Below are 46,643 nucleotides of genomic sequence, written 5' to 3'. Positions count from 1 at the left end.
GGCAATCGTGCCAACGGTGTTGGCAGTGGCGCCGAGGTCGGCGCCAAGATGCGTGCACCACTGGTTGATCTGCACACTGGAGAGGCTCGAGCCGGCCGCAGGACAAGCATTGCCCTTCCAGGTGCCGTTGTAGCCGTTGGCCACCGCGGTATTGATGTCGGCACGCATCGAGTCGAGGATCGTATAGCTCTCGATGGTGGCCATGCTGCGCGCCATCGCGCTGTTGTTGGTGGACAGCGACTTGGCCTGCAGGGCCGCAATGCCGAGAAAACCGATGGAAAGGATCAGCACCGCCACCAGCACTTCGATCAGGCCGGYGCCCGACTGCGCCCTTGMGCGCGAGGGCATGCGCACCCGCTCAGATCGACTTGATGCAGCCGGCCGGCCGCACATACTCAGAATGAGATTGCTCATCACGGACATGTCCCCGTGTAAGACGTCACCGCCATGATCGAACCGGTCGACATCGTGATCTTCTGATGATTGTCGGCGCTGGTCGCCGTGGTGCAGATATCGGCTACCGTGCCGCCGTAGGGAGCGGTGGCACCTACTGCCTTGGCGAAGCCCGTACCGGAGAAGCGCAGGGCCGTCACGCTGCCGCTCAGCTGGATTGGCCACACGATGCCGGGCAGGCTGGCACGCACTTGCGTGGTGTTGGTCCCGCTGGTCAGCAGATAGATCGCGCCCACCTGCGTACCGCAGGCCGATCCCAAGGTGTCGGTGGTGTTGTTGGCGGCAGAATCGCTGCAGAACGCAATACTGCTGTTGCGCTTGACCGCCTCCATGCGCGCGACATTGACCGCCGCGATGATTTCATTGGTGGTGGTGGTGAGCCGGTTGGTCGCGATGATCCGGGTGAAGCTGGGCACGGCGATCGAGATCAAGATGACGGCCACGACCATGGTGATCACCAGCTCCACCAGGGTGAAGCCCTGCTCGCTGCGCACGGGCGCCCGCCTGCACGGCACAGGCCGTGGCTTGGCAAGCTTGCCAAATTCCAATCGATTCACGTTGCCCCCTACCCCTGGAACCATCAACGGTGCACTCCGTTGACGAATGGCCGGCACGAGAACACCCGACCCGCATGGGCGAACTGTACTCACGAGTTTTGAGGTAACCAGCCAGCAGCCGACGATTGGGGGCATCTTTCCGATAAACGGTCGGCAGCCGCCGCGCATTGGTGACGGCCGTCACTGCGCCATCGAGCAGCAGCCGACGGTTTCGCTAGGCATCGACAACCACTGAGCGGATAATTGGCGGTCCTTGCAACTGGCAGGCCCCTCTCCCTGATGTTTGTTCCCGGTCAACGTTGGATCTCCACCGCCGAGCCCGAGCTTGGCCTCGGCACTGTGCTGCGCGTCGAAGGGCGTGGTGTGCAGGTATTGTTCGCCAAGGCGGGGGTGCTGCGGCCTTACGCGGTCGACTCGGCGCCACTGGTGCGCGCGGAATTCCGCCCTGGCCAGCGCGTGGCCGGCAAGGGCCTGGCCTTTCTGGTTGAACGGGTGGAGATACGTGAAGACCTGCTGGTCTATCGCGGCGAAGGCCGTGAGCTGGAGGAAGGCCAGCTCGACGACGAACAAAGCGTCAGCCAGGCCGATGATCGCCTGATCGGTGGCCGTACCGACCCCGTAGCCCATTTTGAGCTGCGCCTGGAAGGCCTCAAGCGCCGTGCCGAGGCGCGCCGCTCGCCGGCATGGGGCCTGGCCGCCTCGCGCATCGGGCTGGTGCCACATCAGTTGCGTGTGGCGGGCATTGCCTCCTCGCGCCGCCCTCCCCGCGTCTTGCTCGCCGATGAGGTCGGCCTGGGCAAGACGATCGAGGCGGGCATGATTATTGCCCGTCAGCTGGCCACGGGGCGCGCTGGCCGCGTGCTGATCCTGCTGCCCGACACGCTGGTCTACCAGTGGTTCGTGGAACTGCTGCGCCGCTTCAACCTCAGCTTCGCCATTTACGACGAAGAGCGTTGCGAGTCGCTGGAACAGGGCGGCGACACCGCCAATCCCTTCGAAGACGAGCAGCTCGTCATCGCCGACTTCAGTTTCCTGGAGCAATCGCCCAAGCGCGCCCAGCAGCTGCTGGAAGCCCGCTGGGACCTGCTGGTGGTGGACGAGGCCCATCACCTGGCCTGGTCGCCCGAAGCCGCCAGCCCGCGCTATACCTTGGTAGATCAGCTCGCCGCGGCCACGCCGGGCGTGATCCTGCTCACCGCGACGCCGGAACAACTGGGCCGCAGCGGCCATTTCGCCCGCTTGCGCCTGCTCGATCCGCAGCGCTATCACGATCTGGACGTCTATCTGTCCGAGTCGGACAAATTCCACAGCTTGTCGAAAGTGGCCGACCGCCTGCTCGACGGCAAGGCGCTCGACGAGCCGCAACTGGCCGCGCTGCGCGAGACCTTTGCGGGCGACGATGCCCTGCAGGCCCGCCTGGCCGATACGACCAAGCCGGAGCATGCACGCGAGATCCTCGCCGCGCTGATCGACCGCCACGGCACCGGCCGCGCCATGTTCCGCAATCGTCGCGCCAGCATCGGCGGTTTTCCCAAGCGCGCGCCGGTATGGCACCTGATCGACAAGGACACGCTGAGCGACGACGCGCGCCAGGCCTTGCTGGGCGAATTCCACGCCGACATCCAGCAACCCTCGCCAGTCATCGAGATCGACTACGGCAACGATCCGCGCATCGACGCGCTGGTCGCCCTGCTCGACGCGCATCCGCAGGACAAGTTCCTGCTGATCTGCCGCAGCCAGGCCAAGGTGCTCGCGCTGGAAGAAGCGCTGCGCACCAAGAGTGGCGTGGGCCTGGCCCGCTTCCATGAAGGCCTGGGCATCGTGCAGCGCGACCGCAATGCGGCGTACTTCGCACAACCCGACGGTGCGCGCCTGCTGCTGTGCTCGGAGATTGGTTCGGAGGGCCGCAACTTCCAGTTCGCCCATCGCCTGGTGCTGTGGGATCTGCCGCTGGATCCGGACCTGCTGGAACAGCGCATCGGCCGCCTCGATCGCATCGGACAGAAGCACGACATCAGCATCCATGTACTCGCTGTCGCCGACAGCGCGCAGCACGTGCTGGCCCGCTGGTACGACGAGGGCGTGGATGCGTTCCGTACCAGTCCCGCCGATGGCCGCGAGCTGCTGCGCCGTTTTGGCGACTCGCTCGCCCGTCTCGCCAGCGAGCACGCGCGCGGCGATGACAATCGCGACCAGGAACTCGAGGTGCTGCTGGCGGAAACACGCGGCGCACACGAGGAAATGGCGGAGCTGATCCGCGATGGCCGCGATCACCTGTTGGAACTCGCTGCCAGCCGCGACCTGCATGCCGATGAACTGGCGCAGGCATTTACCCGCGAAGACAACGACCCGAGCCGCGACGCCTTCATCCAGAGTCTGCTCGAGCGCTTCGGCATTCACGCCGAAGAGCTGGGCGGCAAGGTCATGCTGCTCGATCCGCAATACCTCTCCACCGACGCCCTGCCCGGCTTCGCCGAAGGCCCGCAGGCGGTGACGTTCGCCCGTGAGGTGGCGCTCGCGCGCGAAGAACTGCCGCTGCTGCGGCTGGATCATCCGATGGTGTTGGGCGCACTCGACCTGACGCTATCCAACGAGCAAGGCAATGCGGCCTTCCTGGTGGACGATGCATTGCCGGTACGCAGCGCGTTGTTGCAGGCGGTATTTCTTATCGAATGCGTCGCCGACCGCAAGCTGGACGCCGAACGCTTCCTGCCGCCGCAGCCGATCGTGGTGACCATCGATACGCGCCTCATCGAGCGAGCGGATTTCCGCCCGAGCGACATCGGCCTGCGCAAGGCGGCGGACCGCAGCATCGAAGTGGCTCGCTACCGCAAGTTCCTCGCCAAACTGGTGCCGCCGATGCTGGAGAAGGCGGACGCCATCGCGGCCGAGCGTGCCAAGGCGAATGTGGATGAAGCCGTGGCCTTGGCCACCGACACGCTGGATGCCGAACTCTCGCGCCTGCTCGCGTTGCGTGCCGTGAATCCCGCCATCAGCGAGGCTGAAATCGCCGCCGTTGCGGATGAGCGCACAGCCTTGCTGCAGGCGCTGCCGGGGGCGCGTCTTCGACTCGACGCGGTGCGCTTTGTGGTGAGTCCGGACTTCCTCGCCCTGCGCTAACGCGAGGCGAGGAACATCGCATCGCGGCATTTCTGCCGCCCTGCAGCGCCTGCTGCAGGCGGCATCACCTACGCACGCTTCTAACCCAACGCAAAAGCCACGGCCGCTGCGGCGTGCAGCTCAGCCGTATTGAACAACGGCAGCAGGATATCGTCCTGCCGCAGCAGCAAGCCAATCTCGGTGCATCCAAGAATGACGCCTTTCGCACCGTTGATGGCCGCCTCCTCGATGATGGATCGATAGATCTCCCGCGACGCCTCGTTGATCACGCCGGCGCATAGCTCGTCGTAGATGATGCGATGGACGTCCGCACGCTGCGACTTGGACGGCACCACGCAATGCAGATTGAATCGCTCCTGCAGGCGGGCGCGGTAGAAGCTCTCCGACATGGTGAACTCGGTGCCCAGCAGCAGAACCGAATGCAGACCCTGGGCGGTGATCGCCGCGCCGGTGGGATCGGCGATATGGATGAATGGCAGGCGGGTCGCACTAGTGATGGCATCCGCCATCTTGTGCATGGTGTTGGTCGCCAGCACGATGCATTCGGCGCCGCCCGCTTCGAGCCGACGCGCTGATGCGGCCAGCGCTGCGCCGGCGGCATCCCAGTCGCCTTCGCGTTGCCAGGTGGCAATCTCCTGGAAATTCAGGCTGTCGAGCAGCAGCCTGGCGGAATACAGCGGCCCGCATCGATCGCGGATGCCGCGATTGATCCACTGGTAGTAAAGCAGGCTGGATTCCCAGCTCATGCCGCCAATCAGTCCGATGGTGCGCACGTGAAGACTCCTGCTGCGCGGGCCCTCGCCCGCCGAGCACGAGTCTAGCTTTGCGCCACCAGCTGCATGCGTCCTTGCACCTGGAACAACCGGTAAGCGATTGCCAGCAGCGCGACCCAGGCCGCTCCGATATAGAGCGCGATGCGCGTATCCGGGCTGACGCCCAGCATCACCACCACAAAACCCAGGAACGCCACGCAGACGATGCCGCTCAGCGGCCACCAGCGCAGCCGGAACGCTGCCGGCGCCTCACCCCGCGCGCGCAGCTGACGACGGAAGCTGTAGTGCGCCAGCAGCACCATCGTCCACGTCCACACGGTGTTGAACGAGAGGATCGACATCATCATGCCGAACACTTTGGCCGGCAGCAGATAGTTCAGCAGCACGGCAAGCAGCAGCACCGCGAGCGTCACCAGGATCGCGCGCACCGGCACGCCCTGCTCGTTCACTTCGCTCAGCGCCGTCGGCGCCTGCCCCTTGCAGGCCAGGCTGTACAGCATGCGGCTGCCACTGAAGGTGGTGCAATTGAAGCCGGACAGCGCCGCGGTGATCACCACGAAATTGATCAGACCGGCCGCCTGCGGAATGCCGAGCTTGGCAAAGGTGGTGACAAACGGACTGCCGTGTTCGCCAAGACCCGTCCACGGATAGATGGCCATGATCACGAACAGCGCACCCACGTAGAAAATCAGGATGCGCCACAGCACCGAATTCACCGCGCGTGGAATCGTGCGCTCGGGCTGTGCCGCTTCGCCAGCGGCGATACCTACGGTTTCCACACCGCCAAACGAGAACACCACCACCGGCAGCGCCAGCACCATGCCAAGCAAGCCGTGCGGAAACCAGCCGCCGTTCGACCACAGGTTCGACAAGCCGGTGGGCCGTCCGCCATTGCCCCAGCCAACAAAGATGATGCTCAGCCCGCCCACGATCATCGCCAGCACCGTGATCACCTTCACCAGGGTGAACCAGAACTCCATCTCGCCGTAAATCTTCACGGTGAGCAGGTTCAGTCCGCCGATCATCACCACGCTGCCCAGCACCCAGATCCAGCGTGGCCAATCGGGAAACCACTCGTGCATGTACGCGCCCACGGCAGTGGCTTCGGCCATGCCGACGCCGACCATCAGCAGCCAGTAATTCCAGCCGGTGACGAAACCGGCGAAGGGGCCGAGATAACGCTGCGCATACACGCTGAAGGAACCGGCGACCGGATCGCGCACGGTCATCTCGCCCAGCGCGCGCATGATGATGTAGATCATCACGCCGCCGAACAGGTAGGCAAACAACACCGAAGGGCCGGCCAGTTTGATCGCATCGGCGGAGCCGAGGAACAGGCCTGCGCCAATGGCCATGCCGAGCGCCATGAAGGTGATGTGGCGCGGCGTCAGTCGACGCTGGAGATGCTGTGTCATGGAAACTGCCGGAAGACTGCGAGTGCTGCGATCAGCGCCAGAGTTTGCGCTGCGGCTTGATGGGGAGCTTGCCCCGCCAGTACTGGATCAATACAAAACCACCGAGCATGCCGCCCAGGTGCGCAAAATGCGCGATGCCTGCCTGCGTGCCGGTCACGCCCATGTAGAGCTCGGCCAGTCCGTAAAGTGTCACGAACAGCCAGGCGGAAATCGGGATCGGCAGGAAGATCAGGATCATCTTCTCGTGCGGGAACAACATGCCGAACGCCAGCAGGATGCCGAAGATCGCACCCGACGCGCCCAGGGTCGGATAGAAGCCGCCGGTAAACCAGTTCACCACCACCAGCTGCGCCAGCGCGGCGACCAGCAGGCAGACGAAGTAATAGACGACGAAGTTGCGCGCACCAAACACGCGCTCGATCTGCCCGCCAAACATGAAGAGCGCCAGCATGTTCGAGAACAGGTGCGTCAGGCTGCCATGCATGAAGGCATAAGTGATCAGCTGCCACGGACGGAAACCTACCGAGACCAGGCCCTGCGCCCCCTGGGCGACCTGGTCCGGGCCCCACGGCCACAGCGCGAAGTAGGTCAGCAGCGTTTCGCCCATGATCTGCTGCAGGAGATACACCGCCACATTGGCGATCAGCAGGTTGCGAGTGACGGGAGGAAGGTCAAACGGCATATCGGGGCGAATCCGCGGGGCAATATTCCCAAGCGTACTGGTAGAGGCCGTGCATCGCCACGGCCAATGGCCATAAAGGGAGCCTCGGAAAACCGCGTACTTGCTCGCCATCCCTGCCAACGCAGGGATCCAGCGCCTTCGCTTCAGGGCCTGAGAGTCACCGGACTCCCGCTTTTGCGGGAATGACGGGGCATTGGAGGTGCCATCAAGGAAGGGAGCACGACGTGATCAAGAACTTCTCCCGACAACAGCAGGACGGCCCAGCTCAGCCGATGAACGCGGCCGGCTGCAGGATCTCGATCCAGTAGTCGTCGGGATCGCGAATAAATGCGATGTGCTTCATGCGTCCATCGCTCAGGCGCTTCTGGAACGTCACGCCCAAGGCCTCGAAGCGGGCGCAGGCTTCTTGCACGTTCGGCACGGAGACGCACAGGTGGCCAAAACCGCGCGGCTCGGCGTTGCCGTGGTGGTAGTGAAACGCCTCGTCGTGCTCGGTGCCGTGGTTGTGGGTCAGCTCCAGCACACCCGGCTGGCCGAGCACCCAGCGCAGGCGGGCGGCATCGTCCTCGGGGATGACCGAGCGATCCGGCGCCAGCACCAGGTACACGATGGTGAAGGCCGCCTCGGCAAAGTCCTGGCGGTGCACCGGCGTGAAGCCCAGTACGCGCGTGTAGAAGTCCAGCGAACGACTCAGATCCTTCACGCGGATCATGGTGTGGTTGAACACGTAGCCGTGGGTGGCGGCCTCGGGCGCATGGACGCCCGGCATGGCAAGCAAGGGGGAAAGCGACATCGGGGTTCTTCCGGGGGAAAGCGAATGTCCAACATGGGGTTCAAGCGCAGCCAGGCAAGACTTCGGTCGCCATAACAATCCTCGCCATACAATGTCGCCATGAGCACGCCGCCGCGCCATGTACTGCTTGCCGGTGCCACCGGACTGACCGGGCATAAGCTGCTCGAGCTGTTGCTCGCGGATGACTCGGTGGAGCACGTCTACGCCCCCACTCGTCGGCCATTGGCGCCTCATCCGAAACTCGAGAACCCGGTGGGCATGGTCAGCCACCTGATCGCGCAGCTGCACGGACGGGCTGACACGGTGTTCTGTTGCCTGGGCACCACCATCGGCCAGGCCGGATCCCGCGAGGCGTTCCGCATGGTCGATTACGACCTCCCGCTATCGCTCGCCAAGCATGCGCATGCGCTTGGCGCCAGCCACTATCTGGTGATCAGCGCGCTGGGCGCGGATCCGACCTCGCGTTTGTTCTACAACCGCACCAAGGGCGAGTTGGAAGTAGCCTTGCAGAAACAGGAATGGCCGCGACTCACCATCGTGCGTCCATCGCTGCTGCTGGGTTCGCGCCATAAGCCACGCATGGGCGAAGTATTCGCCGCGCCCTTCTCGCGCGTACTGCCAGGACGCTGGCGCGGCATCTCGGCCGGCACGGTGGCCACCGCCATGTGGCGGCTGGCCAAGGCACCGGGTAGCGGCCTGCGCATCGTGGCGTCCGACGAACTGCAGCAACTAGGCGGCTGAAACTTGTATCGCCCGCAGCGGGCAACGCCGCATAAAAAAAGGCCGCCCATGAGGCGGCCTTTGACTGACGGTGACGTCCAAATTAGCTGCGAGCCAGCGCACCCGGGCGCTTGGCGCCAGCGAAACGCTGCGCCCAGTAAGACTGGTCCAGGCTGTCCACGCGCACGGTCTTGCCGCGCGAGGGCGAATGGATGAACTGGCCATTGGCGATATAGATGCCCACATGCGACACGCGGCCCTGGCCACGCTTGCCGGCGGTGCGGAAGAACACCAGGTCGCCCGGCTTCATGTCGCCGCGGTTGACGTTGAGGCCAGCCACGAACTGCGAAGCAGAGTTGGTCGGCAGCTCGAGGCCGACGGCATGGGCGAACACGTAGCGGACGAAGCCGCTGCAATCAAAGCCGGTGGACGGATCATGACCGCCGCGCACGTAACGGATGTCACGCAGCTGCATGGCCATGCCGATCAGGGTCTTGCGCAGGTCGGAGGTGTCGTTGGCGAGCGCCGCGACGGCGCTGACGCCGCTGTCCGGCATGCCGTCGCCATCGGCGTCTTCGTCATCGCCCAGGGCACCGGTGGTGCCGGCCGAGGCCTTGGCAGCGACCTGGGCGGGAGCGGCGGACTGGGCAAGCATGGCTGCCGGCGAGAACAACGACAGCTGGCCCATCAGATTCGGTGTCACGGTTGCCGACGTCGGCGTGGAAGCCGGAGTGGCGGTCAGCGGTTCAGCAAAAAGCGGAAGGGAAGTAAGCAGTGCACCAGCAAGCGCAGCAGCGGCGAAAATTCGCTTTGTTCGCATGTGGGACACATCCCTTTGCAGTTCGTGGAAATCGCCGTCGTCAGGTCAACGGGCCGTGATCGAGGCGTGAACTTAGCAAAGGGATCTAGATCGTTTGTTCGGATGGGGTTAACTGTACCCTGTCGTTTCGAAACCTGGCACGGCCTATGCTTGGGGTGTGCCGCGTGATAAGTGACTGATTTATCGGTGAAAGCTGTGTCAAATTGGTTACATATTGACCAATTAGTGAACCAAATGTTCAGTTCGGTACCGTATGTTTTGTGAGCTGTCTCACACCGAAAATCGCCGTACCGAGCCGGATTTCGGTCGCGCCCTCGGCAATGGCGAGCGCGAAGTCGCCGCTCATCCCCATGGAAAGTCGAGCCAAATCATGGCCCTGGTCCAATCCGGCCGCACGCAGCTGGCGTAACTGGCGGAAGCATGCGCGAACGGCCGCGGCATCGTCCGACTGGACGGCCAACGTCATAAGACCTCGCACCTTCAGACGGTCATAGGCGCGCAGGGCGTCCAGCAAGCCGGGCAGCTGATCGGGCGGCAGGCCGTGCTTGCTGTCTTCCGGTGAGGTCTTCACCTCGATCAACACATCGATGACGCGGTCCTCGATCTCCAGGCGCCGTTGCAGCGCGTCGGCCAACTCCAGCCGATCCAGCGACTGCACTTCGCTGGCCAGTCGGGCTACATCCTTAGCTTTATTGGTCTGCAGATGGCCGATCACCACCCACTCGATGCGCTCGCCAGCCAGCGCTTCGGCCTTGCTGCGAATCTCCTGCACCTTGTTCTCGCCGAAGCGGTGCAGGCCCAGCGCCAGGGCGGCACGCACCACCTCCGGGCCGAACGTCTTGCTCACCGGCAGGATCGACACTTCGCCGGGATCACGCCCCGCCGCACGGCACGCCGCGTCGACGCGCTCGCGCACGGACGCCCAGTTCTCGGCGAGATAGGAAAGCTCGTTGCTGGAATCAGACATCGCTGAAAACCCTGCCAGAGACCGCACGGGTTTGCGTCCGGCTGCTGCCGACGTCCTGCGCAGTCGGTTGCGTCGCCCCGGCATCGCGCCGGGGCGACGATCACGTTCAGGCCTTGGCGCCCTGCGCGTAGTGATGAGCCACCACGTCGGCCACCACCATCGACACCTTCTTGCCGGTGGGGATGTGCAGGAATTCGTTCGGGCCGTGCGCATTGGAGTGCGGGCCAAGCACGCCGGTGATCAGGAATTGCGCCTTGGGGAATTTCTCGCCCAACATGCCCATGAAGGGAATGCTGCCGCCCTCGCCCATATAGGCCGCCGGTGCGCCGAAATACGTTTCCGAGGCCTTGGCCACCGCTTCTTCCAGCCACGCCGACAGCTGCGGCGCATTCCAGCCGCTGCCGTCTTTCTCGAGCTTGAAGCTGACCTTGGCGCCGTACGGCGGATCCTTTTCCAGCAGCTGCTTCACCAGCTGACCCGCTTTCGCACCGGACAATGTCGGCGGCACACGCAGGCTGAGCTTCACCGAGGTCTTGGGACGTAGCACGTTGCCTGCGCTTTCCAGCGGCGGCATGCCATCCACGCCGGTGACCGCCAGCTGCGGACGCCAGGTGCGGTTGAGCACCAGCTCGGTGAGGTCTTCGGTGACCGGGTGCATGCCGKCCACAAAGGGGAACTTGTCGTAGATTGCCGTGCCCAGCACTTCGGCCGATTTCTTGGCCTGGTCGATGCGCTGCTGCGGGATGTCGACGTACAGCTCCTTGGGCTTGATCGCGCCGGTTTGCGGATCTTCCAGTCGGCTCAGCAGCTCGCGCAGGATGCGGAAGCTGGAGGGCACCACGCCGGACGCATCGCCCGAATGCACGCCCTCTTCCAGCACCTGCACGGTCAGCTCGCCGCCGGTCATGCCGCGCAGCGAGGTGGTCAGCCACAACTGGTCGTAGTTGCCGCAGCCCGAATCCAGGCACACCACCAGCGACGGGTTGCCGATGCGGTCGGCGAGGTGATCGACGTAGTACGGCAGGTCGTAGCTGCCCGACTCTTCGCAGGCTTCGATCAGCACCACGCAGCGCGCATGGGGCACGCCCTGCTCTTGCAGCGCCAGCAAGGCGGCGAGCGAGCCGAAGATGGCGTAGCCGTCGTCGGCGCCGCCACGGCCGTAGAGCTTGTCGCCTTTCAACACGGGCGTCCACGGACCCAGGCCTTCGGCCCAGCCGGTCATTTCCGGCTGCTTGTCCAGATGGCCGTACAGCACGACAGTGTCATCGCCCGTGCCCGGCACTTCGATGTAGATGAGCGGCGTACGGCCTTCCAGGCGCACCACTTCGAGCGTGGCGCCCGGCAGCGCGGAGAGCTTGCTGCGCGCCCACGTCTCCATCAGCTTCACGGCCGCATCCATGTAGCCGTGCTCCACCCACTTGGGATCGAACATGGGCGACTTGTTCGGAATGCGGATGTACTCGACCAGCTGCGGCACGATCTCGTCATCCCACAGTCCGCTGATGTATCGGTTGAGGCGAGCGGTATCCATGGACGACTCCTACAGCGTGGGAAAAGGCCGTCATTGTATCAGCACGTGCGAGAGGGGCCTGGCGTATCGACAAGCGCCCACGCGTCGTGACGGGCGATACCAGGTCACCCATTCCGCCGCTGCCGACAGCCACCAGCGCGGCGGCTGGGCACAGTCCTCGGGCGGCCACGAGAGGGCCGCATCCACCAAGGGAGGAGTGACCATGATCAAGCAGATCGCAGCAGCACTGTTGGTTCTTGCGCTGGCATGGCCGGCATTCGCCGCCACGCCCGTCAATGTCAATACGGCCGATGCCGCCACGCTGTCCAACTCGCTGGACGGGATCGGCCCGTCGAAGGCCAAGGCCATCGTGGCCTACCGCGAAGAACACGGCCCCTTCAAGACAGTCGCCGACCTGTCCCATGTCAAAGGGGTGGGACCCGCCACGCTGGAGCGCAACCGCAGCGCCATCCTGTTGACCGGCTCCGGTTCCTCGCCGGCACCCGCCGCGAAACTCGCTGCAAAGCCCGCCGCAGCAGCCGTCCCAGCCAAGGCAGCGCCCAAGGCGGCCAAGGGCGGCGGGCAATAACCAAACTGTGTCAACCACTTAAGTACACCAATCGCATTCGGCCGGTATGGAAACCCCGGCCGGATGCGCCTACACTCGCCCGCCTTGCCATCGGCATTGGGCTGTCATGATTGTTCCGCGTTATCGCATCGCCGCGTCGAACATCGCCGGCGCGGGCCAGGGGTTGTTCCTATTAGAGGACGTGTCGGCCGGGCAGATCGTCACGGCCCCGGACGCGATCGACCGCACGTATCGCTACGACGAACTGACTGGCTCGCCCGAGCTTTCGGCCCAGCTGTACGCGAGTGCGCGCTGGTTCGAGGACCGCTATACGGTCTCTCCGGACTGGCCGGACGAGTGCTATCTCAATCACAGCTTCGAGCCCACCGGGCTGTGGCATCTGGGCTTCGTGTTCGCGGCGGGCGATTTGCCTGCCGGCACGGAGATCACCGTGGACTACCGGCACCTGTTGCCGCCGGGTGAGGAAGAGGCTTTCACGGACGCGGCCACCGGACAGCCTATTGTTGGCCTGTCATGGACCGAAAGCCTACGGATGAGCACTCACGCATTGGCGGCCCTGCTCGATGGCACCCGACTTGCTTGCTGAAGATCATGATCGACATACCTGTTATTGAAACGGCGCGACTGCGCCTTACCGCCCTCGCCGAACGGCATTTCGACGACTACGCCGCGATGCTCGCCGACCCCGCCAGCACCCGCTGGATCGGCGACGGCCAGCCGCTGGACCGCACCAACGCCTGGCGTTCGCTCGCCATGCTGATCGGCCACTGGCATCTGCGCGGCTACGGCATGTGGGCGCTGGAGCTGAAGGACACCGGCGAATTCATCGGTCGTGCCGGCCTGATGCGCCCTGAAGGTTGGCCGGACCTGGAACTGGGCTGGATGCTCAAGCCGGACTTCCGCCACCATGGCTACGCCACCGAAGCAGGTAGCGCCATTCTCGATTTCGCCTGGCACGCCCTGGGCTCGCCGCGCGTCATCAGCCTGGTGAAGATCGGCAACGAAGCGTCCGACCGCGTGGCCGAACGGCTGGGCGGCGAGCACATCGACGATATGGATTTCTTTGGCGCCCACAACCACGTGTTCGCCTATTACCCGCCCTGCACCGAAAAGCGTCGCGCCTGGGCATGAGCCAGCTGCAGCGGCTGTCCATGGAAGGTCTCCATGGCGCGCCCTGCGCCAAGGGCACGGCAGTCATCACCCCGATTGCCTGCGGACCGGACGACGAGGCCTGGCAGTGGCAAATGACCCTGATCGGGATGGAGCAGGAGGTCGATTTTCCAGCACATGCTGACCTGCGCCGGCACTTCGTGCCGCTGGACGCCCCGGTGGACATCGCCTTCCCCGATGGCCGCACCCAGCACGTCACCCGCTTTCAGATCGCCCAGTTCGACCACAGCAACGATCCGCAGGCCTGCCTGCCGACCGCGCCGACCCGCACGTTCAACCTCAAGCTGCGAGGCGAGGCCCAGGGCGAGCTGATGGCCCGGCCCTTGAATGGCGCCATGGTGCTGCTGGCGCCCAACGGCTGGCGCTGGTTTCTGCTGTTGCTGTCCGGCCGCGCCAAGGTGATCGCCGATCACCGCTCGCAGTCGCTGGAAGCCAACGACATGATGTGGATCGACCCGATCCCCGGTCACCCGGTACGCATCGAAGGTGGCGGCGAAATCGTATTGGCGCGATTGCCTGCCGCCTGATTCATTCCTGGGTACTAGAGGCCCGACCGCCGACCCAGGCCCAGCGAGCGTCCCACATCGGCCAGCGCGAACAGGCGCGCGATGCGCATCCAGCCCAGGGCCACCACGATGAACTGGCTGAGCAGGAAGCCCCACAGCAAGCCCGACGCACCGACCGACACGGTGTGTATGCGGGCCAGGCCCAAGGCAAGCGCCATGGCGAAACCGATGGCGGTCAGCAGCAGGTAGACCAATAGCGTCGACACCGGTCGACGCAGCAGCTGCAGGAGGCCGCGCAGCATGGCGATCGACGCCGAACGCAATCCGACGTCGGCGATGAACGAGGCGCGCGCGGATTCCACCCAGGCCTGCGCCAGCACAACCACGACACCTGCTGCCCACCAGGCCACGTGTTGCGCGGTATCGGCCTGCGATTGCAGCGTGGCGAGATCGCCGCGATCGTCGGCGCGGTCCAGGCCCATCTGCACGAGCAGGCCAGCGAGCGCATAGGGCAGCACCGACCAGAGCATCAGCCGGAGCATGCGGCCGTACTCGACCAATCCACCCTGCAAAAGCTGGGCAAATCCCAGCGTGCGCCCCGCCCGGCCGCTGGCCACCACCATGCCATTGAGCCACGGCAGCCACAGCAACATGAGCAAGCCGCTGGCCAGCCCCGCGCCATGCAACGTGGCGTGCTCGCGCGACAAGGCCACGGCCACATCGCTGAACATCAGGCCGTCGAACTGGCGCGCCCACTCATGCGTATGCGTGGAGCGGTCGAGCAAGCTACCGAGTGCCTGCAGCAAAGGGAGCGCCGCCACCAAAGTGGCGATCAACGTCGCCAGCAGCCACAGCAGCAACAAGCGCCACTGCAATGCGGCAAGCGGCGCCAGCGCCACGGCGCCCATATCGACACGACGAGCACTCTTGTAGGCCATCACRGCGTCACCAGGCATGCGTACAGCGACTGCAACAGTGCCGCGAGATCAGCCGTCCAGCGGCGCGAGGCCGAGGCGTCGGCCTTCACTGTGCGACTGTCATTGAGCTTGTTCTCGTCGAGCAGGATCTTATGCTCGGGATCGAGCTCGGCGGAGATCACCGCTGCCTCGCCGGTGAACACAAAGCGCTTCCAGCGGCGATCGTCGTCCCATGGAACGTCGACATGCGAACCGCCCGCAAACGTCACGCGCAGCAACTGCGGTACGGCGGCACCTTCACGCACTACCGTCACCGTACTGCGCACTTGATACGGACCATCCTCGTGCTTGCCGGCGTTGGGGTGCGACTTCTTCCAGGCATCGCGCTTCTTCTCGACCTCGTCGTCGCGATCATCGGCGGTGAGCTCGGTACGCTGGCCATCCTTCGTCCAGCTGCCCGCCTCGGGCAGTACTTTCGTGGTGTCGATCGATGTCACGCGATCGTCGATACGCGCCGTGCCGTAGACGTACTGATCGAAGATCTCGTTGACCGCACGCGCGTTGCCTGAGACATCGATCAAGGTGGCGCGCAAGTCTGCCGCGGAGGGATGACGGAAGTGCCAGCGCCGATAGTATTCGCGCATGGCGCGTGCCATCACGTCCTTGCCCAGGCGCTCTTCCAGATCGTGCATGGCGGTGGCGGTGCGCGAATAGACCGTGCCGTAGCTCGAGCTGGAGTAACGATCCCAACTGTTCTGTCCCAGCGGATCGAAGGGATGCTGCAGCCCCGCGTCGAGTCGCTCAAACGTGAAGACGTCCATCGATGGCGTGATGCCGGCGCGCCGCAACCACGAGCTCGGCGTCAGCACGCGCTGGTTGCGTTCGCGCAGCATGCGTTCGTCCCAGTACTCGTTGATGCCTTCGTCCAGCATCGGCTCTTCGAATTCATTGGAGGCGAGCAGGCCGTAGAAGTAACCGTGGCCGAATTCGTGGATGGTCACGAAGTCGATATTCCACTGGTCCATGGTGTCTTTGTCGATCGTCTTGTCGCCTTCGGCGGTGAAGAAGGTCGGGTACTCCATGCCACCGGCTTCTTCCGCATTGAATGGCGGCACGACCGCGGTGACGGTGCGATACGGGTACGGCCCCAACGTCTCGGAAAAATAACTCAACGAATCCAGCGTGGCCTTGAGCACGGGTTGCGCGCTGGCCACGTACTCGGGCGGATAAATCACGCGCACCGCCACGTTCGGGCTGCCCGGGCCCTGCCAGCTGCCATCGAGCGTGCGGAAGCCCTTGGCGGCCACCCAGGCAAAATCGTGCACGTCGCCCTGCACAAAGTGATAGGTCGTCTTGCCGTTTTGTTCGAAAGGTTCGTCCTTTTGCGCGCCCACCGCCCCCACGGTGTAATCGGAGGGCACAGTGAGGCGCACGTCGTAGCTGCCGAAGTCGGCGTAGAACTCGCTGTTGAAGTGGAACTCGTGCACGTTCCATTGCACTTGCGTCGCGCCACGCTCGCCTGGCAGTTCGAGCACCCCGATCTTGGGAAACCACTGCGCCACCAGGTTGAAGTTGCCCCACCAGCCGGTACGTTCGATCACGCGCGGCAATTGGCTGACGAAATCGATATCCAGCGTGAGCGTGCCGCCGGCCGGCACGGGCTCGGCAAGATCGATCGCGGCCACGGTCTGGTCCGTGGCGGGGCCATCATCGGGATGCACGAAACGCCACTTCAGCGCAGCATTGCCCTGCTGCACGGTCTTGAGGTCCATCCAGCCCCATTCGCCTTTCTTCGGCGCTGCCTCGCCGCGCGAATGGCCATGCGCGGTAAGCACGCTGCGCTCGGTGAAGAAGGTACTGCCCTCGTTCTGGAAGGCATTGAGATAGAGATGCAGGTAGATGCGATTGACCGGCTGGCTGCTGCGGTTGCGCCAGGTCAGTTGCTCGCTGCCGGTGATGCTGTGCCTGGCTGCATCCAGTTCGGCATCGATGCGATAAGCGACCACGCGATCGGACAAGGTCGCCTCTTTGCCTGTGCGCACACCACCCCACGCATCGGGCGCGCTAGCCTCACGCGGCGCATCAGCTTGAGGCTTGGCGAGCGGGATCACCGCTGGCGCAATCGGCGTACCGGGCGCCGGAACCGGCGCGTCCTGTGCACAGGCCAGCGACGACAACGCCAGGCAGACCAGCGCCAAACCATGGCGCAGCGCGTGTTCCATCCGTGTTCCCATGTAACCCTCCCCCGAAGGAACGCCCAGCCTGCGGCATTCGCGCATGGCGCTCCTATAGGCCAAAGGTCACGGCAACTCAATAGACGTCGCGTCGGTAACGCCCGGCCTCGCGCAGTTGTTCGACCATGGCCTCGCCCAAGGCTTCGCGCAACACCGTGTCTACGCCGGGCGCCATGCCGGCGAGGCTGCCACACACATAAATCGCGGCGCCCTGCTCCACCCACTGACGCAACAGATCGCTCGATTCACGCAGGCGGTCTTGCACGTACACGCGCGAGATGCCTTCGCGAGACCATGCAAGATCGAGCCGTTCAATTGAGCCTTGCTGCTGCCATCGCAAGATCTCGTCGCGATGGTAGAAGTCGCGGGCATACTCGCGCTCGCCGAACAGCAACCAGTTGCGGTGCCGTCCTGCCTCGACGCGCGTCTTCAGCAACGCCCGCAGACCTGCCAGCCCCGTGCCATTGCCGATAAGCACGAGCGGGCGGTCGTCGACAGGCGCGTGGAACCCCGGGTTGGCGCGAATGCGCAGTCCGATATCACCGCCCAGCTGCGCGTGTTGGGTGAGCCAGCCCGAACCGATGCCGGGCGAGCCATCCTTGCGCTGCATGCGCCGAACGAGCAGGTGCACCGTGCCGTCCGACGGCACCGACGCAATGGAATATTCGCGATGCGGCAGCGGCTGCAGCGCCGCCACCAGCTCAGCTGGGGTGGTAAGCGATGCTTCGCTGCGTTCGGGCCAGTGACTGGCTGCCAGCCATTCGCGCAACGATGCGTGGCGTCCTTCGTGTTCGACCGATGCGTCGCCGTCGAGTCCGTGCGTTGCCAACCACTKCTCCACCTCGGCCGCCGCGTGTCGCGGACCGATCTCCACCAGATCGCCGGCCTGCCATGTCGCCTGCCCTGTGTGCGGACGCAGCGCCAGATGGAAACACGGGTCACCCTGGCTCGCTGGATTGAGCAGCACGCGCTCGACCAGTTGCCAGCGTTGATAGTCCGGCTGCTGCCAGTCCGGCAGTTCGGCGGCGCCGGAGAGCAGCGCGAGATGGTGCTGCCAATGACGCAACGCCGATGGGTCGCCATTGTCTACTTCCACCGGATCGAACAGCGGCCTGGCACGGCTCTGCTGCAGCCAGTGCTGCAGCGCGCGGCCAAACCCGCAGAAATCGTCGTAGTCGCTGTCACCGAGCGCGAGCAGGCCGTATTGCAGAGCTGGCAATGCTTGCGCGCTACGCATGCACTGAGTGACAAAGCGGGCCGCGCTATCGGGTGCATCCCCTTCGCCCGTCGTGCTCACCACGAACAACACGCGTTCTTCCTGCGATAGCGCAGCCACATCCAGTTGCCCGAGCTCGGTCAGTCGCACGGATGCGCCAGCCTGCTGGAGACTTTGCGCCGTCTGCAGCGCCCACTGCTCCGCCGTGCCGGTCTGGCTGGCAAAGGCGATGAGGATGGAATCACTCTGCGATGCGTTGACGGACGACACGCGTTCCGTCTGCCGTTGCGCGGCGCGTCGCCTATAAACCGTCAGCCAGGCGGTGAATCCTGCCCATGCCAGCAGTACGGCGAACGCACTGAGCCAACGCGTTGCACCTGGGTCGTGCCATTCCCATTCGCGCCGATGCAAGCCCATGAGCCCGACGACCAGGAGCGCCAGCAACGTGCAAAGGAGCACATTGCCCCAGGCGGGACGAGTCGACATGGCGGAAGGCGTGTTCATGAGGCCAGCGCAGCCTCGAACGCGGGCGACAGGTGTTCTTCCATGCCATGTGCGCCATGCACGATGAACATCACGGCGAGACCGCGCTCGGTGGCATACATCAGCCCTTGTTCCGGCCCCAGTACCGTCATCAGCGTCCCGAGGGGATCCGCTTGCATCGCATCGTTGGCTAGCACGCTGACCGAGGCGACGGCGTGCGGCACGGGCCAACCGGTGCGCGGATCCACGTGATGCGAATAAGTCACGCCATCGGCCGTGAATTGGCGGCGATAGTCGCCCGACGTGGCGATGGCCCTGCCCGTGAGGCAGACCACCTGGCTGAGCTGGTCGGCATGCTGCACGGCGCCGGCGGCAGCGCCGGGACGTTCGATGCCGATGCGCCACGGCGATCCATCCGGTTTCCTGCCCTTGCCTTTCAATTCGCCGCCGACTTCGACCAGCCACGCGTCGATGCCGGCAGCGTCGAGACTGCGGCCGACCAGGTCGACGCTGTAGCCCTTGGCCACCGACGAGAGATCGAGATAGACGCCGCCGGGTTGATAGAGGCTATGGGTAGCGGCGTCCAGCTTGATCCGCCACCAGCCGATGCGTTCGCGCGCCGCGTCGATCGCCTCGCGCGACGGCGGTGCTTGCCGTCCGGCGTCGGGGCCGAAGCCCCAAAGATTCACCAGCGGTCCGACCGTGGGGTCGTACGCACCATCGCTAATGCGTGCGAGCTCGAGCGCATGCTGCACTACTTCGTAGCACTCAGCCGGCAACACATGCCAGGTGCCCGCCGGCGCCGCGTTGAAACGCGACAGCGGCGAGCTGGGCTTGTAGGTGCTCATCTGCCCATCGACCAGATCGAGCACGGCCTGGATGGTCTTGCTGCGCGATGCCAGCGACAACTCTTCTGGCATCACCGCGCGCACCGACCAGAACGTGCCCATGGTCTGGCCCTGCACGGATTGCACGACCAGTTCGCTCACCGATGCACCCATCGCTTCGATTCAGCACTCGCGCCTTGCATTACTGCGGCAGCACTTCCAGCGTGGCGGCATACGACAGGCGACGCAGCTTGGCCTGCTTGATGCTGGACTTGTTGTCCTGCGTGCTGGCGTTCACCCAATACATGCCGGCGTGCGGCCAGGTGACGCTGAACTTGCCATCCTTGTCGGTGGTGACATCGATCTCTTCCGGCGCATTGCGATAGCGCGTCTCACCGGCAATCGCCATCACCTTCAGGTTCGACGCGGGCTTGCCGTCCAGCAGCAGCTGGAAGGTGGCCGCCTCACCCGAGGCCAGATCGGTGACGCGCGTCACCGGCACCAGCTCGAGCCCCTTGCCGCTGGGCTTGAGCGCGCCATCGCTGGGCTTGCCGTTGGTGACGAAGGTTTCCACGCGGTTGATCGACTCGGACACCTCGACGTTCTTCGCGTTGGCAGGTATCGCCTTGGCCAGCTCCGTCGCGTCGCCGCGCCAGCGCTTCTTCTGGCCATCCAGTTCATAGTTGGCGAACAGACCGCCATTCACCGCGGCGATCTTGTAGGTGCCCGGCTGGGTCAGGTGCACGTCGAACACGCTGCGGTACTGGCCGGTGAGCGCGTTCTCCGGTTTGGCCGTCTGGCCGTCCGGCGTGGTGATGACCACGCGGTCCAGCTGCACCGCCATATGATCGGGATAGAACAAGTCGTTGGAAACGGCGGCATCCACCGTCACCCACGGATCGTTGCCGGATACATTGGTGGCCGACGGCACCAGCCACATCTTGTGCGCCTGCGCGGTAAACGGCAGCGCCAGAGCCATGGCCAGCGCGCCCCACTTCAACGAATGCTTGATCATGATGTTGTTCTCCTTCGATTAGGGGGCGAGATCGACTTTGACGGCACCCAGCTCGCTGCTGCCTTGCGCGGCGAGCTGCTGTGGCGCGGCGGCCGGCCAGGTGAACGGCACGCGCACCACTTCGCGGCCACCGGTTTCGCGGGCGGCCTCGACCACGAGTTCGTACTTGCCCGGGGCCAGCTCGGCCAGGGGTGCCTTGCCTTGATGGAAGCTCAGCTTCTGGTCGCCTGCCGGACRCGTCGCGCCGGACACGCCGTCCACCGGCATCTGCAGGTCGCGACCGCCGCGGCGCCACCACTGGCGCAACTCCGGCAGCCACTTGGTGCCCGCGCCTTCCTTCGATTCCTTCTGCGCATACCACACGGCCAGCTGGGCGGCGACGGAATGGTCTTCGCGCTCCACCCACACGGCGGTGTAGGGACGGTGGTATTCCGCCACATTGAGCTGCGGAATCTGCACGGTGACGTTGAGGTCGGCCGCAACGGCCGGGGCGGCCAGCAGGATCGCGGGGAGAGTCAGGGAGAGACGGCGCATGGTGTCCTCGGTTGGGCGCGAGCAGAAACGGGGGAAAAAGGGGAAACGCGTATGGGTGCGCGGCGGCCGACCATCATCGTGATGCGCGTGCGCACAGCTTTCATGTCAGTGGATGAAGATCAGCGCGAGCAACAACGGCAGTACCAGGCCGAAGATCACCAACGGCCACGTGGCGCCACGCTGCGCCGCATGCATCTTCAGCAGCAACAGCCCGGTGACCGCGAAGATCACGCAGGCCAGCGCAAACACGTCGATGAACCAGCCCCAGGCAGGTCCGGCATGACGGCCTTTGTGCAGATCGTTGAGATAGGCGATGACGCCGCGCGAACTGCGTTCGCTCTCCACCTTGCCGGTTTCGCGATCGATGCTGACCCACGCGTCGCCACCCGGGCGCGGCATGGAGAGATAGATTTCATCGGATGACCAGTCGCCGGTACGTCCGGTCACATCGACATCGAGTGTGGTCGACACCCAGTCCGCCACCGCGGCCGGCAAGGGCGCGCCCTTGCGTTCGTCATCGCCGCTCACGGCCTTGAGCAAGGCGGTAGGCAAGACGGCACTGTGATGCACGGTGTTGGCCTGCGCCTCGATCTGACCGGCGTGGTTGAGCGTGAAGCCGGTGATGGCAAACAGCAGCATGCCGACCAGACATAGCGCCGAGCTGATCCAGTGCCATTGATGGAGCTGCTTGAGCCAGAACGCGCGGCTCGATCCCATCCGGTTGTTGTGCGACCGCGCCGCTGATTCCATGCCTGCCTTTCAGAGCCTTTGGATCATCTCTCTTGGATCAGCGCCAAACCGCGTGAACGGGCCATGCAACCCAGTCGCATGCCCGCTGTCTCAACATCCACCAGGGCGCTAAGCTTCCCACCATTCGGGCCGCCCGCTCCTGACGTAGGGCTGGAATGTTGCCACAAATGAGAATCACTCGCAATTCAACGATGATGGGTCTCGCACTTCCCCACCCACCGACCCACCGCCCCTGCTGGATAGCCCCATGCGCATACTGATCGCCGAGGATGACCCCTCCATTGCCGCCGGTGTCAGCGCCGCGCTGCGCCAGGGCGGCCATGCGGTGGATAGCGTCACCGACGGCGCCAAGGCCGACGCAGCGCTGCGCGACACCCCGTACGACCTGCTTATCCTCGACCTGGGCCTGCCCCACCTGGACGGCGCCGACGTGCTCCAGCGCCTGCGCAAGCGCGGCACCGGCCTGCCTGTGCTGGTGATCACGGCCCGCGAAGGCCTGCGCGAGCGGGTACGCGTGCTCGACCTGGGCGCCGACGATTACCTGGTGAAGCCTTTTGCGCTGGCCGAGTTCGAGGCGCGCGTGCGCGCCCTGCTGCGCCGCTACACCTCGCAGGGCGCACCCGAACTCACCATCGGGCGGCTGCGGCTGGATCTTCCCGGTCATCGCGCCTGGATCGACGACAAGGCGTTGGAACTTACGGCGCGCGAATTCGGCCTGCTCGAAGCGCTCGCTGCGCGCCCCGATCGCGTGACCAGCCGCGCCCAGTTGGTGGAAGCCCTCTGCAGCTGGGACGAAGAACTCACCGACAACGGCCTGGACATCGCCATCTATCGCCTGCGCCGCAAGCTGGCCGACTCAGGCACGCAAGTGCGCACCATCCGCGGCCTGGGCTATCTGCTGGAAGAAGTGAAGGAAGGCAAGGACGCCAAGGCATGAACCGGCCGGCGGCCAAGCAGGACGACTCCTGGCTTTATCGGATCATCGAACCGGATGGCCGGCCCAGCCTGCGCCATCGCCTGCTGTCGTCGCTGCTGGTGCCGCTGATGATGTTGCTGGTGGTCGAGAGCCTGATCACCTACGGCGGTGCGCTGATCTACTCCAACCACGTGCACGACCGCGATCTGGGCGACGATGCGATGACGCTCGCGCAGATGCTCAGCCAGGAAGACCTGGGCGGACAGATCTCGCCGCAGGCGCGCTTTCTGCTGGAGTACGCGCCTGAAGGCCACAACTATTTCAACGTCAGCAGCCAGAAGCACGGCTTGCTGGCCGGTTCTGCGGAATTGCAGCCGGCGCCGTTGAGCGGCGCCAGCTCCGATGGCGAGCCAGCGCTTTACACCACCTCGCTGGTCACGACCACGCAGAAGTTTCGCGAGCTGCGTGCGGCGACGGTGCGCATACCCAATCTGCAGGATCCGACTGACCAGCTTACGGTCACCATGGCCGAGACCTTCCACGATCGTCACCAGCGCGCGCGAGAAATCCTGCTGCTGAGCATCCCGGCCCAGGCCCTGCTGATCGCCAGCGTGTTCTTCCTGGTGCTGTACGGCGTGCGCGTGGGCCTGCGCCTGCTTGATCCGCTCACGGCGCGGCTGGCCGCGCGCGAACACGACCTCGCGCCGATCGGCGATGCCGATGTGCCGGTGGAAATCCTTCCGCTCACGCGCACCATCGACGGCCTGTTCGCACGCCAGCGCGGCATGCTGGCCTTGCAGGAACGCTTCATCGCTGATGCCGCGCATCAGCTGAAGACGCCGCTTGCCGGCTTGCGCGTACACGTCGAACGCGCCCAGGTTGATCCGAGCAAGGAAACGGTCACCGATGCCTTGCAGCACATCCTGCGACTTACCCAGCGTGCCAGCCGCACATCCAGCCAGCTGCTCGCGCTGACGCGCGCACAATCGCCCGACCTCAACGAAACCGCGCCCTGTGTGCTGCTGGATCTCGCGCAGGTGATTCCCGAACTGCTGGGTGTGCGCGTGCACGATGCCATCGCCGCGGGCGTGGATCTTGGCTACGAGGGACCGGCCGGACCGGTGTGGATCGACGCCGATCGCCTTTCGCTGCAGGAGATGCTCGACAACCTGATCGACAACAGCCTGCGCTACGCGGGCCGTGGCAGCATTCTCACGATAGGCGTATCGGTGCTCAGCGAAGGCCCATGCGTGAGCGTGGAAGACAACGGGCCTGGCGTGCCGCCTGCCTTCCTTGAGCGCCTGGGCGAACGTTTCTTCCGCGTGCCGGGCATGACGGAAGAAGGCACGGGCCTGGGCTTGGCCATCGTGCAGCGTATTGCCGAGCGCCATCGCGCCACCGTGCGCTTTCTCAATGGCGCGACCGGTGGCCTGCGCGTGGAGATCCTGTTCTCGCCCGCACGCACCTCCCGCTCCGTCAGCTGAGCCTGCGCCGCGCGCAAGCGCAGCACCCGCGTTTGAATCGCCCTTTCAGAGCAGTCTGATGTATTTGTGCGGGCGAAGTCGTGGAACATGCATGGCCAGATGCAAGGACCGGGCGCGCCCGACCTCGGCAGGTCGAACGCCGCACGTCCTTGCCTGTGCAGACGCCACGTACCGCGGGAACGTGGGCACGATGCCAACCACGACTCCCTGCGATGGCCAAGACCAGACAGCGCTCCATTTGGCAACACAACACGTCGCTGTTTCGACGTGTCGCCGCTGAATTTGGCCGCGACGACAAATTGCTTGCCGCACTTCCTCGACTGGCGCTCTCCGACCCCGATCCATCAGTGCGGCGAGCCGCCCTATCGCGCTGCGCTGATCTTGCAGTCGCCCAGGAAGCTTCGTACACCGAAACCGATCCGGAGAATCGCGCGCATGCCCGCGCCCTCTACTTCTCCTTGATGGCCGGCACCCACGAGCAAGCTCCCGAATTCGCCACCCGCCTGCGGCTGGTCGAGGTGCAAACCGATCGGGCGCTGATTCTGCATGTGGCGATCTACAGCCCGGAACCGGACTTGCGCCAGCTTGCGCAACAACGGCTGGAGAGCGACCGCTTTGCGGGAACCAGAGAAGTGATCGCGGATCTGGGCTTGTCCGACCCCATCTTCAACAAGGTCCGCTCCCGCGTGGTGCTGCGTCGTGCGATTGTCACGGCGGCCTGCGAAATTGAACGCGCCCTGGCCGCCCATGACGCCAAGCAGGCGCTCACCTGGACCGACGCCATGGAACGCTTTGTCGGCGATTGGCCGGCGCGCTGGCCATTGCCGCATTACGTGGCGCGCGTGAGCGGACTGTTGCAGCAGGCGTTGTTCAGCCCGCCAGTGCCGACGATCACTCCGCCGCCGCTGCAGGACACGTATTTTCCGCCGCTGAGATTCAATCTGGCACACGGCGCCATCCACCCGACATGACTACACGTGGTCGCATGTTCAATCGCAAACGCCCGACACAAGTTGCACACACCCTCGCCACCAGCCTGATCGCTCACGGAACCCGCATCACGGGTGACGTCAACTTCGAGGGCAGCTTGTTCCTCGAGGGTGAGATCGATGKGCAAATCATGGCGACCGAGCCAGGCGCCCTGCTGACGATCGGCGAGCAAGGCCTCGTGCAGGGAGATATACGTGTCCCGGCGGCGATCATCCATGGCAGCGTCTGCGGGGATGTATACGCGATGGAACGGCTCGAACTGGCAGCGACAGCTCGCGTTTCCGGCAACGTTTGCTATGGCTCGATCGTGGTGATCGCTGGCGCGCAGATCGATGGCCGACTGCAGCATTGCGCTTCGCGCAGCGATGCCGGCACTGCGTTGCCTGCTGCGCCCGCCAACGCGATAGCGGTTGCCGTCCCGGAAATCACCGCCGGTTTCAGCGAAGCCGGCGAAGCAAGCTCGCCCCCCTCGCTCATCGCTCACGCGAGCGACTCATCCATGCATGGCACTGAGGCGACCGGGCTCAATTCCCTATCGGATAGGCGATCGCGCAAGCGCAACCGACACGATACGAGCAAGCACAACGCCTGATACGACTTGCCCCGCTCGAAGGCGGGGCAAGGCTTCAACGCTACACGACTTGCGATGGGCTCAGCCGACTCGAGGCTCGGACTTCAACGCCGTGACCAGCACTTCAACGCGGCGGTTCGCGGCAAGGCAGGCAATCAAGGCGCTGCGTTCGGTCAGGGCGCAAGCCTCCACCGGATTGCGCTTGCCGCGACCTTCGGCCTGGATCAGGCGACTGTCCACGCCGTGCGAGACCAGATAGTCCTTCACCGTGTCGGCCCGCTTCTGCGAAAGCGCATCGTTGTAGGCATCGCTGCCCAGACGGTCGGTGTAACCGATCACGCGCACGCTTTGCACCTGGCCCGCATGCACGATGATGCCCTGGGCGAGCTGGTCAAGCTTGGCGCGACCTTCGGCCGACATATCCGACAGTCCCGCCCGATCGAATGCAAACAGCGCATCCGAGCCCAGCGTGAACCGCTCGGTGTTGATGACGGAAGCCACGACGACCGGCGGGGGCGCCGGCGCTTTGGCCACCTGCTGGAAGCGCGCACACTCCTCGGGCAGCCAGTAGAAGCGTTGCGCCAACTTGTCGGTGTCGAACAAAACCTTGAACTGGCAAGTCACCACGTGATCACTCTGCGCCGGTTCGCGGAAGTTGAAGACGTAGTTCCACTCGCGCACGCCCCATATACCCTCGCTGAAATGGGGGTAGCCAATCAGATCGCTGACCTGTTGCTTGTTCAGGCCCGCGTGCACGCGGATCAGGTTGTCGAGGTTGGGAAAGGTTCCGCCCTTGTGCAGCGGCGTAGTGTCGTCGATGTGCGGCCAATTGATGGAGTCGGCAGACTGACCATCCGCGTGGACGTTGCGACTCACATTGCCGCAGGCCGCCAGTGCGAACGCGGCCGCCAGCAAGAGTGGCGCGAGCTTGAAGAACTTGTTGATGTACATGTTTTTTTTTGCAAGCCTTTATGTCGATGAATACAAGAGCCATGAAGATCCCTCTGCCGCGACGACAGAGGGATCTTCATGGCCAGTCCTTACCAGGCCATGCCCGCGCCCACACCCACGCCCAGGCCGTCCTGCTGCGAGCCGGTCGCACTGGCCTTGAGGATGTAGCGACCACTCTCAGTGATCGTGGACAGGCCGACCGAAATCGCGTTCTGCCCGTGGTAATTGCCGATGCCCACGCCCACGACGCTTTGATTGGGCTGATAGGCCTGCGGAATATTGGCCGTTGCCAGCGCGGAAGCCGTACCGGCATAAGCACGCTTGCCCATCTGGTTGATCTGCTGGTCGGTGTAGTTCTTTGCCCAGTTCTGCGTACTGACCACCGCGTCATTGAGCTGTCCCACATTCACCGCATCCGTGGTCGCCGTTCCCGCCTGCACGTTGTGGATGCTGGCGCCGCCACCATTCGGATTAAGGGTGACCGCGTTGTAGTTGATGGAGCCGTCGCTGTTGACGTCGTACTGCACGCCACCTGCCTGCGCTGCCTTCAACTGACTCACGTTCACCGCATCCGTGCCCTGCGAACCCGCAGCAACATTCGTGATCTGACGCTCGTTGCCCGACGAACCCATCGACACCGCGTTGGCTCGATCGGCGACAGAGGCATTGCCGATAGCGACGCTGTTGTTGGCGCTCGCTTGCGAGCCATTACCCAGCGCCAGGCTGTTGTCACCCGAGGCCGTTGCACCTGCACCGCCTGCGGCCGAGTTGTTGCCGGTGGGCGTCGGGGTCGGCGCCTTCTGGTCGGTGCTGGTCTGGAACATGCCGGCCTGTCCCGTGCTGATGTTGGTGATATCGCCGGCAATGTGGTTGACCGTGTTCTCGACGGTGGTCACGCGGCCATCGATCTTGTCGACTGCCTGGTTGGTCGCATACAGCTGCGAGCCATTCACTGCGTCGGTGCTGGTGGACGAGAGCGTGCCCGCCGCCACGTTGGTGATGGTGCGCTCCTGCCCCGCCGCGCCCACGCTCACCGTGCCGGTGGGATTGGCGCCGGCAAAGGTGTAGTTGTCACCGGCGATGGTGGCGCCCGACGTTCCCTTCACTGGCCCCGTCGTCGAGTTCGCACCCAAGGCCACGCTGTTATTGGTGCTTGCCTTCGCGCCATTTCCGATGGCCACACTGTCGGCGCCGGTACTTACCGCCTGGGGGCCGACGGCTACCGAGTTCGACCCAACTGCCTGCGAGTCGGCCAGCGACGAATTGGCATGGAAGTACTTGATACCGCCGCCACCGTTGATGGTGTTGATCGTACCGTTGAGCACGTCCACCGCCTGGTTGGTGGCATACAGCTGCGAACCATTGACGGCATCGGTGCTGTCGCCGGAGAGCTGCCCGGCAGCGACGTTGGTGATCTGACGTTCGTTGCCCTTGCTGCCCACGCTCACCACGCTGGTGGGGTTGGTACCGGCGAATTGGTAGGTCTGCCCAGCCACGGTGACGCTGGAGATCGGATTGCTCCTGGAGGTGACCGAGCCTGCACCCAGTGCCACGTCGTTGTCGTTGTTGGCCTGGGCGTTGCTGCCCATGGCCGTGGACGATGCGCCGATGGCCTTGGCGCCCACGCCCGCGGCGATGGCATTGGCACCGGTGGCGCCATCGTTGTTGTAGTTGCCGCCCTGCGTACCGCTGTCGTTGACGCTGTAGTAATGCGTCTTGGCGCCATTCACCGTGGTGGTGAGCTGGCTGACGTTCACCGCATCAGACGGTGCCGTGCCGGCGGTGACATTGGTGATCTTCGTGCCACCCGCATCGATGCCGTTGACGGTGATACTGGGACCACCGGTGATCACTACACCGTTGGTGTCGATGATGGTGTTGCCGGTGGTCACGCTGGTGAATTCCGGCTTGTCGGTCATCTCGATCTGCAGGACACCGTTCGCATCCACCTCAGTCCTGAGGTTGTCACCAACATAGGTGCCGGCCGTAGTGCCCTTGCCCTGGATCGACATGGTGTCGCCCAGTTTCTTCTGCACCGTGCCGGTGTTGCCGGCAAAGCTCAGCGGMGTATCGGCCAGGTCATCGAGCTGCGACTTGTTCACCGCATCGCTGGGCGCCACGCCGTCCGCGACATTGGTGATCTTGGTGCCGCCGGTCTTGCTCACCGGATCGTAAGTAGGACCGCCCAGCGTGACGCTGTCGTGCGCGCCGGTGTCGTAAATCACGGCATCGGCGGTGGCGCCCTTGAGCTGTGCCACGTTCACCGCATCGCTGTCGGCCGTACCGGCGGCCACGCCGGTGATCTGGCGGAACTTATTGCTGGCCGCATCACCCACGCTGACGCCACCGAGCGTGCTCGCGGTGGCATTGATCGCTGCCGTCTGCGCTGTGGTCGCCGTTACCGGCACATAACCAGCGATGCCTGCTGCCGTATTTGCCACCGACTTGCTGCCGATGGCCACACCATCGGCCACCAAAGCCTTGGCGCTATTGCCCAGCGCGATCGAACTGTCGGCGCTGGCGGTGGCGCCGTAGCCGCCGGCCAGCGTCCTGGCACCGGCCGCATTCGCCCCAAATCCCACGGCCGTGCTACCGAAACCCGTGGCGCTGGTGGTCGATCCCAAGGCAGTCGCCGTGTCGGAAAGCGCTTGAGCGTTCGCACCCACGCCGGTCGTCATCAGACCGATCGACACGGAACCATCACCCACCGCAACCGACGACGTGCCGGACGCACTCGCATTGGGACCGACGGCCACTGCCGAGTTGCCAGCCGCCCCGGCGCTCATGCCTGCGGCCAAGGCGTTCGTGCCGGTGGCGCCGTCGTTGTCGTAGTTGCCGCCCTGTACGGCGCCATCGTTGACGCTGAAATAGTGCGACTTGGCACCATTCACCGCAGTGGAAAGCTGGTTGACGTTCACTGCATCCGTGAGCGCCGTACCTGCGGCAACATTGCCGATCTTCTGTCCGCCGGCATTGATGCCGTTGGCGGTCATGCTGGGACCACCCGTGATCACCACACCGTTGGTATCGATGGTGGTGTTGCCCGTCGTGACGCTGGTGAACTCCGGCTTGTCGGTCATCTCGACCTGCAATGCGCCGCTCGCGTCCACCTCGGTCCTGAGGTTGTCGCCGACGTAGGTGCCGGACGTGGTGCCCTTACCCTGGATCGACATGGTGTCGCCCAGTTTCTTCTGCACCGTGCCGGTGTTGCCAGCGAAGGTCAGCGGCGTATTGGCCAGATCGTCCAGCTGCGACTTGTTCACCGCATCGCTTGGGGCCACGCCGTTGGCGAGATTGGTGATCTTGGTGCCGCCGGCCTTGGTGACCGGGTTATAGGCGGGACCGCCAAGCGTGATGCTGTCGTGCGCGCTGCTGTCGTAGAGCACGGCATCGGCGGTGGCGCCCTTGAGCTGGGCAACGTTCACTGCATCGCTGTCCGCCGTACCTGCGGCCACGCTGGTGATCTGGCGGAACTTGTTGGTCGCGGCATCGCCCACGCTGACCGCACCGAGCGTGCTCTTCGTCGCGTTGATAGCCGCGGCCTGCGCCGCCGTCGCCGTGGCTGGCACGTAGCCGGCGATGCCCGCTGCCGTGTTGGCTGCTGACTTGCTGCCGAGGGCGACGCCATCGGCGACCAAGGCCTTGGCACTATTGCCCAAGGCAGTCGAATTATCACCGCTGGCGCTGGTGCCATAGCCGGAAGCCAAGGCACGGGAACCGGCCGCATTCGCGCCGTAGCCCACGGCGGTACTGCCGAATCCGGTGGCACTGGTGGTTGATCCCAACGCGGTGGCGGTGTCGGCGATCGCCTGCGCGCCCGCGCCCACGCTGGTGGTCATCAGACCAGTGGAAACCGAACTGTCGCCCATGGCGATCGCGGAATTGCCGGAAGCGCTCGCGTCGGTGCCGACGGCCACGCCCGAGCTGCCGGCAGCGCTCGCGCCAACACCTGCCGCAAGAGCGTTTGCTCCGGTCGCACCGTCGCTGTTGTAGTTGCCGCCCTGCACACCGCTATCGTTGACGCTGTAATAGTTGGCCATCAGGGCCAGGCCAGCCTTGAGCCCGGAGCCCGTGGCCGACATGGCAGGTGCGGAGAGTCCGCCGACCAACAAGGCGCCTGCAATGGCAAGACTCAGCTTGGCCGATCCCGGCTTCTTGTGGCCCTTGGCCAACTCAGAAGCGACCACGAAGCACTGCTTCTGGGCATCCCAAACGACGTTATAGATTTTGTTCACGACAAGTCCTTTCCAGCGAACGAAGGCAGCAACGTAAAATCGCCGCCATGCTAGAAATCACTTGAACTTGAACAAATAAGGCGCGCTCTCAAATGCACTTCAGTCGATTTCTCTACCGAGAGAAAAAGTCCGACTTTTCATTGCACTTGCTTGCGGTGTCAGCGAGCGACCACAAGCAGTCGGCCTGCACGCTGTCGCTTAGATGAGTGCACGGATGAGAGGTAACTCGCTCGAGCCGACAAACGCCGCCCAAAAAAATACGGCGATGCATGAGCATCGCCGTTCGTCACACTTCCCCTGCATGGGAACTACTTGAGACAAACCACAGACAGACGCCGCGGGTTTTCACCCCGCGGCGTCGTGTTGATTACATCGCCTTCTTGGCCTTGGTCAGCAGCTGATCGAGCAGCGCGATGGCCAGGTCGATTTCTTCGTGCGTGATGTCCAGCGACGGCGCGAAGGTGATCACGTTCTTGTACCAGCCACCCACGTCGAGCACGAGGCCGATCTTCTTGCCGTTGTGCTCCAGGTCGCCGGCCAGGCCGATGTCGACCATCTTGTCGAGCAGCGCCTTGTTCGGCGTGAAGCCGTCGTCGGTGCAGATCTCGGCGCGCATGGCCAGGCCGAGGCCGTCGACGTCGCCGATTTCCTTGTGGCGCTTCTGCAGGTCGCGCAGGCCTTCGAGGAAGTGCGCACCCTTCTTCGGCACGCTGGTCTCGTAGTCCAGCTCGTAACCCATCTTGATCACTTCCAGACCCAGCGCGGTGCCGAGCGGGTTGGAGTTGAAGGTGGAGTGGGTGGAGCCCGGCGGGAAGATGGTCGGGTTGATCAGCTCTTCGCGCGCCCACAGGCCGGACAACGGGTTCAAGCCGTTGGTCAGCGCCTTGCCGAACACGATGATGTCCGGCGTCACGCCGAAGTGCTCGATCGACCACAGCTTGCCGGTGCGCCAGAAACCCATCTGGATTTCGTCGACCACCATCAGGATGCCGTACTGGTCCAGCACCTTCTTCAGATCCTTGAAGAAGTTCATCGGCGGCAGCACGTAGCCGCCGGTGCCCTGGATCGGCTCGACGTAGAACGCGGCGTACTCAGCCTGATTGACCTTGGGATCCCACACGCCGTTGTATTCGGTTTCGAACAGGCGCGCGAACTGGCGCACGCAGGCGTCGGAATATTCTTCCGGCGTCATGCCCTTGGGGCGACGGAACGGATACGGGAACGGCACGAACATCGCGCGCTCGCCGAAGTGGCCGAAGCGGCGACGGTAGCGGTAGCTCGACGTGATCGACGAAGCGCCCAGCGTGCGACCGTGGTAGCCGCCCTCGAAGGCGAACATCAGGCTCTTGCCGCCGGTGTAGTTGCGCACCAGCTTGAGCGAGTCTTCCACCGCCTGCGCACCGCCGACGTTGAAGTGCACGCGGCCCTTCAGGCCGAACTTCTGCTGCGCGTCGACGGCAATGGTCTTGGCCAGCTCGATGCGGGTCTGGTGCAGGTACTGCGAAGCCACCTGCGGCAGCACGTCGATCTGGTTCTTCAGCGTGTCGTTCAGGCGCTTGTTGCCGTAACCGAAGTTCACGGCCGAGTACCACATCTGCAGATCCAGGAAGCGCGTGCCGGCGGTGTCGATCATCCAGCTGCCTTCGCCATGGCGGAAGATCTTCGGCGGATCGACGTAATGCACGGTATCGCCAAAGGAGCTCCACTGGGCCTCATCGGCCAGCAGCTGGGCGTCGGGAATAACGACGCCAGCGGCGTTCTTGTCGTATGCGTTCATCAGGAAATCCGGAATAGATCAGAAAGGGGTGGAACGGGCGAGGCCCGTTCAGGGGATCGTGACGGCCACGGCCGGTTCGCCCGGCGTGTGTTCGGCCAGCAGGCTGCCGTCGAGCAGACGGGGCAGCAGCTCCAGCGCATCCTCGAAGCCGGTGATCGGCACATAGGGGATGCCGGCGGCGCGGCAGTGCTCGATCAGGCGATGCTTGGCGAACACGAAATCGACGCGGTCGGCTGCGCAGAAGTCCGAGGCGCCGTCGCCGATCAGCAGGGTCTTGGTGCCGGTCTTGGCGGCCTGGGCAGCCACGGCGCACTTGCACGTGCCGCTGCGGCAACCGTCCGCCTGGAACGGCGAGGTCAGCTGCCACTGACGCGGCGGCGTGGCCGGAGCCAGGTGGTTGGCGGCCAGCGGCAGATCGTCCAGGCCGTAACGGCCAAGGATCTTGTGGATGGCGTAGTCGAGGCCGTCGCTCACCACCCGCAGCGGGGTCGACAATTCGCGCGTCCTGGCCACGAAGGCCGGGAACGCGTGGTCGATCCACAGCGAGGAGAGATGCTTGTCCAGCGCTTCCTGGGTCATGTCCAGCAGACCCACCTGCCCGGTCATGCATTCGCGCGAGCCGATGCGGCCGGCACGCCAGTCCTGCTCCAGCGTTTCCCAGCCGGGACGGCCGAAACGGTCGAGCAGGGAGTCGATCACGTCCTCGACGGAAATGGTGCCGTCGAAATCGCAGAGGATGGTCCAGCCTGTCACTCGGTGAAGCTCCGCCAATGCAGTGTGATGACAAGACTAGAAAGACACCCCTTTCGGCCCCCTTTCTTGCCGAAAGTTGCTGCGTAAAAACGGGTATTCTGGTGTCGGCCGTCAATAAGCTAGTTGAAGGCTTGCTCCGGTATGCTAGGGAACTCCCTGTCGTGCCGTTGCTCAAATCTCAGGAACTTCGTGCTTCAGCGTCGAAACAACCCGGATCTGCCGAACATGGAAGCTGCGCCTCGCCGGGATCGCCGTCCATTGATCAGTGCCTTGCTGGCGTGTGGACTTGCGCTGGTGGCCGGCTGCTCGGTGGCCCCGTTGCCCGAACTCAAGCCGCCCGTCCCCGAGACCTGGCGCAATGCGCCGGCCGGCGTGGCGCCGCCCTCCGCCGACCTCAAGGGCTGGTGGACCGCGCTGGGTGACCCCGAGCTGGACGCCCTGATCGATCGCGCCCTGCAGAACAACCTGGACGTGGCCCAGGCCGCCGAGCGCCTGCGCGCCGCGCGCACCCTCAACCACCACGCCCACGATCCCTACCTGCCCAACCTGCACGGGCGCACTAACGACCTGATCGATCCGGACACCACGGCTTCGTATTTCGTGGTCGGCTTTGATGCCGTGTGGGAGCTTCCGCTGTTTGGCGCCTGGCAAAGCAGCAAGCGCGCGGCCCAAGGCCAGGAGAACGGCGCGGCGGCCGCCTTGCGCGGTGCGCAGGTGTCCCTGGTGGCCGAAGTCAGTCGGCGCTGGATCGAACTGCGCTCGGCCCAGGAGCAGGCCCGCCTGCTCACGGCCATCCGCGATGCCCAGCAGCAAAAGCTGCAGCTGGTGCAGGTGCGCGAACAACTGCGGCTGGTGGCGCCAGTCGAGGTCGCCAAGACCCAGGCTGAACTCGCCCGCGCCGAGGCCGCGCTGACCGAACCCCAGCAGGYCATCAACGCCTGCGTGCAGCAGCTCGCCCTGCTGCTGGGACAGCCCGAACCCGATCTGGCGTGGCTCACGCCCGGTCCACAACCGCGCCTGGGTGCCTGGCAGCTCACCACCGCACCGGCCGACATGCTGCGCGCACGTCCTGAAATCGCCAGCGCCGAAGCCGAAGTGCTGCGCGCCGCCGGCGAGTTGGGCATGAGCCGCGCGGACATCTATCCACATATCGGCCTGGGCGCGTCGCTGCAATGGTCGACCAATATTCTGTCCAACTATCGCGCGCACACCGGCGAAGCCATTTCCTCGTTCGGCCCGATCATCGATGTGCCCTTGTTCGACTGGGGGCAGCGCGTGGCCGCGGCACACGCCAAGGATCATGAGCTGAAGGCCGCCGTCTACGCCTATCGCCAGGCCGTGCTGCAAGGCGTGGCGGAAGCGGAAACGGCGATGGGCGACCTGGAGCAGTCGCGCACACGCGAGGACGCCACGCAGCGCGCCAGCGTGGCGCTGGACAGCAGCATCACCGCCCTGCGCAAGCGCGAGGAACTCAACCTGGGCAGCAAGCTCGACGTGCAGGAAGGCCTGATCGAAAACCAGCGTGCACAGCTTGAACTGGTCAGCGCCATTGCCGCGCGCGACCTCGCCTATGTCTCGCTTTACAAGGCCCTGGGTGGCGCAGCGATGCCCAACCCGCCGATGCCCAACCCGCCGCCTTCCGACGCACCCGTCGCAAAGGGCACGGACTGATGGTCGCGCTGGCACGTAAAACCCTGATCTACGAATGGCGCCGCTTTCTGCCGGCGATCCTCGCTGTCGGTTTCGCCGGCCTGCTGCAATTGCTGCAGGCCGCGCTGGTGCTCGGCATCTTCGGCAGCGCCAGCGTCTACATCACCGGTTCGTCGGCCGATTTGTGGGCCGGCTATCCGGGCACGCAGAGCGTGAACCTCGGCCGCTCGATTGATTCGGGTGTGGAAATGCGACTGCGCATGGATTCGGCCGTCACCGCGGTGGAACCGTTCCACTGGGTCGATGCCGACTGGCGTGGCCCCAGTGATACGGGCGGCGTGTCGGTATTCGTGTCCGGCATCAATGCACGTCCCGACGGCATGTTGTTCGCGCATGCGCTGCCACCCGCCTTGCGTGCACGCTTGAACGAGCCTGATGCGGTGATCGTCGATCGCGCCGATCTGGACAGCCTCGGCGTGAAGGTAGGCGATAGCGCCGTCATCAACGGCCATCGCGTGCGTGTGGTCGGCGTGAGCAGCGGTCTGCGTGCGCTGGGTGGCGTGAACGTGGTGGCTTCGCTGGCCACGGCGGCCGAACTCGATACCGATCCATCCAATGCCAATCGCATGACGTATTTCGTGGCGAAGCTGCGCGACCCGGCTGCAGCCGACGATGTCGCGGCGCGCTTGCGCGGCAATGGTGCGTTCGGCAAGTACGACGTGTGGACCGCGCAGGATTTCGCCCGTCGCTCGCAGCTCTATTGGATGTTCGATACCGGCGCCGGCGCGGGCGTATTGTTCCTTGCTGGCATCGTGTTCCTGGTTGGCGCCGTGATCACCAGCCAGACCCTGGTCGCTGCAGTGATCGGTTCGGTGCGCGAATACGCCACGCTCAACGCCCTGGGCGTCGGCGTCGGTGCACTGCGTCGTGTCGTGATGGAACAGGCCTTCTGGGTGGGCGCGCTGGGCCTGGTCGGCAGCACCGTGCTCGGCGCCATCGCGCTGGCCATTGCGCGCAGCCGCAGCGTGCCGGTGGCGCTCGATCCGTGGACCACGCTGGCCTGCCTCGCGCTGGGCATGGGCCTGGCCATCGTCTCCGGTCTGGCCGCCATGCGCAGCTTGCGCCGCGCCGATCCCGCCACCTTGCTGAGGTAAGCGATGAGCGCGCAGCCACAGGCCATGCCCACGGTGTCGTTGCAGGCACGCAACGTCACCAAATCGTTCTCGTCGGGACCGATCCACCACACCGTGCTGCACGACCTCACGCTGGACGTGCACGCCGGCGAACTCACCCTCATCTCCGGACCTTCCGGCTGCGGCAAGAGCACGCTGCTCGCCATCCTGAGCGGCCTGCAGGCAGCCGACAGCGGCCATGTGATGGCGCTGGGACAGGACCTGGGCGTGCTCGGCATGCGCGAGCTCGAGCGCTTCCGTCTGCTGCACACCGGTTTCGTGTTCCAGGGTTTCAATCTTTTTCCGGCGCTCAATGCGCTGGAACAGGTGGAATTGCCGCTGAGCTATCTCGGCCTGGCACCCGRCGAAGCGCGCCGTCGCGCGGTGGCATCGCTGGAAGAAGTGGGCATGGGCCCGCGCATGGAGCTGCGCCCTTCCGAACTCTCCGGCGGCGAAAAGCAGCGCGTCGCGATTGCACGCGCGCTCGCCAAGGAGCCGGGCCTGTTGTTTGCCGACGAGCCCACCAGCGCGCTCGATGCCGCGAACGGGCAGATCGTCATCGATATGCTTCACCGCATCGCACGCACGCACGGCACCACCGTGTTGTGCGTCAGCCACGATCCTCGACTGGTTGGCCACGCGGACCGCGTGCTCGCCATGGAAGATGGCCGTATCCTTAGTGACCGTGTGCCCTCTGCGACATTGACGTCGGGGCACGAGGACCCTTCTGCATGACCTTGCGCCCGCTACATTCCCTGCTTGCCCTGGTGCTGGTGGCACCCGTGCTGGCTGCCTGCTCGCATGACGACAGCGGCAAGTCGACGTCGTCCACCGCACCCACTGCCACGTATGCGGCGGTGGCGCGCGGCCGTGTCGATATCGAAGGCGGCCTGCTCAAGCTCAGCATGCCGCGCGAAGGCGTGGTGGCCGACATCAAGGTCCGCGAAGGCGACCATGTGAAAAAGGGCCAGGTGTTGGCCGTGCTCGACACCAAGCCTGCGCAGCTTGCCGTGAGCGCGGCCGAAGCCGAACAGAAACAGGCGAGGGCCCAAGGCAGCTCGTTGGAAGCGCGCCTGAAGGCAGCACAGCAACGCGCCACGCGCCTGCAGGCAGCGGCGGCAGCCGGGGCTGGCGATGGGCAGAGCGCCGATGACGCCAGGGATGCCGCCACCCAGCTGCAGGGCGAACTCGACAATGTGCGCGCCGCCGACGCCATGGCTGCGCAGAAACTGGAAGCGGCGCGCTATGAGCTGGCGCAGCGCAGCCTCGTTGCGCCCGTGGACGCACAGATTGTCGAGCGCGACATCCAGCCCGGCGCCACGGTATCGCCGCAAGGCGGCGCGGCCTTCGTGCTGCTGCCCGAAGGCGCGCGCATCGTGCGTGCCGAACTCAACGAATCGTTTGTGAGCGCCGTGCACGAAGGCATGCATGCCCAGGTCGTTGATGACAGCGGCAGCGGCGTGCCGACGCTGGGCGCGCATGTGCAGCGCATCGGCACCGTGTTCGGTCCCAGTGCGCTCGAGGAAGATCCCCTCATTCGCGCCAACACGCGAACCGTCGAATGCGTGCTGGTGTTCGATGAAACGCCGCCGCCGTCGCTGCGCATCGGCCAGCGTGTGATCGTTCAGTTCGGCGACAACGCAGGCGCGCGCGCCAAACCTGGCGCGTGATCCGGATCGGCATGCTGCTGCGCCGTGTTGCCGCCAGTGCGCTGCTGTCCGGCTGCGCGTTGTGCTCGATCGCCAGCGCGGACGACGCGACCGAAGGCCCCAACATCATTCTCGGCGCGGGCGTGCAGCGCATGCCGGCCTGGCTCGGCTCCAGCGATCATCGCAACCAGGCCGTGCCTTATATCGATGCCGAGCTGCCCTGGCATATCACGCTGTCGACGCTCGATGGCCTCACCGTGGATTTCATCCATAGCGGCAAGTGGCGCGGCGGACTTTACGGCAACTACCTGTGGGGCCGCGACCGCGACGAACTCGGCCCCAGGCTGGGCGGCATCGTCGAGTCGCTATCGCCGCGCATCAACGGCGGCGGTTATCTGGAATACCAGGCCACCACGCAGTTCAGCCTGGGCGGCAATCTGGCGCACGACACGCAAGGCGCCGGCGCCTATCTCAACGTGTATGCGGACTACGACCTGCCCGTCATCGGTTATCTCAACCACAGCCTGGAGCTGCAATGGCAGGCGATGAACGGGCCGGCGATGCGTCGCTTCTTTGGCGTATCGCCCGATCAGGCCAGCAAGCTTGGCGTATCGCCATGGTCACCGAATGCCGGCGGCCAGCAGATCTCGCTCGAATACGACGCGTATATGCCCACCAGCATGCACACTGGCTTTGCCGTGGCGATCAATTACACGCGCTTGCTGGGCGATGCATCCGGCAGCCCGCTGGTGCGCAGCTATGGCTCGGCCAATCAGCTCACCACCACGTTGGCCTTCGTCTACCGTTTCTAAACCGGGAACAAGCGCTCCCCTTCAACGATCGTCGCGCGTCCAGATCTGGCCATCCACTTCATGCACCGGGAAACTGGCGATCGGTTCGTACGCGGGCGGACAGGTGACGGCGCCCGTGCGCACATCGAAGCGCGCACCGTGACGCGGGCACTCCACTTCGAAACCGTGCACCTCGCCGCCGGCGAGGTCGCCGCCATCGTGGCTGCAGACGTCTTCGATGGCGTAGAGATCGCCGTCGATGTTGTAGACGGCGATGGCCGTGTCGCCATCCCACACCACCTTGAATTCGCCCGGCAACATCTCGCTGCGCGTGCCCACGAAGATCCAGTCGGCGAGATTCATGCGAACACCTCGCCCAACGGCTTGCTCATGCACACGAAATGCAGGTCGTCGCGGCGCGGCAGGCCGCAGCGCTCGTCGCCATAGGGAAACGGCAACGTTTCGCCGGTGAGCTGGTAACCCCGGCGTTCGTACCAGGCGATCAGTTCGGCACGCTGCACGATCACCGTCATGCGCATGGCCGGCACCTGCCACGAGGCGTGCGCCACGCGCTCGGCTTCGGCCAGCAGGGCCCGGCCGATGCCGCCCATCTGCAGCTGGGGATTCACCGCAAACATGCCGAAGTACCCGGCCCCGCCCTGCCGTTCGATATGACAGCAGGCGAGCAGGACGCCATCGCGTTCGGCCAGCAAGATCTTGCTGCCTTCGCGACCGATCAGCTCGGACACGCTTTGCGCATCGGTGCGCTGCCCGTCCAGCAGGTGGCTTTCGGTGGTCCAGCCGCGCTGGCCGGATTCGCCGCGGTAAGCCGATTCGACGAGGGTCACCACGGCCGGCACGTCGGCGGCCGCAGCGGTGCGATAAAGGAGTTCAGACGCAGTCATCATCCCCACATGATACCGCTCGCTGTCGTCATCGCACCGCACAATGACCTTCGACACTGTCGGCTCCCTGACACCCCTGCCTAGCCTGTGGATTGGGGCCGAGCGCCCTGCGTATGACCACGACCGGATGCACGCCATGCATCCCACCAGGGAGAATCCATGAAGAACCGCATTGTGAAACCGCTCGCGCTGGCCGTGGGCCTGGCTCTGTGCACCGGCGCGCTGGCCGCCCCCGGCGGCTCCTTCGACGTGAAGGAACTGGATACCAACAAGAGCGCCTGCAACGACTTCAACGGCTTCGTCAATGCGAAGTGGCTCGCCGCCAATCCGATTCCCGCCGACCGCACGCGCTGGGGTTCGTTCGATGCGCTGCGCGAAGACAGCCTCAACGTGCAGCACAGCATCGTCGACAAGGCCGCCAAGAATGTCGCCAGCGCGCAGCCAGGCTCGATCGAACAGAAGATCGGTTACTTCTACGCCTCGGGCATGGATGAAGCCGCCATCGAAAAGGCCGGCTACGATCCGATCAAGCCGGAGCTTGCGCGCATCGACGCGCTGAAGAACAGCAAGGACGTGGTCGCCTATATCACCGACAGCTACGCCCGCGGCAACCCGGTGACGTTCCGCTTCTTCGGCAACGCGGACTTCAAGGATTCCAGCCGCCAGATCGCCTATGCCAACCAGGGCGGCCTGGGCCTGCCGACGGCCGATTACTACAGCAAGCCGGACTTCGAAAAAATCCGCACCGCTTACGTGGCGCATATCGCGCGCACGCTGCAGCTGGTGGGCGTGAGCGAGGCCGAGGCACAGAAGCAGGCCAAGGCCGTGATGGCGTTCGAGACACGCCTCGCCGCCGCCTCGCTGGTGCCGACCGAACTGCGCCAGCCGGAAAACCGCTATCACTTCGTCAGCATCGCCGACGCCGACAAGGCGACGCCGCACTTCGAGTGGGCCGCCTTCTTCAAGGCCCAGGGCGCGGACGTGAAGGATGGCTTCTCGCTCTCGCAGCCGAAGTATTTCGCCGAGTTCGACAAGATGCTGGCCGACGTGCCCGCCAGCGACTGGCAGGCGTATCTGCGCTTCCATGCGATCGATGAGGCCGCGCCGTATCTCTCCACGCCGTTCCAGCAGGAAGACTTCGCCTTCAACGCGCAGACGCTCAACGGCCAGAAGGAAATGAAGTCACGCTGGAAGCGCACGCTCGACAGCGTGGAAGGCGGCATGGGCATGGCGCTGGGCCAGCTCTACGTGGCGCAGACCTTCTCGCCGGAATCCAAGGCGCGCGCCGAACAGCTGGTGGGCGATCTGCGTGCGGCCTACAAGAACCGCATCGAAAACCTGCCGTGGATGAGCGAAGCGACCAAGAAGAAGGCGCTGGAAAAGTGGGCTACCTTCACGCCGAAGATCGGCTATCCGGACAAGTGGCGCGACTGGGCCGGCCTGACCATTCCCAGCGGCAACAGCTATTTCCAGAACGTCCAGGCCGCCGACAAGTTCAACTACGACTACATGGTCGACAAGATCGGCAAGCCGGTCGATCGCACCGAATGGGGCATGACGCCGCAGACGGTGAACGCGTACTACAACTCGCTGAAGAACGAGATCGTGTTCCCCGCTGCCATCCTGCAGCCGCCGTTCTTCGACGCCAAGGCCGATGACGGCCTGAACTACGGCGGCATCGGCGCCGTGATCGGCCACGAAATGGGCCACGGCTACGACGACCAGGGCAGCAAGTTCGACGCGAAGGGCAACAACGTCAACTGGTGGACCGACGAAGACCGCAAGGCCTTCGAAGCACGCACCGACCGCCTCGCCGACCAGTTCAATCACTACGAAGCGCTGCCGGGCAAGTTCGTCAACGGCAAGCTGACCATGGGAGAGAACATCGGCGACCTGGGCGGCCTCAACGCGGCGTACGACGCGCTGCAGATGGCGCTGGCCCGCAACCCGGCCGAAGCAAAGAAGAAGATCGACGGCTACACGCAGGACCAGCGCTTCTTCCTCAACTGGGGTCGCGTCTGGCGCGGCAGCATCCGCCCGGAAGCGCAGCTCACCCTGCTCAATACCGATCCGCACGCACCTGCGCAGTTCCGTGCCATCGGCGCCCCGTCGAACATGCCGGCCTTTGCACAGGCGTTCCAGTGCAAGGCGAACGATGTGATGGTGCGTTCGGCCGACAAGCAGGTGAAGATCTGGTAACGGCTATCGCCTGGTAAGCGAGCAAAGCGCCGCGGTCATGCCGCGGCGTTTTCGTTGGTGTGGCAAGCTAGTCGCAACATGTCATGCGTATGGCCTATCGAGGAGGCGTTGCCATGAGACATGCCATCACGGCCCTGCTCGCCTGCGCGCTCGCAGCGTGTGCCACGCCACCACCCGCTCCACCCGTCGCGGGCAAGGCCGGCCTCGCCAACCCCGCGTCGACCTATTGCGTGCAGCAAGGCGGGCGGCTCGATCTGCGCAAGGACGCCGCCGGCAACGTCAGYGGCATCTGCGTCTTCCAGGATGGACGGGCGTGCGAGGAATGGGCGCTGTTCCGCGATCACCAATGCGTCGCGCCGAACATGGCCAAGCCCTGACGCCACCGCTTCACATCAGCAGCTTGCGCACCTTGAGCAGCGCGGTCACGAAGGCGTCGATCTCTTCGCGCGTGTTGTAGAGCTTGAACGGGCTCCCGGTGTGGCGCTAACCGCCGGAGGCGAAACCTCCGATATTCGGTTTATCACCGCCATCGAGCAATCGCCGACCGCCTACGTCCTCAGCGGATAGAGGCAGGCGGAAGCACCTTTCGTAGAGCGACTTCAATTGCCATAATCGGGAAAAGCGAAGTACACGGACCAGGCCTTGATCAAACAGGGTCGGCATCTCACGACTGATTAGCCAGACTGCTTTGAGGATGTCGCCGCTTGAGCCGTTCAATGTCACAGGGCAAGGTGCTCCTGGTCTTTGGTACCCGTCCGGAATGCCTCAAGTTGGCAAGCGTCCATCGAGCGCTCAAAGCACTCGGGAGTTGCCATTCGATCGTCATGAACAGCGGCCAGCATGAAGCCGTGGTCGACCGGATCTTGAAGCAATTGGGGATTGATTGTGACATCCGGAAGTCACAGGTGGCAGGCACCTCTCTCTTCGATCATGTTCGCAAACTGAGAGCAAACATCCGCTCTGCGGCCACTGAAATTGGAGCGGATGTTCTGGTAGCCCAGGGCGACACGGCTACCGCTTACGCGGCGGCCATGGCTTCTCGCGATCTAGGCATCCCCCTTGCCCACATCGAAGCAGGACTCCGAACGGATCATCCGCATCATCCTTTTCCCGAAGAGCATTTTCGCAGAAAGATCAGCCGGATCGCGTCGATGCATTTCGCGCCGACGAAATTGGCGGCCACCAATCTTCGCAGTGAAGGCATTTCGCCTTCGCGCATCGTCCGTTCCGGAAATACGATCATCGATCTGTTGCGCGACGAACTGGAAAAGGGGGAAGCGCCGCTCCCCCTTCCCGTTGAACCAGAACAACGCGTTGTCACGCTGACGCTGCATCGCCGTGAAAATCGGGGCCATGGTATTCGTGAGGTCAGCACGGCGCTGAAACGGCTGGTCAGTACGCAACGCGACCTCATCGCCGTCTGTCCCATGCCTGCAAACCCCATGACGCGGACACAACTCTCCCATCATTTGGCCGGGCACGATGGCGTCTTCCTGACTGAATCTCTCGAGTACGCATCCTTCATCGCACTTCTGCGGCGCTCTGCGCTGGTCATCACTGACTCTGGCGGCATACAGGAAGAAGCTCCTCATCTCGGCACCCCCACCCTCATCGTGAGACGGAACACCGAGCGAGTCGAGGAGGCGGCCCTGGGCAGTTCCACCCTCATCAAGGCAATAACAGCGCACGACATCTATCTGGCGGCTCTGCGCATCCTTGCCGCCCCTCGCGCCAATGGCATGCCCTTCACCGAATCATCCCCCAATGGGGACGGCCGCGCGGGCCAGCGTATAGCCGTCCATCTGGCGACATTGGCGCGAGCAGCATCCCCCTTGGAAGAGCCTCAAAGTCATTCTCTCTATGCGCATCAATCCAATTGATACAGCGACCCAGGAAGCCGCCCGGGCTGCCAGCTCACGTCTGCGCAGCTGGCTTCTCCATGGCCCCGCTCAAACGCAAGACGGCGCTCATGCCGGCGGCGTCGCTGGAAGCGTCGACGAGCGGAAGGGCGCGAGTTATATCTATGCCGAGATCTCGGGCTACTACTTACTTTGGTTGGCAGGATTGGGCGATTCGGCTCCCATCCCTCTGGTCGCTGACCGCGCAACCCGCTGCCTGGACTGGATTCAGCGAGAATTCTCAGGCGCTGCCAATCCAGCAACACGCATCCCGTTGCACGATGCACCTGCCGACTGGCGCAATCAGGCTGAATTCTTCTTCGACCAAGCCATGGTGCTACGTGGCGCCCTGGCTATACGAGCACGAAACATCGCTCACGTGAGCGACGAGCTGCTGGCGAACCTGATGTCGAAGTTGTCGCTGTTTACACACGACGGATGCGTCGAAGCGGTTCGTCCGCATACGGATGCAACGTCAGTGCCTGTGCGCTGGTCGACGACATCGGGCCCATTCCTGTTGAAGGCGACTGCTGCCGTCGATCTCGCGACTGACCTCGCCTTCCGGCCTCAATCCTTGCTCGCCGCATGCAGGGCGCATCTTGAACGATGCGGTCATACGGGTTTTTCGGCAATGTCAGACATGCTCCACCCCTCGCTTTATTTCGCGGAGGGACTACTCCGATACGGAGCCCGGGAACGGGAGGCAGCTAGCCAGATCGTTTCGAAGTGTCTGCTCCTGCAGCGAATGGATGGCGCCATGCCGGAGACATTCCCCTCCGACATCGGCGAGGGTGAAAATACCCATCGAAACGACGTGGCGGCACAGGCACTTCGACTCGGACTGTTGCTTGGTCACAAACAAGAAGACCCAGCGAGCGAAGTCCGACTCGAGAAGCTGGCAAGACTCCTGTCCACCAGAGTGGACGCCTTGGGAAGAATCGCTTTCGACTCGGACGCTCAAACCCATGAAGCGAACACCTGGACGGCGATGTTTGCAGAGCAGGCCCTGCGCTGGTACTCCGAACCAGACTCTAATCACCATGTCATGTGCGCCGAGCTCCTCGTATGAGGTCCAGGGCCAGCGGTCTGCGTCACTGGTGGACACAGCCATGGATGTGGCGATTCATCCCCCTTTATATCTGCCTTCGACTGGCCGATTTCCTCGCATCGCGGCCCTCCTCCTGGCCGCGACGCGAAGTACATGGCAGTCACACCCCCGGCCTCAGCGTCGTCATTGCCGAACGCGGTACGCCGGACCTGCTCAAGCAGACACTGGAAGCTCTGAGACGCGCGTGCGCAGAAATCCAAGAGCCATGCCAGGTCATCGTGCTGATCAACGGCGTCAGCCAATCCGACTACACCAGCCTGCAAGAAGAATTCACCGCGGTAACCTGGCGCCACGTACGCGATCCGCTCGGTTACGGACGAGCGATAAGCGCGGGCCTGGAACTGGTAGAGCATGATTGGTGCTATCTGCTCAACAGTGACATGGTTCTGGCCCCCGACGCCCTCAAGCAGATTCTCGCTTATCGCCGGCCCGAGGTATTCGCCGCCGCATCTCAAATATTTTTTGTGGACCAGAAGCGCCGGCGAGAGGAAACGGGCTGGACAGACTTCCACGGCAACACTGGGCACCCGGAAATCTACGATAGAACGCCCGACGATGGCCCGCTCATCCGTGCCCATATTTACGCCGGTGGTGGGTCGTCCCTATATCGAACGGATGTTTTGCGTCGTTATGTCTGCGACGCAAGTGACTATTCGCCGTTCTACTGGGAGGACGCCGATTGGGGCGCCAGAGCCTGGGCAGACGGTTGGCAAGTACTGTTCTGCCCCGACTCGCATGCATATCACCACCATCGCAGCACCATCGGCAAGTACTACGACGATGCGCAGATCGAACGCATCGTCCGCCGCAACGCCGTCTTGTTCGATCTGCGCAATGCTTTGACCGGACACCTCCCTGGCGCGCAACTGCATCGAGTTGCTGCATTGCCCGCAGCGAGTCGTCGCGAGCTCGCCGGAATTGGCGTCGCCCTGCGCGCATTGAAGGCACGACTAGCGGTCGCCAAGGCACGTTCCCGCGGGTTTGCTTATGAACGCCTATGCACGGATGAATGGCACGCCCCCATGCCGCCGGCGAACCACCAGCGACGTCCGCGACTTCTTCTGGTATCGCCGTTTGCTCTGTATCCGCCGGCGCATGGTGGGGCCAGGAGAATTGCAGAGATCATCAGAAGAATATCCCTGCGATTTGACGTGATCCTCCTTTCCGACGAACGATCCTCTTATGGCGAAGATTCGCGCGAGTGGTTCTCGGAACTCTACGCAGTACACCTGGTCGAGGGCCGCGGAGACATCGAGGGCGAAGCTGCCCTTGCCATGACTGACCGAATGAATCGACATGCCTGGCCGGGACTGCGGTCAGAGCTGCGCCGTCTTATGGCGCTTTATTCGCCTGACATCGTGCAGATCGAATTCATGGAACTCGCGCAGCTGGTGGAGGAACGTGATCGTGACTCGCATTGGATTCTGACCTTGCACGATGTCGAACCCGGTAGCTCATCAGCGACTGGCTTTCGGAATGAATTGCTCCCTCAATATGACGGAGTGGTCATATGCACCGATGATGACCGGCGCCTGCTCGATCC

General features: G+C 64.3%; 42 protein-coding genes. 20 read left to right on the top strand and 22 right to left on the bottom strand.

Annotated features, from left to right (window positions below):
• Nucleotides 1-348 (bottom strand): type IV pilus modification protein PilV (gene pilV / locus AC1DMG_RS06795; protein ID WP_477180338.1); only part of this gene is annotated, 348 nt, incomplete at its 3' end.
• 65 nt (nt 349-413) lie between these two features.
• Nucleotides 414-947 (bottom strand): GspH/FimT family pseudopilin, encoded by a 534-nt coding sequence (locus AC1DMG_RS06790; protein ID WP_441602667.1) that lies wholly within the window; start codon nt 945-947, stop codon nt 414-416.
• 342 nt (nt 948-1,289) lie between these two features.
• Between AC1DMG_RS06790 and rapA the strand changes: the two genes are divergently transcribed.
• Nucleotides 1,290-4,130: an RNA polymerase-associated protein RapA gene (gene rapA, locus AC1DMG_RS06785; protein ID WP_441602666.1), complete on the top strand. Its 2,841-nt coding sequence runs from the start codon at nt 1,290-1,292 to the stop codon at nt 4,128-4,130.
• 80 nt (nt 4,131-4,210) lie between these two features.
• Here rapA and AC1DMG_RS06780 read toward each other — a convergent pair whose 3' ends face one another.
• The 4 genes from AC1DMG_RS06780 to gloA all read right to left on the bottom strand — a co-directional run bounded on the left by AC1DMG_RS06780 (nt 4,211) and on the right by gloA (nt 7,793).
• Nucleotides 4,211-4,903, bottom strand: a complete 693-nt coding sequence (locus tag AC1DMG_RS06780) for an aspartate/glutamate racemase family protein (RefSeq protein WP_477178041.1) — start codon at nt 4,901-4,903, stop codon at nt 4,211-4,213.
• 44 nt (nt 4,904-4,947) lie between these two features.
• Nucleotides 4,948-6,318 (bottom strand): amino acid permease, encoded by a 1,371-nt coding sequence (locus AC1DMG_RS06775; protein WP_477178040.1) that lies wholly within the window; start codon nt 6,316-6,318, stop codon nt 4,948-4,950.
• Between the two features lie 31 nt (nt 6,319-6,349).
• Complete coding sequence (locus tag AC1DMG_RS06770; protein ID WP_477178039.1) at nt 6,350-7,000, bottom strand: rhomboid family intramembrane serine protease; 651 nt, start codon at nt 6,998-7,000, stop codon at nt 6,350-6,352.
• 265 nt (nt 7,001-7,265) lie between these two features.
• On the bottom strand, nt 7,266-7,793 hold the full coding sequence (gene gloA, locus AC1DMG_RS06765) for a lactoylglutathione lyase (RefSeq protein ID WP_441602662.1): 528 nt from the start codon (nt 7,791-7,793) through the stop codon (nt 7,266-7,268).
• Nucleotides 7,794-7,892: 99 nt separating this feature from the next.
• Here gloA and AC1DMG_RS06760 point away from each other — a divergent pair, with 99 nt between their 5' ends.
• Nucleotides 7,893-8,534, top strand: coding sequence for an NAD(P)H-binding protein (locus AC1DMG_RS06760; protein ID WP_477175452.1), 642 nt, complete (start codon nt 7,893-7,895; stop codon nt 8,532-8,534).
• An 82-nt stretch (nt 8,535-8,616) separates the two neighbouring features.
• Here the strand turns inward: AC1DMG_RS06760 and AC1DMG_RS06755 are convergent, their stop codons facing one another.
• The 3 genes from AC1DMG_RS06755 to AC1DMG_RS06745 form a co-directional block, all read right to left on the bottom strand.
• The gene (locus AC1DMG_RS06755; RefSeq protein WP_477178038.1) at nt 8,617-9,333 is read right to left on the bottom strand and encodes a C40 family peptidase; all 717 of its coding nucleotides are present in this window, start codon (nt 9,331-9,333) and stop codon (nt 8,617-8,619) included.
• 238 nt (nt 9,334-9,571) lie between these two features.
• Nucleotides 9,572-10,300, bottom strand: a complete 729-nt coding sequence (locus AC1DMG_RS06750; protein WP_477178037.1) for a YggS family pyridoxal phosphate-dependent enzyme — start codon at nt 10,298-10,300, stop codon at nt 9,572-9,574.
• A gap of 106 nt (nt 10,301-10,406) precedes the next feature.
• Nucleotides 10,407-11,831 (bottom strand): M20 family metallopeptidase, encoded by a 1,425-nt coding sequence (locus AC1DMG_RS06745; RefSeq protein WP_477180337.1) that lies wholly within the window; start codon nt 11,829-11,831, stop codon nt 10,407-10,409.
• Nucleotides 11,832-12,033: 202 nt separating this feature from the next.
• Between AC1DMG_RS06745 and AC1DMG_RS06740 the strand changes: the two genes are divergently transcribed.
• The 4 genes from AC1DMG_RS06740 to AC1DMG_RS06725 all read left to right on the top strand — a co-directional run bounded on the left by AC1DMG_RS06740 (nt 12,034) and on the right by AC1DMG_RS06725 (nt 14,096).
• Entirely contained in the window at nt 12,034-12,399 is a 366-nt protein-coding gene (locus AC1DMG_RS06740) for a ComEA family DNA-binding protein (protein ID WP_441602657.1), read from the top strand.
• A 106-nt stretch (nt 12,400-12,505) separates the two neighbouring features.
• Complete coding sequence (locus tag AC1DMG_RS06735; RefSeq protein WP_441602656.1) at nt 12,506-12,985, top strand: SET domain-containing protein; 480 nt, start codon at nt 12,506-12,508, stop codon at nt 12,983-12,985.
• A 5-nt stretch (nt 12,986-12,990) separates the two neighbouring features.
• Nucleotides 12,991-13,530 (top strand): GNAT family N-acetyltransferase, encoded by a 540-nt coding sequence (locus AC1DMG_RS06730; protein WP_441602655.1) that lies wholly within the window; start codon nt 12,991-12,993, stop codon nt 13,528-13,530.
• The gene (locus AC1DMG_RS06725; RefSeq protein WP_477178035.1) at nt 13,527-14,096 is read left to right on the top strand and encodes a HutD family protein; all 570 of its coding nucleotides are present in this window, start codon (nt 13,527-13,529) and stop codon (nt 14,094-14,096) included. The genes AC1DMG_RS06730 and AC1DMG_RS06725 overlap by 4 nt, the downstream gene beginning before the upstream one ends.
• 14 nt (nt 14,097-14,110) lie before the next feature.
• Here AC1DMG_RS06725 and AC1DMG_RS06720 read toward each other — a convergent pair whose 3' ends face one another.
• From AC1DMG_RS06720 to AC1DMG_RS06690, 7 genes are all read right to left on the bottom strand, one after another.
• Nucleotides 14,111-15,013, bottom strand: coding sequence for a hypothetical protein (locus tag AC1DMG_RS06720; protein WP_477180336.1), 903 nt, complete (start codon nt 15,011-15,013; stop codon nt 14,111-14,113).
• Complete coding sequence (locus AC1DMG_RS06715; RefSeq protein ID WP_477180335.1) at nt 15,013-17,226, bottom strand: M1 family metallopeptidase; 2,214 nt, start codon at nt 17,224-17,226, stop codon at nt 15,013-15,015. The genes AC1DMG_RS06720 and AC1DMG_RS06715 overlap by 1 nt, the downstream gene beginning before the upstream one ends.
• 76 nt (nt 17,227-17,302) lie before the next feature.
• Nucleotides 17,303-18,928 (bottom strand): sulfite reductase subunit alpha, encoded by a 1,626-nt coding sequence (locus AC1DMG_RS06710; protein ID WP_477180334.1) that lies wholly within the window; start codon nt 18,926-18,928, stop codon nt 17,303-17,305.
• Between the two features lie 14 nt (nt 18,929-18,942).
• Nucleotides 18,943-19,926: an FAD:protein FMN transferase gene (locus AC1DMG_RS06705; RefSeq protein WP_477178031.1), complete on the bottom strand. Its 984-nt coding sequence runs from the start codon at nt 19,924-19,926 to the stop codon at nt 18,943-18,945.
• A 28-nt stretch (nt 19,927-19,954) separates the two neighbouring features.
• A complete protein-coding gene (locus AC1DMG_RS06700) occupies nt 19,955-20,767 on the bottom strand; it encodes a DUF4198 domain-containing protein (protein WP_477178030.1) in 813 nt (270 codons plus the stop codon).
• Nucleotides 20,768-20,785: 18 nt separating this feature from the next.
• Nucleotides 20,786-21,301: a DUF2271 domain-containing protein gene (locus AC1DMG_RS06695; protein WP_477180333.1), complete on the bottom strand. Its 516-nt coding sequence runs from the start codon at nt 21,299-21,301 to the stop codon at nt 20,786-20,788.
• 105 nt (nt 21,302-21,406) lie between these two features.
• Entirely contained in the window at nt 21,407-22,051 is a 645-nt protein-coding gene (locus tag AC1DMG_RS06690; RefSeq protein WP_477175442.1) for a PepSY-associated TM helix domain-containing protein, read from the bottom strand.
• Between the two features lie 247 nt (nt 22,052-22,298).
• Here AC1DMG_RS06690 and AC1DMG_RS06685 point away from each other — a divergent pair, with 247 nt between their 5' ends.
• From AC1DMG_RS06685 to AC1DMG_RS06670, 4 genes are all read left to right on the top strand, one after another.
• Nucleotides 22,299-22,988 (top strand): response regulator, encoded by a 690-nt coding sequence (locus tag AC1DMG_RS06685; RefSeq protein WP_046969994.1) that lies wholly within the window; start codon nt 22,299-22,301, stop codon nt 22,986-22,988.
• Entirely contained in the window at nt 22,985-24,451 is a 1,467-nt protein-coding gene (locus AC1DMG_RS06680) for a sensor histidine kinase (protein WP_441602646.1), read from the top strand. The genes AC1DMG_RS06685 and AC1DMG_RS06680 overlap by 4 nt, the downstream gene beginning before the upstream one ends.
• Before the next feature lie 212 nt (nt 24,452-24,663).
• Complete coding sequence (locus AC1DMG_RS06675) at nt 24,664-25,422, top strand: hypothetical protein (RefSeq protein ID WP_477178028.1); 759 nt, start codon at nt 24,664-24,666, stop codon at nt 25,420-25,422.
• Nucleotides 25,423-25,436: 14 nt separating this feature from the next.
• Entirely contained in the window at nt 25,437-26,033 is a 597-nt protein-coding gene (locus tag AC1DMG_RS06670; protein ID WP_477180332.1) for a bactofilin family protein, read from the top strand.
• A gap of 60 nt (nt 26,034-26,093) precedes the next feature.
• On the opposite strand, the gene AC1DMG_RS06665 is transcribed toward AC1DMG_RS06670, so the two are convergent.
• The 4 genes from AC1DMG_RS06665 to AC1DMG_RS06650 form a co-directional block, all read right to left on the bottom strand.
• Nucleotides 26,094-26,963 carry an OmpA family protein gene (locus AC1DMG_RS06665; RefSeq protein ID WP_477178026.1) on the bottom strand — a complete coding sequence of 290 codons (870 nt, stop codon included), beginning with the start codon at nt 26,961-26,963 and terminating at the stop codon, nt 26,094-26,096.
• An 89-nt stretch (nt 26,964-27,052) separates the two neighbouring features.
• Entirely contained in the window at nt 27,053-31,198 is a 4,146-nt protein-coding gene (locus AC1DMG_RS06660) for an ESPR-type extended signal peptide-containing protein (RefSeq protein ID WP_477178025.1), read from the bottom strand.
• Nucleotides 31,199-31,565: 367 nt separating this feature from the next.
• Nucleotides 31,566-32,975, bottom strand: a complete 1,410-nt coding sequence (locus AC1DMG_RS06655; RefSeq protein ID WP_121878372.1) for an aspartate aminotransferase family protein — start codon at nt 32,973-32,975, stop codon at nt 31,566-31,568.
• Between the two features lie 48 nt (nt 32,976-33,023).
• Nucleotides 33,024-33,728 carry an MtnX-like HAD-IB family phosphatase gene (locus AC1DMG_RS06650; protein WP_477175438.1) on the bottom strand — a complete coding sequence of 235 codons (705 nt, stop codon included), beginning with the start codon at nt 33,726-33,728 and terminating at the stop codon, nt 33,024-33,026.
• A 189-nt stretch (nt 33,729-33,917) separates the two neighbouring features.
• Between AC1DMG_RS06650 and AC1DMG_RS06645 the strand changes: the two genes are divergently transcribed.
• The 5 genes from AC1DMG_RS06645 to AC1DMG_RS06625 are packed head-to-tail and all read left to right on the top strand — an operon-like array spanning nt 33,918 to nt 39,011.
• Nucleotides 33,918-35,399: a TolC family protein gene (locus AC1DMG_RS06645; RefSeq protein ID WP_477180331.1), complete on the top strand. Its 1,482-nt coding sequence runs from the start codon at nt 33,918-33,920 to the stop codon at nt 35,397-35,399.
• Entirely contained in the window at nt 35,399-36,532 is a 1,134-nt protein-coding gene (locus AC1DMG_RS06640) for an ABC transporter permease (RefSeq protein WP_441602639.1), read from the top strand. The genes AC1DMG_RS06645 and AC1DMG_RS06640 overlap by 1 nt, the downstream gene beginning before the upstream one ends.
• 3 nt (nt 36,533-36,535) lie before the next feature.
• The gene (locus tag AC1DMG_RS06635) at nt 36,536-37,285 is read left to right on the top strand and encodes an ABC transporter ATP-binding protein (protein WP_477180330.1); all 750 of its coding nucleotides are present in this window, start codon (nt 36,536-36,538) and stop codon (nt 37,283-37,285) included.
• On the top strand, nt 37,282-38,220 hold the full coding sequence (locus AC1DMG_RS06630; protein WP_477178022.1) for an efflux RND transporter periplasmic adaptor subunit: 939 nt from the start codon (nt 37,282-37,284) through the stop codon (nt 38,218-38,220). Before AC1DMG_RS06635 ends, AC1DMG_RS06630 begins: the two co-directional genes overlap by 4 nt.
• Before the next feature lie 11 nt (nt 38,221-38,231).
• Entirely contained in the window at nt 38,232-39,011 is a 780-nt protein-coding gene (locus AC1DMG_RS06625) for a MipA/OmpV family protein (RefSeq protein WP_477175436.1), read from the top strand.
• Between the two features lie 21 nt (nt 39,012-39,032).
• Here the strand turns inward: AC1DMG_RS06625 and AC1DMG_RS06620 are convergent, their stop codons facing one another.
• Both AC1DMG_RS06620 and AC1DMG_RS06615 read right to left on the bottom strand, forming a co-directional pair.
• Nucleotides 39,033-39,353: a non-heme iron oxygenase ferredoxin subunit gene (locus AC1DMG_RS06620; RefSeq protein WP_046970005.1), complete on the bottom strand. Its 321-nt coding sequence runs from the start codon at nt 39,351-39,353 to the stop codon at nt 39,033-39,035.
• Nucleotides 39,350-39,898 carry a GNAT family N-acetyltransferase gene (locus AC1DMG_RS06615; protein ID WP_441602635.1) on the bottom strand — a complete coding sequence of 183 codons (549 nt, stop codon included), beginning with the start codon at nt 39,896-39,898 and terminating at the stop codon, nt 39,350-39,352. The genes AC1DMG_RS06620 and AC1DMG_RS06615 overlap by 4 nt, the downstream gene beginning before the upstream one ends.
• Nucleotides 39,899-40,054: 156 nt before the next feature.
• Between AC1DMG_RS06615 and AC1DMG_RS06610 the strand changes: the two genes are divergently transcribed.
• The 5 genes from AC1DMG_RS06610 to AC1DMG_RS06590 all read left to right on the top strand — a co-directional run.
• Entirely contained in the window at nt 40,055-42,094 is a 2,040-nt protein-coding gene (locus AC1DMG_RS06610) for a M13 family metallopeptidase (RefSeq protein ID WP_477175435.1), read from the top strand.
• Nucleotides 42,095-42,207: 113 nt separating this feature from the next.
• A complete protein-coding gene (locus AC1DMG_RS06605; protein ID WP_477178021.1) occupies nt 42,208-42,471 on the top strand; it encodes a putative hemolysin in 264 nt (87 codons plus the stop codon).
• Nucleotides 42,472-42,798: 327 nt separating this feature from the next.
• Nucleotides 42,799-43,974, top strand: a complete 1,176-nt coding sequence (gene wecB, locus AC1DMG_RS06600) for a non-hydrolyzing UDP-N-acetylglucosamine 2-epimerase (RefSeq protein WP_477178020.1) — start codon at nt 42,799-42,801, stop codon at nt 43,972-43,974.
• Nucleotides 43,955-45,061, top strand: a complete 1,107-nt coding sequence (locus AC1DMG_RS06595) for a hypothetical protein (RefSeq protein WP_477178019.1) — start codon at nt 43,955-43,957, stop codon at nt 45,059-45,061. The genes wecB and AC1DMG_RS06595 overlap by 20 nt, the downstream gene beginning before the upstream one ends.
• Before the next feature lie 44 nt (nt 45,062-45,105).
• On the top strand, nt 45,106-46,643 hold a 1,538-nt coding region (locus tag AC1DMG_RS06590), incomplete at its 3' end, for a glycosyltransferase family 2 protein (protein WP_477180329.1).

It is taken from the genome of Dyella sp. 01N36 (assembly GCF_056399745.1).
The sequence above is the reverse complement of the archived record's forward strand: the minus strand, read 5'-3'. Positions and strand labels throughout refer to the sequence as shown.

Excerpts from the sequence above, each read along its gene's own strand:
- rapA (WP_441602666.1), top strand. The coding sequence starts at position 1,290 with ATGTTTGTTCCCGGTCAACGTTGGATCTCCACCGCCGAGCCCGAGCTT.
- AC1DMG_RS06775 (WP_477178040.1), bottom strand. The coding sequence starts at position 6,318 with ATGACACAGCATCTCCAGCGTCGACTGACGCCGCGCCACATCACCTTC.
- AC1DMG_RS06770 (WP_477178039.1), bottom strand. The coding sequence starts at position 7,000 with ATGCCGTTTGACCTTCCTCCCGTCACTCGCAACCTGCTGATCGCCAAT.
- gloA (WP_441602662.1), bottom strand. The coding sequence starts at position 7,793 with ATGTCGCTTTCCCCCTTGCTTGCCATGCCGGGCGTCCATGCGCCCGAG.
- AC1DMG_RS06760 (WP_477175452.1), top strand. The coding sequence starts at position 7,893 with ATGAGCACGCCGCCGCGCCATGTACTGCTTGCCGGTGCCACCGGACTG.
- AC1DMG_RS06755 (WP_477178038.1), bottom strand. The coding sequence starts at position 9,333 with ATGCGAACAAAGCGAATTTTCGCCGCTGCTGCGCTTGCTGGTGCACTG.
- AC1DMG_RS06750 (WP_477178037.1), bottom strand. The coding sequence starts at position 10,300 with ATGTCTGATTCCAGCAACGAGCTTTCCTATCTCGCCGAGAACTGGGCG.
- AC1DMG_RS06740 (WP_441602657.1), top strand. The coding sequence starts at position 12,034 with ATGATCAAGCAGATCGCAGCAGCACTGTTGGTTCTTGCGCTGGCATGG.
- AC1DMG_RS06735 (WP_441602656.1), top strand. The coding sequence starts at position 12,506 with ATGATTGTTCCGCGTTATCGCATCGCCGCGTCGAACATCGCCGGCGCG.
- AC1DMG_RS06730 (WP_441602655.1), top strand. The coding sequence starts at position 12,991 with ATGATCGACATACCTGTTATTGAAACGGCGCGACTGCGCCTTACCGCC.
- AC1DMG_RS06725 (WP_477178035.1), top strand. The coding sequence starts at position 13,527 with ATGAGCCAGCTGCAGCGGCTGTCCATGGAAGGTCTCCATGGCGCGCCC.
- AC1DMG_RS06720 (WP_477180336.1), bottom strand. The coding sequence starts at position 15,013 with ATGGCCTACAAGAGTGCTCGTCGTGTCGATATGGGCGCCGTGGCGCTG.
- AC1DMG_RS06705 (WP_477178031.1), bottom strand. The coding sequence starts at position 19,926 with ATGGGTGCATCGGTGAGCGAACTGGTCGTGCAATCCGTGCAGGGCCAG.
- AC1DMG_RS06700 (WP_477178030.1), bottom strand. The coding sequence starts at position 20,767 with ATGATCAAGCATTCGTTGAAGTGGGGCGCGCTGGCCATGGCTCTGGCG.
- AC1DMG_RS06690 (WP_477175442.1), bottom strand. The coding sequence starts at position 22,051 with ATGGAATCAGCGGCGCGGTCGCACAACAACCGGATGGGATCGAGCCGC.
- AC1DMG_RS06685 (WP_046969994.1), top strand. The coding sequence starts at position 22,299 with ATGCGCATACTGATCGCCGAGGATGACCCCTCCATTGCCGCCGGTGTC.
- AC1DMG_RS06680 (WP_441602646.1), top strand. The coding sequence starts at position 22,985 with ATGAACCGGCCGGCGGCCAAGCAGGACGACTCCTGGCTTTATCGGATC.
- AC1DMG_RS06675 (WP_477178028.1), top strand. The coding sequence starts at position 24,664 with ATGGCCAAGACCAGACAGCGCTCCATTTGGCAACACAACACGTCGCTG.
- AC1DMG_RS06665 (WP_477178026.1), bottom strand. The coding sequence starts at position 26,963 with ATGTACATCAACAAGTTCTTCAAGCTCGCGCCACTCTTGCTGGCGGCC.
- AC1DMG_RS06655 (WP_121878372.1), bottom strand. The coding sequence starts at position 32,975 with ATGAACGCATACGACAAGAACGCCGCTGGCGTCGTTATTCCCGACGCC.
- AC1DMG_RS06640 (WP_441602639.1), top strand. The coding sequence starts at position 35,399 with ATGGTCGCGCTGGCACGTAAAACCCTGATCTACGAATGGCGCCGCTTT.
- AC1DMG_RS06630 (WP_477178022.1), top strand. The coding sequence starts at position 37,282 with ATGACCTTGCGCCCGCTACATTCCCTGCTTGCCCTGGTGCTGGTGGCA.
- AC1DMG_RS06625 (WP_477175436.1), top strand. The coding sequence starts at position 38,232 with ATGCTGCTGCGCCGTGTTGCCGCCAGTGCGCTGCTGTCCGGCTGCGCG.
- AC1DMG_RS06620 (WP_046970005.1), bottom strand. The coding sequence starts at position 39,353 with ATGAATCTCGCCGACTGGATCTTCGTGGGCACGCGCAGCGAGATGTTG.
- AC1DMG_RS06615 (WP_441602635.1), bottom strand. The coding sequence starts at position 39,898 with ATGATGACTGCGTCTGAACTCCTTTATCGCACCGCTGCGGCCGCCGAC.
- AC1DMG_RS06610 (WP_477175435.1), top strand. The coding sequence starts at position 40,055 with ATGAAGAACCGCATTGTGAAACCGCTCGCGCTGGCCGTGGGCCTGGCT.
- AC1DMG_RS06595 (WP_477178019.1), top strand. The coding sequence starts at position 43,955 with ATGCGCATCAATCCAATTGATACAGCGACCCAGGAAGCCGCCCGGGCT.